The following is a 54,582-nucleotide window of genomic DNA, read 5'->3' as shown; positions in this document are numbered from 1 at the left end:
AACGTTCCTATGTTCGTGAGGCGCCGGCGGTTGCCCTGCAGGCCGGCGAGCTCGCCCAGCGAACGGTTGGTTTCCTCCAGCTCGCGCTGCTTGCCGTCCAGGTAGTCCTTCAGCAGCGCATAGCGGCTCAGCCCGGCGATTTCCTCTTCGGTCAGGAAGCGGACCGTGCCCGCATCGATGCGCAAGGTGCGCTTGATGCGGCGGCCGCCGGATTCGAACATGTAGCGCCAGTTGCGGTAGCTCTCGGAAAACAGCTTGTAGGTCGGAATGGTGGTGACGGTCTTGTCCCAGTTCTGCACCTTGACGGTATGCAGCGCGATGTCGATGACGAAGCCGTCGGCGCCGGCTTGCGGCATCTCGATCCAGTCGCCGATGCGCAGCATGTCGTTGGACGTCATCTGCGTGCTGGCGACGAGAGACAGCAGCGTGTCCTTGAAGACCAGCAGCAGCACCGCCGACAGCGCGCCCAGGCCGGACAGCATCAGCAAAGGCGAGCGGTTGACGAGTATGGAGATCACCAGTATCAGGCAGACGGCCCAGAGCACGATCTTGCCCAGCTCCAGGTAGCCCTTGATGGACCGCGTCTGCGCCCGCGTGCTGGCGTCGTAGACGTCTTGCCAGGCGGCCAGCAGGCCGTTCAGCGCCATGAACAGGAAGACGATGCCGGCCGAAAGAAAGAACCGGCCGACGAAGCCCAGGTAGGGATCGGCGATGGGCAGCAGCCCGATGTTCGCCATGATGACCAGCAGCGGCACCGCATAGCTGACGCTGCGAAAGACGCGCCGGCGGGACAGGGCGCGGGACCAGTCCTTGCGCCCCATCGCGTCCAGCGTGCGCTGGGCGAGCCTGGCCAGCACCCGGGAGGCGATCCACCCCGTCACGACGCTGAGCGCCAGCAGCACCGCCACGCCGAGCAGAACCTGGGCCCAGAGCGCATCGGGCATGTTGTTCATGAGCCAGCCGTCGCCCATCCAGCGCTCGAGCATGGTTTCTTCCTGCATCGTTGCTTTCGCCGCCCCTCGTGTTCACACGGTAAACGGGTAATATAACGTAGCTGACACGTCTCTTATAATCCGGCCACTATGACCAAGAACTCCGCACCCGATCTCCAGGACCAGTTTGCCAACAAATCGCAAGCCTGGTCCGCCCGTTTTTCCGAACCCGTCTCCGATCTCGTCAAGCGCTACACGGCCTCGGTGCACTTCGACAAGCGCCTGGCCCATTTCGACATCGACGGCTCGCTCGCCCACGCCGAAATGCTGGCTTCCATCGGCATCATTTCCGAAGGCGACAGGATCTCCATCGAACGCGGCATGGGCCGCATCCGCGAAGAAATCGACGCGGGCGGCTTCATGTGGTCGCTCGATCTGGAAGACGTGCACCTGAACATCGAGAAGCGCCTCGTCGAACTCATCGGCGACGCCGGAAAACGGCTGCACACCGGCCGGTCGCGCAACGACCAGGTGGCCACCGACATCCGGCTGTGGCTGCGCAATGAAATCGACGTCTGCCTGGGCCTGCTGCGCGACCTGCGCCGCAAACTCGCCGAGCTCGCGCTCAAGCACGCGGCCACCATCCTGCCCGGCTTCACCCATCTTCAGGTCGCCCAGCCGGTCACCTTCGGGCACCACCTGCTGGCCTACGCCGAGATGTTCGGCCGCGACGCCGAACGCCTTGCCGACTGCCGCAAGCGCGTCAACCGGCTGCCGCTGGGCGCCGCCGCCCTGGCCGGCACGTCCTACCCCATCGACCGCGAGCGCGTCGCGCGCACGCTGGGCTTCGACGGGGTCTGCCGCAATTCCCTGGATGCCGTGTCCGACCGCGACTTCGCCATCGAGTTCTGCGCCGCCGCGGCGCTGATCATGACGCATATATCGCGCCTGTCGGAAGAACTGGTGCTATGGATGAGCCCCCGCGTCGGCTTCATCGATCTGGCGGACCGCTTCTGCACCGGCAGCTCGATCATGCCGCAAAAGAAGAACCCCGACGTCCCCGAACTCGCGCGCGGCAAGACGGGCCGGGTGAACGGACATCTGGTCGCGCTGCTGACGCTGATGAAGGGCCAGCCGCTGGCCTACAACAAGGACAACCAGGAAGACAAGGAAGGCCTGTTCGATTCGGCCGACACCATACGCGATACGCTCACGATTTTCGTGGATCTGGTGGGCGGGATCCGGGTCAAATCGGAGGCGATGCGCGCGGCGGCGCTGCAGGGCTTCGCCACGGCGACGGATCTGGCCGACTATCTGGTGAAGAAGGGCCTGCCTTTCCGCGATGCCCATGAAACGGTCGCCCACGTGGTCCGCATGTGCGATGAACGGGGCTGCGATCTCGCGGACCTGACGCTCGAAGAATTGAAAGGCATCAATGACCTGGTCGAGGATGACGTCTTCGATGTCTTGACGCTGGAGGGCTCGGTCGCTTCCCGCAAGCACGTGGGCGGCACCGCGCCCGAGCGGGTGAAAGAAGAAGCGCAGCGCGTGCTCGACGAAACAGCCGGCTGAGCGGTCCAACGCCCGCCCGCCGCTGAATGCGGCGGGCGGCAGGCAGGCCTTCCAGCCCCAAGCCTCACACCCGGGCAAAGACCGCGATCGACTCCACATGGCCGGTGTGCGGGAACATGTTGATCACCCCCGCCGCATCCAGCCGATAGCCGCCCTCATGGACCAGGATGCCCGCATCGCGCGCCAGCGTCGCCGGGTTGCAGGACACATACACCATCCGTTCCGGCCGCTCGCCGGCGTCCAGCGCAGCCAGGGCCCGCGACACCGCCTCGGCGCCTTCCCTGGGCGGATCGATCAGCATGCGATCGAAATGCCCCAGTTTCCGCAGCCAGCCGGCGTCCACCTCGAACAGATTCAAAGTCGAAAACGACGTCTTCGAATCCAGCCCATGCTGCCGCGCCGCCTCCAGCGCCCGCGCCGTCAGCGTCGGGCTTCCCTCCACGCCCACGACCTGCGCCGCGCGGGTCGCCAGCGGCAGCGTGAAATTCCCCAAGCCGCAGAACAGATCCGCCACCCGGTGCTCCGGCGCCACCTCCAGCAGCGACAGGGCCCTGGAAATCAGCACCCGATTGATGGCATGGTTCACCTGCGTGAAATCCGTGGGCCGGTACGGCATGCGCAGGCCGAATTCCGGCAGCGCGTAAGCGAGCCCGTCCGCGTCGACGGCGTCCAGCGGGTGCGCGGTTTCCGGGCCCTTGGGCTGCAGCCACCACGTCACGCCATGATGCGCGGCGAACTCGCGCAGCAACGCGATGTCGTTCGCCGTCAAGGCCTCCATGTGGCGCAACAGCAATGCCGTCGTCCGGTCGCCGACCGCGACCTCGATCTGCGGGATGCGGTCGGGCTGCGCCAGGGAGGCGACCAGGGCGCGCAGCGGCAGCAGCATGGCGGACACGTGCGGAGGAAGGACCTTGCATTCGCGCATATCGGCGACATAGCTGCCGCGCCGCTCGCGAAAGCCCACCAGCACCCCGCCCTTCTTGCGGACCACGCGCACGGACAGGCGCGCGCGGTAGCGGTAGCCCAGGGAAGGCCCGTGCATGGGAGCCAGCACGCGGGCCGGGCGCAGCCGGCCTATGTGCCAGAGCGCGTCTTCCAGCACCCGCTGCTTTATCGCGACTTGCGCGGCGGGCTCCAGGTGCTGCATGGCGCAGCCCCCGCAGACGCCGAAATGCGGACAGGGCGGCTGGACGCGCTGGGCGGAAGGCTTCAGGATTTTTTCCAGCCGGGCGGTATCGTAAGAGGGTTTGCGGCGGGTCACGGAGACCTGCACGCGCTCTCCCGGCAGGGCGCCCTCGACAAAAACGACCTTGCCCTCGCGGCGCGCGACACCACGCGCCTCGAGGTCCAGGGATTCAATACTCAGAACTTCGAACGTCATTATTCGTGCATCCAGGAAATCAGCCCCGAATTTTGACATTCCCAAGAAGCGAAGTCGAGCCGGATGCGCGGCCGGCTCGGTGGCTCCAGGCTTCAGGACGAGGCTTTTTCCGCCGGCTTGCCTTCGGAACGCGCCTTGCGGTCCTGGCGCTCCTCGAAGCGCCTGGCCAGTTTTTCAGCGCGCTCGTTCATGCGGGCCACGACCTTGTCCTGCTGAGTCTTGTCCAGGGACTCCCAGACCGCCAGCCACTTCTCGTCGATCTGGCGGCGTTCCGCGCGCATCTGCTCGTGCCTGGCATCGGCTTGCTTCAAGGCTTCGCGGGGATCGATCTTGCCTTGCTGGACCTGTTCGCGCTTTTCCTTGAACATGGCGCGCATGCCGTCGCCGCGCTCGCCGCGCAGCTGCTTCTGGGCGGCCCGGGCTTCCTCCAGCAGCTTGCTTTGCTGTTCGGTCAGGCTCAGGGTGTCCACGAAACGCTGGCTGACCGGGCCATAACCCGGAACCCAGAGGCCGGCGTCGTCATGGCGGTGCTTCATGTGCCTGGGGCCATGATGGCGGCCGTCGCGGTGGAAGCGATGCTCGCCGCGATATTCGGACCTGTCGGCGCGGGGCGTGGCGCTTTCCTGGGCGGCGGGCGTGGCCGCGTCGCCGGCACCCGGGGTGGCGGCATACGAGGCCGCGCTCAAGGCAATCGCGGCCGCGGTGGCGGCGAACAGGGCGGATACGGAGAATTTGGCGGTTTTCATGAGTATTCCTTTTCACTGGGTTGGGAGGCCCCATTGTGCCGCCACGGCCGTTTCGGCCTTGTTTCATGCGCGCCGCGTATTCTTTCAGTGGATTTCAAAGGCCGCCACGCGCCGGGCGGTTCAGCCCCAGGCCGCCATGTATTCCTTCCAGTGCGGCGCCTCGCTGGCCGCCAGCGTATCGCGCACCAGCCGCACTTCGGCTTCGTAGGCGGCGTGATCGAGCTCGCCCTTCATGAAGCGGAAGCGGCAATACACCAGCCAGGTGTTGACGACGTCGGTTTCGCAATAGGCGCGCACTTCGTCCGCCCGCCCCTCCGACCAGGCCTTCCAGACCTGGCCGCCGTCCATGCCCAGCTTGCCGGGAAAGCCGCAGAGCTTGGCCAGGTCGTCCATGGGCGCATTGGCGCGGCCATTGTATTTGGCCAGCAAGTCCATCAGGTCGATGTGGCGGCTGTGGTAGCGGCTGATGTAATTGTTGAACTTGAAGTCGCGGTCGTCGTCGCCCATGTCCCAGTAGCGCGGCGCCTGCACGCCGTGTATCAGGCTGCGGTAGTGCAGGACCGGGAGATCGAAGCCGGACCCGTTCCAGCTCACGAGCCGGGGCGTATAGCGCTCGATGGTCTTGAAAAAGCCGTTGAGCAGCGCGGGCTCGGGGTCGTCGGCCGCGCCCAGGGTTTTCACGCGGAAGCCGTTGTCGTCGCGAAAGACGCAGCCCACCACCGCGACCTTGTGCAGGTGCAGGGGAAGGAAGTCATTGCCGTGCGTCTCGCGGCGCGCGGCGAGCGCCGCCTCGATGACGTCGGTGTCGGACATGCCCGGGCCCCATTCCGGGTGTAGCCGGCGCAGCCCTTCGGCGTCCGGTATGGTTTCAAGGTCGAAGACGAGCGTGGGCGTCATCGGGCCGGCAGGTAGGACATGGGGTTGACCGGCGTTCCGCGGCGGCGGATTTCGAAGTGCAGCCGCGGCGAGGTGGTGTCGGTCTGGCCGATGGCGGCGATCTTGGCGCCCTTCTTGATCTGGTCGCCGGTTTTCACGAGCAGGGACTGGTTGTGGGCGTAAGCCGTGATGAAGCCGTTGCTGTGGCCCAGCAGGATCAGGTTGCCCAGGCCGCGCACGCCGTTGCCGGCGTACATGACCTTGCCGTCCGCGGCGGCGTGGACGGGATCGCCGATATTGCCTTCGATGTCTATGCCCTTGGTGTTGGCGTTGAAGGTCTGGATGATCTTGCCCGAGGCCGGCCAGGCCCAGCTGATCAGGGAAGCGTCGTTCGCCCTGACGGTGCTGACGGGCTCCACCGGCTTGACCGGCGTGACGGGCACCGGCGTGGCCGGCCCCGGGGCCGGCGCCGTGGGCGCGGGCGTGGAGGAATCCAGACGCAGCACCTGGTTGGGACGCAGCTGGCTGGGGTCCGTGATGTTGTTCAGGCGGATGAGCTCGGCCAGCTCCATGTTGTGGGCCTGCGCGATCTTGTACAGCGTATCGCCCGGCCTGACGATATAGGTGCCGCCCTTGGCGGGCTCGGCGGTGGTGCCCTGCGACATATCTGTAACCGGGGCCTGCGTGCCGCGGCCCGCGCAGCCGGCCAGGACTGCGCTGGCGACCACGGCCGCCAGCATGAATTTACGAGACGTGCGCTTAGGGTGTTCTAGTGTCGTAGTTGCGTCTGACCGAAACGTCCCTGCCTGCATGTGGTTCTCCTGAAAGCTTAAGACTGGGTCCCCGCAAGGAGCGGCACGAAACGCACTGATTCGAGCTCTGCGCGATGCCAGCTGGATGCACCGGTGCGCTCGATGAGAATCAGACGCTGCGCCGTCGTTCCTTCCGGGGCGATTAAACGGCCCCCGACCGCCAGCTGCTCGAGCAGGGCCTGGGGAATTCTAATACCGGCGGCAGCGATGATGATGGCATCGAACGGCGCCACGCCGGGCAAACCTTCCATACCGTTGCCGAAAGCGAGCCGGACACGGGACGAGAGCTTCAATGCCCTGAGATTATCACGCGCCATGTCGTACAGGCCGCGGATGCGCTCGACGGCATGGATTTCCTTGATGAACTGGGCCAGCACCGCCGCCTGGTAGCCGCAGCCGGCGCCGACTTCCAGCACCTTGGCGGGCGCCTTATTTTCGCACACCACGGAAATCATGCGGGCGACGACCCAGGGCTGGGAAATGGTCTGGCCATGGCCTATGGGCAATGCGGCGTCTTCGTATGCGCGGCTGGCCAGGCCCTGGTCCACGAACAGGTGCCGGGGCACGGCCATCATGGCATCCAGCACACGTTCGTCCTGGATGCCCTGCCGGCGCAAGCGTTCGATCATCATGCCACGCGAGCGCTCGGAGTTCAAACCCAAATTGACCATTGTTGACGGGTCGCGCGCCGCCTGCGCGACGGCGCGCGCCGGCGCGCCATGCGTGTACACCCGGGTATTGCTGTTGGTGGGCGATACGCCCCCGCCCAGGCTGGAGCGCCCGAACCGGTTGCTGGTGCCGGTGGCGAACGGAAATGGAATTACCGGCTTACGCATAGCGGCCCCGCCCATTCACGGAACTGTGGCAGTTGCTCGTAGTGGGTAAGATCGAAGCGCAGGGGCGTCACGGACACGGCGTTCTGTTCGATGGCGCCGAAATCGGTGTCGGCGGCGGAGTCGGAGACGCTGCCCACCGGGCCTATCCAATACACCGTATCGCCGTAGGGCGTGCTGCTTTTCACGACCGGTTCCGAAGGATGGCGCTTGCCCAGGCGGGTAACGTGTATGCCCTGCAGGGCGTCGTAGCGGACGGCGGGGATGTTGACATTGAGCAGCACATGGCCCACCAGCGGGTTCTCGGCGTGGCGTTCGACTATTTGGCGGGCGATGCGCGCGGCGGTGTCGAGGTGTTCCCAGCCCCGCTTGACCAGCGAGAAGGCGATGGCCGGTATGCCGAACAGATAGGCTTCGGTGGCCGCCGCGACGGTGCCGGAGTAAAGCGTGTCTTCGCCCATGTTGGCGCCGTTGTTGATGCCCGAGACGACGAGATCGGGGCGAAAATCGAGCAGGCCGGTGAGCGCGATGTGCACGCAATCGGACGGCGTGCCATTGACATAATAGAAGCCGTTGGACGCCTGCCTGACGGACAGCGGCCGATTGAGCGTGAGCGAATTGGACGCGCCGCTGCAGTTCGTTTCCGGAGCCACCACGGTGAGCTCGCCCAGCCCTTTCAGGGATTGCACCAACGCTTCCAGGCCCGGGGCATTGTAGCCGTCATCGTTGGATACCAGTATGCGCATTGCCTTCCATTAGATTCAACTGAACGTAGCCAATTGTACCTGCTCGTTTTGGTTTTTGAGCGACAGTGGTTAGAATCGCCGCACAACCCTTTGGAGCACACGAACCCATGTCTTCCGCCCTACTTTCCCTCAGTGCGCTCGGCCTGATCATCGCCTCCTATCTCATCGGGTCCATCCCCTTCGCCGTAGTGGTCAGCCGGGCGATGGGGCTCAAGGATCCGCGCACATTCGGCTCGGGCAACCCGGGCGCCACCAACGTGTTGCGCACCGGCAACAAGACGGCGGCGGCGCTGACTTTGATCGGCGACGCAGCCAAAGGCTGGGTGGCGGTGTATTTCGCGGCGCGCATCGCGCAAGAACTCGGCCTGCCGCCGGTCGTCGTCGCGGCTTGCGCGCTGGCGGTGTTCCTGGGGCACGTGTTTCCGGTGTTCCTGCGCTTCAAGGGCGGCAAGGGCGTCGCCACGGCGCTGGGCGTCCTGCTGGCCGTAAGCCCCTGGCTGGCCTTGGCCACGGCCGCCACCTGGCTGATCATCGCCTACGTCACGCGCTATTCGTCGCTGGCGGCGATCTTGTCCGCCGTGTTCGCGCCGCTGTTCTATCTATTGGGCGGCAACGTGGCCTGGCCTCTGGACAAGCCGATGGCGCTGGCCATCGTGGTGATCAGCGTCGTGCTGCTCTTCCGCCACAAGGCGAACATCAGCCGGCTGCTGACGGGCAAGGAAAGCCGCATCGGCTCGGGGTCCAAGAACGCCCGCAAATAGGCGGCTTTCGCCGAAGGGCCGGGCCGGATGGGCGCCGGATCCAGGGTTCGAATCAGGCGGGCGCCGCCGCCGGCCCGCAGATGTCTTCCAGGTCCCAGCGCGGCCTGACCGTGAAGGCGTGCCCGGCCGAATCCAGCGCCGCCAGCCCGGCATTGACGCGCATGGCGGCCGCGAAGGCGATCATGGCCCCGTTGTCGGTGCATAGATCCAGGGGCGGGAAAAACACCTCGCATTTCAGCCTGGCGGCCGCCTCGATGAGCTGCTTGCGCAGATGGCGGTTGGCCCCCACGCCCCCCGCGACGACCAGGCGCTTCAGCCCGGTCTGCTTGACGGCCTTGATGGCCTTGGCCGCCAGCACGTCGACGATCGCGCTTTCCGTGGCGGCGGCCAGGTCGGCGCGCTGCGCGTCGTCGAGCGCGCCCGATTCTTTTTCGATGGCCCTGAGCCGCGTCAGCACGGCCGTCTTCAGGCCGCTGAAGCTGAAATCCAGATCGCGGCTGTGCAGCATGGGGCGCGGCAGTTCATAGCGGCCGGCATCGCCTTCCTGCGCCAGCTTCGACAACGCCGGGCCGCCCGGATAGCCCAGGCCCAGCAGCTTGGCGCTTTTGTCGAAGGCCTCGCCGGCGGCGTCGTCCAGGGTCTCGCCCAGCAGTTCGTAGTCGCCCACGCCGCCCACCCGCATGATTTGCGTGTGGCCGCCGGACACCAGCAGCGCGACGAAAGGGAACTCGGGCCTGGGCGTTGCCAGCAGCGGGGAAAGCAGGTGCCCTTCGAGATGATGGATGGGGATGGCCGGCAGGCCGCGCGCCCAGGCGAAGGCCTGCGCCACGCTGGCGCCGACCAGCAGCGCGCCCGCCAGGCCCGGCCCGGCCGTGTAGGCGACCGCATCGATCCGTTCCATGGGCAGGCCCGCCTGATTCAGGACCGCCCGCGTCAGCGGCAGTATGCGCCGGATGTGATCGCGCGACGCGAGTTCGGGCACGACCCCGCCGTATTCGCGGTGCATGGCGATCTGGCTGTGCAGCGCATGGGCCAGCAGGCCGCGCTCGGTGCAGACCAGGGCGACGCCGGTTTCGTCGCAGGAGCTTTCAAAGCCGATGATGATCATGTGCTAGGGTCTGGTGGTGAAACGGACTTAGAATTCAGGCTGCATTATCGTTCATCTCGGACCACGCCACATCCCCACGGGAAAATCCATGCTTGAAAAACTCTTCCAGTTACGTGAACACGGCACGACCCCACGCAATGAAATCGTTGCGGGGCTCACGACGTTTCTTACGATGTCCTACATCATCTTCGTCAATCCCGAAATCCTGTCGAGCACGGGCATGGACAAGAACGCGGTGTTCGTCGCCACCTGCCTCGCCGCCGCGCTGGGCACCTTCATCATGGCCTTCCTGGCCAACTGGCCGATCGGCATGGCGCCCGGCATGGGCCTGAATGCGTTCTTCGCGTTCACCGTGGTCGGCGGGCTGGGCTATTCATGGCAGCAAGCCCTGGGCGCCGTCTTCATCTCCGGCTTGATCTTCATCCTCATCACCGTCACCGGCGTGCGCTCATGGCTGATCGCCGGCATACCGAAGTCGCTGCGCTCCGCCATCGCGGCGGGCATCGGCCTGTTCCTGGCCATCATCGCGCTGGCGAGCTCGGGCATCGTGGTGGCGCACCCCGCCACCAAGGTGGCCCTGGGCGACCTGACCACCGCACCGCCCCTGTATGCCATCCTGGGGTTCTTCCTGATTGCCGCGCTGGACGCCCTCAAGGTGCGCGGCGCCATCCTCATCGGCATCCTGGCCGTCACCGTGCTTTCCATCCTGACCGGGCACACCCAGTTCCACGGCATTCTTTCCGCCCCGCCCAGCCTCGCGCCCACCTTCCTGCAGCTGGACATCATGGGCGCGCTGCAGACGGGCATCGTCCACGTCATCCTGGTCCTGGTGCTGGTGGAAGTGTTCGACGCGACCGGCACGCTGATCGGAGTCGCCACCCGCGCGAACCTGATCCAGCCCGGCAGGCCCGGGCGCCTGGGGCGCGCCCTGCTGGCCGACAGCACCGCGATCGTGGCCGGCTCGATGCTCGGCACCAGCAGCACCACCGCCTACGTGGAAAGCGCCGCCGGCGTGCAGGCGGGCGGCCGCACCGGGCTCACGGCCCTGACGGTGGGCGTGCTGTTCCTGCTGGCGCTCTTCCTTTCGCCGCTGGCGAGCGCCGTGCCCGCTTACGCCACCGCGCCGGCCTTGCTGTACGTGGCCGGCCTGATGCTGCGCGAGATCACGGAAATCCAGTGGGAGGACATCACGGAAGCCACGCCGGCCGCGCTCGCGGCCATGACCATGCCCTTCACCTACTCCATCGCGAACGGGCTGGCCTTCGGCTTCATCAGCTATGTGGTGCTGAAGGCGGTCACCGGCCGCTACCGCGACATCCACCCGGCCACGCTGCTGGTCGCGCTGCTGTTCGTGATCAAGTATGCGGCCTTTCCGGAGTGACGGGGCGCGGCGCGCCGTCGCACTCCGTTGCATTAACGCTCCCGGGCGGCCTCGCGCGATCGCGGCGTAGCGGTTACACTGGCTGGACGCACTAATCTAAACGACATGAAAAGCGGCTGGCCAAGCCGCTTTTTTCTTTGACAGGGGGGCTCATGAGCACCATAGATCTGAACAAGGACAGCTTCCAGGAAGCCATCCAGGGCGACAAACCGCTGATCGTCGACTTCTGGGCGCCCTGGTGCGGGCCGTGCCGAAGCTTCGCCCCGGTATTCGACGCCGCATCCAAGGAGCACGAAGACATCGTCTTCGCCAAGGTGAACACCGAAGAAGAGCAGGAACTCGCGGCGGGCATGGGCATCCGCTCCATTCCCACCCTGATGGTATTCCGCGAGCGCGTGCTGCTGTTCTCGCAGGCCGGCGCGCTGTCCGCCGGCCAGCTCAACCAGCTGCTGGAACAGGTCAAGGAGCTGGACATGGCGCAAGTCCACGCCGAAATCGCGGCCCAGAACAACGGGGGTCAGGCGCCTGACGAGGCCTGACCCTCCAGTTTCTCCGCCACTTCGTCGTTGTGCTGCCCGAAACGGGGCGGCATGCGGCGCAGGCTGGCGGGCGTGCGCGAAAGCTTGATGGGCGAGGCGATGGCCCGGTACCCGTCCTCGTCCAGGACCATGCCCCGATGCCGGGTATGCGGGTGCCGCAGCAGTTCCTCCACGTTCATCACCGGCGCCGCGGGCACGCCTTGCCTCAGCAATCGCTGCGACAGCCCCGCCGCTTCATGCCGCGCAAGCAGCGCCATGAGCGTGTCCCGCAAGGCGGCGCGGTTTTGCAAGCGGTCCGCGTTGCTCGCATAGCGGGGATCGTCGGCCAAAGGCGCCTGGCCCAGCGCTTCGACCAGCAGCCGGAACTGGCGGTTGTTGCCCACCGCCAGGAAGATTTCCCCCGCCCGCGTCGGAAAGGTTTCATAAGGCGCGATATTGGGGTGCGCGTTGCCCGAGCGCTGCGGCACCTGGCCGCTGAGAAAGAAGTTGGCCGCATGCGGATGCAGCAGGGAGATCGCGCAATCGAACAGCGTGATGTCCAGGAACTGGCCCAGGCCGCTGCGCTGTCTTTCGTTCAGGGCCATCAGGATGGCCAGGGCGGCATTGAGCCCGGTCACCATGTCGACCACGGGCAGCCCGACCCGGGTGGCGGCGCCGTTCGCCTCGCCGTTCACGCTCATCAGCCCGCACATGGCCTGGGCGCAGGCGTCGTAGCCCGGCAGGCCGCCCAAGGGGCCGTCGGCGCCGAAGCCGCTGATCCGGCAATGAATCAGCTTGGGGAAGCGCGGCTGCAGGACGTCCGCGCCCAGGCCCCATTTCTCCAGCGTGCCGGGCTTGAAATTCTCGACCAGGACGTCGGCGTCTTCCAGCAGGGCCAGCAGGAAGCGCCGCCCTTCTTCGCTCGAAAGGTCCAGGCTGAGCCCCAGCTTGTTGCGATTCACCCCCAGGAAATAGGACGCCGTCCCCTCCTGGAAGGGCGGGCCCCAGCCCCGGGTCTCGTCGCCCGCGGGCGGCTCGACCTTGAACACTTCGGCGCCGTGATCTCCCAGAATCTGCGTGCAGTAAGGGCCGCCCAGCACGCGGGACAGGTCGACGACCTTGCAGCCCTGCAATGCTCCGGCCGGCGCGTTCGTTGCGTGATTCATTCCGGCTCCGTTCAATCCAGAGAAATATTGGCCGCCTTGGTCAGGGCGCCCCATTTGGGGACTTCGGCCGCGATGAAGGACGCCAGGCCTTGCGGCGTCTGGTCCCGCGCCTCGACGATGCCCTGCTTGGCGAGCGTCTCGCGGATCTCGGGCGCGTGCAGGGCCTGGACGAACGCCTGGTTGAGCTTGTCGACCACGGGCCCCGGCGTGCCCTTGGGCGCGACGATGCCGAAGAAAACGCTGACGTCATAGCCCTTGAGCCCTTGCTCGTCCAGCGTGGCGAGGTCCGGCAAGGCGGCGGAGCGCTCCGCGCTCGCCAGCCCTATCGGTATCAGCGTGCCCGCCTGCACATGCGGCAAGGCGGTGAGAATGTCGGTGAAGGACATGGACACCTGCCCGCCCAGCAAGTCGTTCAGGGCCGGCCCCGTGCCGCGGTAAGGCACGTGCAGAATGCTGGTGCCCGCCATCTGGTTGAACAGGACGCCGGCCAGGTGGGACGAGGCGCCGTTCCCCGAGGACGCATAGGAGAGCTTGTCCGGGTTCGCCTTGGCGTAGGCGATCAGTTCCTGCAGCGTCCTCGCCGGGACTTGCGGGTTGATCACCAGGATGTTGGGCAGGTGGCCGATGCGTATGATGGGTTCGAAACTGCTGCGCGGATCGTAGCCCAGGTTCTTGTACATGCCGATGTTGATGGCCAGCGGGCCGGAGGTGCCGAACAGGATGTTGTAGCCGTCGGGCTTGGACTTGGCCACGTAGTCGGAACCGATGTTGCCGCCCGCCCCCGCCTTGTTCTCGACGACCACCGGCTGCCCCAGCGGTTCGCTCAGGCTTTGCGCCAGGCGGCGCGCCAGCGCGTCGGTCGGCCCGCCCGGCGGGAAGGGAACGATCAGCTTCACCGGTTGCTCCGGATAGGCCGCCATGGCGGGGATGGGAATCATGGCGGCTTGCGTCGCCGCCAGCAAGCCGGCCGCGGCCAGCGTGACACGTGATAAGAGCTTGTTCATATTGTCTCCGTCTCGTTATGAAGTGTGAAGATGCATGAAGTGTGAAGGTGCATCAGTCGACCCTGCGGCGCAGGGTCAGAAAACCAGGGCCTCCAGAGCGTCGAGCTCCGGCGCCGCGCCGTCCTGCGCGCAGGGATCGCGCGGGGCGAGCCGGTGCCGCAAGACGAGGTCCGCGATGGCGCCGCGCGTCGACAGTCCCTCGTGCGCGGCTTCCCAGCGCAGCGCGGCCAGCGTCAGTATGTTGTAGAGGGCGCTGGCGGCCTGGCGCGCGAGTTCCGGGCGCTTGCCGTGGGCGGCGTGCTCGGCCAGCAGGAAGGCCTTGTCCAGCGCCTCGTCCTGCAGCGGCGCGAGGTCCGGCGGGCAGGCCCGCCCTTCCGCCAGCAGGCGCTCCACGTGCTCGCGCAGCGCCGGCAGGCACCGGTTGCGCTCGATCGCGCGCAGCACGTCCAAGGCCACGATATTGCTCGTGCCTTCCCAGATCGACCCCAGGTGGGCGTCCCGCAGCAGGCGCGCCTCGGCCCATTCCTCGATGTAGCCGCAGCCTCCGCGCACTTCCATCGCGTCGCCCGTCACCTTGCGGGCGTCCCGGCACGCGCGGAACTTGATCAGCGGCGTCAGGATGCGCACCAGGGCGCGCGCCGCCTCGTCGCCGCGATCGGCCCGCTCCAGCGCCGCCGCCGTCTGGAACATGATGGACCGCGCCTGTTCCGTGGGCACCAGCATCTTGAGCAGCTGGCGCTGCATCAGCGGCAGGTCCACCAGACGCGAGCCGAATGCCCGGCGGTGGCGCGCGAAGTACGTCGCCTCGGTCAGGGCGCGGCGCATCAGGCCGGCGGCCCGCATGCCGTTGGACAGCCGCGAGTTGTTGATCATGTCGGCCATCTGCTGGAAGCCGCGCCCGCGCTCGCCCACCAGCCAGGCGAAAGCGCCTTCCAGGCGTATTTCGCCGCTGGCCATGGAGCGCGTGCCCAGCTTGTCCTTCAGGCGCAGGATGCGGTAGTGGTTGTGGCCGCCGTCCGGCAGGTCCCTGGGCAGCAGGAACAGCGACACGCCGCCCAGCCCCGGCTTGGCTTCGCTGCGGGCCAGGACCATGGCGAAGCCCGCGTCCGGATTCGAGCAGAACCATTTGTCGCCGGTCAGCCTCCAGCTGCCGTCGTCCGCCTGCTCGGCGCGGGTCTCCGTCGCGCTGACGTCCGACCCCGCCGCCTGCTCGGTCATGAACATGGCGCCTTGCCGGAGTTCGTCGAAATCGATGGCCGTGACCTGGGGCAGCACTTTCCGTATCAGTTCGGCGTCGCCATACTTGCGCAGGGTGCGCGCCAGCGAATCCGTCATGCTCACCGGACAGCACAGGCCGAACTCGGCCTGCACGAACAAATGGCTCAAGGCGTACTTGGCCGCCGGCGGCATGGGCGCCGGCCAGCCCAGCACACCGGCCCGGTGCGACATGGCCGCCAGGCCCAGCTTGGCGTAGGCCGTCTTTTCCAATTCCACGTAAGCGGGGTGCTTGGCGATCCCGGACTGGTCTCGGCCGTCCCGGGTGCGCACGGACAGCGTGGGCGGATGCTTGTCGGCCACGTCGGCAAGCTCGTCCAGCCTGCCTCCGGCCAGGCCGCCCAGTTCATCGAAGGTGGGCAGCAGGTGCGCCAGCAGGTCCGCGGGCAGGTACAGCCGCAGCATGGGCGCCGCGTAGGGATCGGCGGCGAACAGGTTGATGCCTCTTGCGTCGGGGATGTTGGAGACCGGAGCCGGGGCGTGCATGGGAGCGTTCATGATGATCACCTCGTTGGTAGTTGATTCATCTTAAGATCCGGAATTAATATTCACAAATACCAAATTACTTAGTATCCATACACGTTTTGTATAGGTAATCCATGGACCTGGACCCACGCCTGCTGCGTTATTTCGTCGCGGTCGCCGAAGAACTGAACTTCAGCCGCGCCGCCGAGCGCCTGCATATTTCCCAGCCGCCGCTCAGCTACGCCATCCGGCAGCTGGAGGAAACGCTGGAGGCCCGCCTGCTGGACCGCAACAGCCGCAATGTGGCGCTCACGGCGGCGGGCGCCGCGCTGTACAAGGAGGCCATGTTCCTATTGCAGCGCAATGCCGAGGTGAAGCAGCTGGTGCGCAGCGTGGACGCCGGCGCCCAGGGCCAGATCCGCATCGGCTTCGTCGGCTCGATGCTGTACCGGGGCCTGGCGGAGCTGCTCAAGCGTTTCGATGCGCTCTACCCGAAGGTGGAGCACGTGCTGCTGGAATTGAATTCGGCGGAGCAAATTCAACTGGTGGAGCGCGGCGGGCTGGATATCGGCTTCATCCACGCGAATCCGGTGCCGGAAGGAATGGCCTGTCTGGATCTGGTCGAGGAGCCGTTCTCCGTCTGCCTGCCGGAACGCCATCGCCTGGCGCGCGGCGACACCATCGACCTGGCGGCCCTGGCCGATGAGCATTTCATTTTCTTTTCGCGGCTGTTTTCGCCGAGCTATTATGAAACGCTGCTGTCGATGTGCCTGCAGGCGGGCTTCTTTCCTTCGGTCAAGAAAGAGGCGCGCCACTGGCTGAGCGTGGCGACGCTGGTTTCCCAGGAGCTCGGCGTGTCGATCGTCCCGCGCTGCCTGGCGCGCAGCCGCTTGTCGGGCTTGCGTTTTCTGGAATTCGAGCACAGCCGGAAGTCGGTCAGCAGCCTGATCTGGATGCCGGCGCACGAATCACGGATACGGGACAAGCACATCGAGCTGATTCGCGAGCATTGGGGGCATGAGGGGCGACCCTAGCCGCCCACGACTTCCCAGCGCCCCCGCCCCCGGGTCATGTCCGCAAACAGCCGCGACAATTCATCCGCTCTATCCTTGGGCACGGCCAGGCGCCAGCGCACGCCGCCGGCGTCGAACGCCTCGTCCAGCACCCGCGCCCCCATAGCCGCCAAACGCGACTGGACCAGCGCCATGTCGGAAAAAACGCAAGCGCAGTCGATCTCCAGCTCTTCGACGATCTCGACCTTCTCCGCCAGCCGCAGGCACTGCGCGGCCGTCCCCCCATAGGCCCGGACGAGCCCGCCCGGCCCGAGCTTGATGCCGCCGAACCAGCGCACCACCAATACCGCGACCCGGTCGCAGCCCTGCCCTTCTATCGCCTGCAGAATGGGGCGGCCCGCCGTGCCGCCGGGCTCGCCGTCGTCGCTGTAGCGGTATTCGCTTCCCACCCGATACGCCCAGCAATTGTGCGTGGCGTCCGCCACGCCATGGGCGGCAAAGAACGCCATGGCTTCCCCGGGCGTGCGCACCGGGCCGGCCACGGCCAGGAAGCGGCTTTTCTTGATGTCTTCCTGGTAGCTCGCCCGCCCGGTCAAGGTATATGCCATGCGCCCGCCTTTCGAGCCCGATGCGGCCTAGCCCTGGATGCCGCGCGAGGCCAGGTAGTCGTCGTAATTGCCCTGGTAGTCGATCAGTTCGCCGCCGGGCAGGATTTCGATGACGCGCGTCGCCAGTCCGGACACGAACTCGCGGTCGTGGGAAACGAAGATCAGCGTGCCGGCGTAGAGTTCGAGCGCGAACTGCAGGGACTCGATGGACTCCATGTCCAGGTGGTTGGTGGGCTCGTCGAGCAGCAGCACATTGTGCCGGCCCAGCATCAGGCGGCCGAAGCTCATGCGGTTTTTTTCGCCGCCCGACAGGACGCGCACTTCCTTGCCGATGTCGTCGCCCGAGAACAGCAGGCGGCCCAGCACCGACCGCAGCGCCTGGTCGTCGTCGCCGGGCTGGCGGTAATCGCCCAGCCAGTCGAACAGGTTCTTGGAGGACTGGAACTGGTCGGAAACGTCCTGCGCCATGTAGCCGATGTCCGCGGCATCCGACCACTTCACGCTGCCCGAATCGGGCGGCAGGTCGCCGGCCAGCATGCGCAGCAAGGTGGTCTTGCCCACGCCGTTGGCGCCGATGATGGCCACTTTCTGCCCGGCCTCTATCATGGCCGAATAAGGCCGGATGACGGGCTTGTCGTACGATTTGCCGATGGCTTCGACGGTGACGGCCAGGCGATGCAGCACTTTGTTCTGCTCGAACCGGATGTACGGGTTCTGGCGCGAGGAAGGCTTGACTTCGACGGTGCCGGCCTTGATGCGGTCGATCTGCTTGAGGCGCGACGTCGCCTGCCGGGCCTTGGATTTGTTGGCGGAGAACCGGCGCACGAAGTCCTGCAGTTCGGCCACCCGCTCCTTGGCCTTGGCGTTGGCCGCGGCCTGCCGTTCGCGCGCCTGGACCGACGCCAGCATGTAGTCGTCGTAGTTGCCGGGATAGATGCGCAGTTCGCGGTAATCCAGGTCGGCCATGTGCGTGCACACCTGGTTCAGGAAGTGGCGGTCGTGGCTGATGATGATCATCGTGCTCTGGTAGCCGTTGAGCACGTCTTCGAGCCAGCGTATGGTGTTGATGTCGAGGTTGTTGGTCGGTTCGTCGAGCAGGAGCACGTCGGGGTTCGAAAACAGCGCCTGGGCCAGCAGCACGCGCAGCTTCCATCCCGGCGCGATTTCGCGCATCGGCAGCTCATGCTGTTCGACCGGGATCTCCAGCCCCAGCAGGAGTTCGCCGGCGCGGGATTCGGCGGTGTAGCCGTCGTATTCGGCGAACTTGGCCTCGAGGTTGGCCGCATGCATGTAGTCGTCTTCGGTGGCGTCGGGGTTGGCGTAGATTGCGTCCCTTTCGCTCATGCACTGCCACATTTCCTCGTGCCCCATCATCACCACGTCCAGCACGCGGACGTCTTCATAGGCGAACTGGTCCTGCCGCAGCTTGCCCAGCCGCACGCCCGGATCGAGCGATACGTTGCCCGCCGACGGCTCGAGGTCGCCGCCGATGATCTTCATGAAGGTGGATTTGCCCGAGCCGTTGGCGCCGATCAGGCCGTACCGGTTGCCTTCGCCGAATTTGACGCTGACGTTTTCAAAAAGGGGTTTGGGACCGAACTGTATGGTGAGGTTTGCGGTGGATATCACAGAATGGGTTTCGCGTAGGAGGTCAAAATAACCTGCCATTTTAACAAGACGCGGTCAGACGTGCTCCTGAAGGAGCAAATGCGCCATGCCGGCCTCCGTGGCGATCCCCACCTTGCGCCCCACGGGCAGCGTCGCCTTCACCTTCACATGCCCATACGGCAGCCCCGTCACCACCGGCACCTTGACGTGGGCCCGCAGCCAGGCCAGGACGGAAGGAAAATCATAGCCATTGTCATGCGGCGCAAGGCGGTAGTCCGTGAAGCGCCCCAGCACGATCGCCCGCTGGCGGGACAATATGCCCGCGTGCCACAGATGGGTCAGCATGCGCTCGACGCGAAAGGGGTGTTCGGCCACGTCCTCGAGAAACAGGATGCCGCCCGGAACCTCCGGCATGTACGGCGTGCCGATCAGCGAACACACCATGGCCAGGTTGCCGCCCCACAGCACGCCCCGCGCGTCCACCCGGTCGGAGTCCTCGGACTCGAAGCTGAGGACGTCCAGTTCCCCGCGCATGCTTTCGGCGAAGAGGTCGGCGGTGAGGTCGTCCATCTTCTTGCCGCCGAAATCGAACACGGCCGTGGGCCCCGCGTAGCTGGGGGCGCCGGTCCGGGCCAGCAGCGCCAGGCTGAAGGCGGTGAAATCGCTTTGGCCGACGAACACCTTGCCGCTGTCGGCCACCGCCTGCCAGTCTATGCAGGGCAACAGGCGGCTCAGGCCGTATCCGCCGCGCGTGGCCATGACGATGGGGTGCTTCTGCTTCAGCGCGCGCCGGATGGACGCCAGGCGCTGCTTGTCGGTGCCCGCGAAGCGCTCGTGCACGGCCAGCGCCGTGCGGTCGACCGTGGTCTTGAAACCGATGCCGGCCAGGCGCTCGCGAGCCAGCGCCAGCGCGGCCGGATCCGGCACCGCGCTGGAAGGCGAGATCAGGTAGATGCCGGCCGGCGCGGCATGATGATGGCCGCAAGCGCATTCCGGACCGTGCTCGTGGCCGGCGTGGTTCATGCTGTTTCCTTCGGGTGCATAAGGCGTTGGTGAAATTCGCGCCCATAAGTATACATGCGGCATGCGCCGCAAACATGGTGTCCCAAGGCCTGTTGACGCTATCAGCCAGGCGGCGCCGGCCCTAGCCCGCCGGTTTCTGCGCGCGGCGGCGTTCCCGGAAAAACGCCCGCAGGATTTCACCGCAGTCGTCGGCCAGCAGCCCCCCCTGGAACTCGGTCTGGTGATTCAACCGCCCGATGGCGGGCAGGTCGAGCACGCCGCCGCAGGCGCCGGTCTTGGGGTCGGCCGCGCCGTAGATCACCTGGGCGAGCCGCGCGTGCAGCAGCGCGCCCACGCACATCGCGCAGGGTTCCAGGGTGACGTACAGGCGCGCACCCGGCAGGCGATAGTTGCCCACGGCGGCGCAGGCCTGCCGCAAGGCCACGATCTCCGCATGGCAGGTGGGGTCGCGGTCGGTGATCGTGCGGTTGAATCCGGCGCCCAAGATGCCGCCTTGCGCGTCGACCAGAACTGCGCCCACGGGCACCTCGCCCGCCGCGCGCGCCAGCGCGGCCTGCTCCAGCGCCAGCCGCATGGCCGCGACGTCGGCGTCCCGGAATTCCGGCTCGGCCCGGAGGCCCGGCACGATGGGCGATGCGTGCTCAGCCACGGTAGGTCCGGTTCTTGAGCGCGATGCGGCCGGCCAGGCTTTCGACGGCTTCTTCCAGCCATTGGTACAGCTCGGCCTCGTCGTCGTAGCGCGCCTGGTTCAGGTTGGAGACGCGGCCTTCCTGGATGAAGCCCCACGCCCGGCTGCGCTTGTGCCGGTGCCTGGGATCCCAGACGCCGAACGCCACGCCGCCCGAACGGCGGATCAGTGAAAAGCACGGAATGTCGGTATAGCCGTCGCCCACGAAAATCATCTGCTCGAAGGGCACGCGCAAGCGCTCTGAAGCGATTTTGCGGTTGACTTCGAACGGTTTGTTGCGGGAGGATGCGCCGATGATGCCTTTCTGGATATGGAACAGGTAGCGCGTCTTGTCGGTGAAGCTCACCACCCGCTTGGGGAACGCGATGCCGCCCGCTTCGTCGTAGATGAATTCCGACGCCCAGATGTCGGTGAATTCGCCGGCGATGGACGTATTGCGCAGGACGTCGCCTATGCCGCTGCTGATCAGGTAGAACTCCAGCCGTATCTGGGGGTGCTCGCGCTCGACCTGCGCGCGCAGGCGCTGGAACAGGGTCTCGACGCCGCTGTGCAGCGGCAGGCGCCGGCCCCACGCCTCCAGGCGCTCGCGCGTGATGGCGCCATGCCGGCCGGAGCGGGAGAGCTCGATCAGCTGATACAGGAAGGCCGGCACCGGATCCCAGTCATGCTCGAACAGCAAGGGGTCGACCTTGCGCGACCAGAACTCCTCCACGTCGACGCCGATTTCACTGAGGAAACCGGACGTGCTGTCGGGGGCCAGGGTATCGTCGAAATCGAAAACCAGTGCAATGACGTCGGACATCGTATGTAGAACCCTTCCGGGCGAGGCGCGCGGGCATGCGCCGGGCGCCGCGCATTCCGGCCGTTTGTTCAAAAGCGAAAGTGTAGCGTGCCTGGATCGGCTCCGAGAACATTGACATAGGTCAGGGCTCGCGAGAAGCCATTTCTATGCCAAACGACGGCTCGGCGAGTATGATGAACGCGGGAGCGAAGGCTCATCACAAAGCAGGACCTCGTTCAACTCAAACCAGGAGATTCTCTCATGCTTGGACGTATCGCCATCCACCTCAGTAAAGACGCCGGCCTTGCCCGGCGCCTGGACGCCGCCATCAAGCTCGCCGGCCAGAGCAACGCCGAACTCGTGGGCGTTTATCCCGCCGGGCCGTCGGCCCTGGGCTACGACGATCCGGTCATCCCGTCGTCGCTGACGAAAATGCTGCGCGAGCGCGAGGCCGAGGTACAGGCGGAAGTCAAGGCGCTCTTCACCGAGAAAACGGAAAAGGCCGGCGTCAAGTCCCAGTGGCGCGCGCCGCGCGGGCCGGCGGAAGAATCCCTGGCGCTCCATGCGCGCTACTGCGACCTGCTGGTCATGAGCAAGGTGGGCAAGGAAGCGGTGAACGAATTCAACGCCTCTTTGCCTGAAGCCGTCATCATGGCGGCCGGCCGCCCCGTGCTGATGATACCCGCGGCGGGCGACATTTCCAGCATCGGCAAACGCGTCCTGTTCTGCTGGGATCACCGGCGCGAGGCCGCGCGCGCGTTTGCGGACGCCGCCCCCTTTCTCGCGTCATGCTCGGAACTCGTGGTGCTGAGCATAGACCACGACCCCGCCGACCTGCGCTACAACGATATCCAGGCCGGCGATTTCGCGGCGTTCTGCGCGGCGCGCGGCTACCCCAAGCCCCAGGAAACCATCAAGAAAAGCGAAGGCATAGGCGTGGGGAACGTCATCCTCAATGCGGCCACCGACCATGGCAGCGACCTGATCGTCATGGGCGCGTACGGCCACAGCCGCATGCGCCGCTGGATCATGGGCGGCGCTTCCGAAGTGCTGCTCGGCTCCATGACCGTGCCGGTCCTGCTATCGCATTGATCCCTTCAACCGGCGCAGCACCCGGGGCAGGCATTCGGGAAGGTCTTCGGACACCAGCCCCGGCCCGAAGCGCCGGGCCGCCTCGCCGTGCAGCCAGACCGCCGCCGCGGCCGCGAGAAAGGCCTCCATGCCTTGCGCCATCAGGCCGGCGATGAAGCCGGACAGCACGTCGCCGGTGCCGCCGGTGGCCAGTTCGGGCGGCGCGTTGTCATTGATCACGGCCCGGCCGTCGGGCGCGGCGATCACCGTGTCCGGGCCTTTCAGCACCACCACCGCCCCGCTCTGCACCGCCGCCCTGCGGGCGCGTTCCAGCTTGTCGCCGCGCGTGGCGAAGATCCGGTTGAATTCGCCTTCGTGCGGCGTCAGCACGCAGGGGCCCGCGATGGCCTGGTACAGGGCTTCGGGATCCGACCCGAACACGCTGATCGCATCGGCGTCGAGCACGACGGCGCGCTTGCTGGCCAGCGCCTGCAAGGCGTGCTTGCGGGTGATGTCCGACACGCCGGCGCCCGGCCCCACCACGATGGCGTTCTTGCGCGGGTCGGACAAAATGTCTTCGAGCGCGCCGGATTCGCGTATCGCCTGCACCATGATGCTGAGCGAAGCGCCGGCATAAATGGGCCACACCGCCGCGGGCGCCGCGATCGTCACCAGCCCGGCGCCCACCCTGGCCGCCGCGCGGGCCGCGAGCCTGGCCGCGCCCGTCATGAGCTGGCCGCCCACCACCAGCGCATGGCCGCGCTGGTACTTGTGGCCGTCCACCGCCGGCCAGGGATAATGGCCGGCCCATAGCGCCGGCCGGTTGCGGAAGGTGTCGGGCAGGACGGTGTCGAGGACTTTGTCGGGGATGCCGATATCGGCCACGACGAGTTCGCCGCACAATGCCCTGCCCGGCATCAGCAGATGCCCCGGCTTGGGGCGGAAAAAAGTCACCGTGAGGTCGGCGCGGGGCGCCATGCCCAGGACCTCGCCGCCGGCGCCGTCCAGCCCGCTGGGCACGTCGACCGCGCACAGCGGCAGCCCGCGCGCACCCGCAGCGGCCAGCACCTCGGCGGCCGCGCCGTCCAGCGGGCGGCTGATGCCGGCGCCGAACAGGGCGTCGATGATCAATTTCGCGCCGTCCAGCATGCCGGCCGAGATCGGCTCGACCGGGCCCTTCCATTGCGCGGCGTGGTAGGCCGCGTCGCCGGACAGCCGCCGCCGGTCTCCGAGCAGGCCGACACGCACCGGCCAGCCGGCCAGGGCGAGATGGCGCGCCGCGACGAAACCGTCGCCCCCGTTGTTGCCGGGGCCGCAAAGCACCAGCACGGGACATTTGCGCCAGCGCCCGGCCACCGCATTGGCAACGGCGGCCCCCGCCGCCTCCATCAGCGCAACGCCGTCCACCCCGCCCTCGATGGCCAGCCGGTCCGCGAGCCGCATCTGGTCGGGCGTCAGCAGCGCGCAGCCCCGTTCGAATAAAGTCATGGTCATTATGTTATTGTGCAACAGAGCAGTCGGGAAATCACCATGCCACCCATCATTTCCGTAAACAAGCTTTCCAAGACCTACCCCACCGGGCTGCAAGCCCTTAAGAACATCAACCTGGACATCGAGCGCGGGGAAATCTTCGCCCTCCTCGGCCCCAACGGCGCCGGAAAGACCACCCTCATCAGCATCATCTGCGGCCTGGCCCGGCCGACCTCGGGCACGGTGCTGGCCGACGGCCACGACATCATCACGGAATATCGGCGGGCGCGCTCGCTGATCGGCCTAGTGCCGCAGGAATTGACCACCGACGCCTTTGAAACCGTCTGGGCCACCGTGAGCTTCAGCCGCGGGCTGTTCGGCAAACCGCCCAATGCCGCGCACATCGAAAAAGTGCTGAAGGCCCTTTCGCTGTGGAACAAGAAGGACAACAAGCTCATGACGCTGTCGGGCGGCATGAAGCGCCGCGTGCTGATCGCCAAGGCCCTGGCGCACGAGCCCCGCATCCTGTTCCTGGACGAGCCCACGGCGGGCGTCGACGTCTCGCTGCGCAAGGAAATGTGGCAGGTCGTGCGCTCGCTGCGCGACACCGGCGTCACCATCATCCTGACCACCCACTACATCGAAGAAGCCGAGGAAATGGCGGACCGGGTCGGCGTCATCAACAATGGGGAAATCGTGCTGGTGGAGAAAAAGGCGGAGCTCATGCGCAAGCTGGGCGAGAAACAGCTCACCCTGGAATTGCAGCATCCCCTGGAAAGCCTGCCCGAGGCCCTGGCGCCCTACCGCTTGAAGCTGGGCGCCGGCGGCACCGAAATCGTGTACACCTACGACATCCAGCGAGGCGACCACAACATCGCCGGGCTGTTCAGCGCGCTCGCGCACAGCGGCATCCAGTTCCGCGACCTGCACACCAAACAAAGCTCCCTGGAAGAAATCTTCGTGAAGCTGGTACGAGAAGCAAAATGAATCTGCACGCCATCCGCGCGATCTATATGTTCGAAATGGCCCGGGCGTGGCGCACCCTGCTCCAAAGCCTGGTGGCCCCCGTCATTTCCACGTCCCTGTACTTCGTCGTGTTCGGCGGCGCCATCGGCAACCGGATCACCGAAATAGACGGCATCAGCTACGGCGCCTTCATCGTGCCGGGCCTGATCATGCTGTCGCTGCTCACGCAAAGCATTTCCAACGCCTCATTCGGCATTTACTTCCCGAAATTCACCGGCACCATCTATGAAGTGCTGTCCGCGCCGGTGTCGTACCTGGAGATCACGCTGAGCTACGTCGGCGCCGCCGCGACCAAATCGGTCGTCCTGGCGCTCATCATCCTGGCCACCGCCGCCTTCTTCGTTCCGCTGCGCATCGACCATCCGGTCTGGATGATCACCTTCATGATCCTGACCGCCGTCACGTTCAGCCTGTTCGGCTTCATCATCGGGATCTGGGCCGACGGCTTCGAGAAGCTGCAGCTGGTCCCGCTGCTGATCGTCACGCCGCTGGCCTTTCTTGGCGGCAGCTTCTATTCCATCAACATGCTGCCGCCCATCTGGCAGACGGTGACCCTGTTCAACCCGGTGGTGTACCTGATCAGCGGCTTTCGCTGGAGCTTCTACGGCGTCGCCGACGTCAGCATCTACACCAGCCTGGCGATGACTTTGGTGTTCCTGGCCCTGTGCCTGGCGGTCGTCGGGTGGATCTTCAAGACCGGGTACAAGCTCAAGAGGTAGGCGCCGCCGGAGCCGCCATCGGCGGGCCGGCGCAGCGGAACGGAACCGGCCTCAGTCCCGGAAGTTGTTGAACTGCAGGGGCAGATCGACGTCGGCCTTCTTCAGCAAAGCGATCGCGGCCTGCAGGTCGTCCCGCTTTTTGCCGCTGACCCGCAGCTTGTCGCCGTTGATCTGCGCCTCGACCTTCAGCTTCGCCGCCTTCATCTCGGCGATCAGCTTCTTGGAAACCGCTTGTTCCAGCCCCTGCTTGACAGTCACCTTGCGCCGGGCGCCGGAGACGTTCTCGAGCGGTTCGCCGACATCGAGGCAGCGCACATCGATGCCCCGCGCCGACAGGCGCCCGCGCAAGATATCCAGCATCTGGTTCAATTGGAACACGCTGGGCGCCGACTGCGTCACCACATAGCCCTCCAGCTCGAAAGCCGCGTTCACGCCCTTGAAATCGAAGCGCGTCGACAGCTCGCGATTGGCCTGGTCAACGGCATTGCTCAACTCATGCTTGTCTACTTCGGAGACCACATCAAACGAAGGCATACAACGAATCCTTGAATACTTGAACGAAGAAGGCCGAGTTTACCCCGGCGCCCGGCGCCGCGGCGCGCTTGCGCCTCCGCCCATGCGGGCCCGCGCGCAAGCGGATCAAGCCGCGCCGGCCGGCTCCAGCGTTTCCGCCAGCTTGCGCAGCTCGAATTTCTGGATCTTGCCCGTGGACGTCTTGGGCAGCTCGCAGAAGACCACCGTGCGCGGCACCTTGAAGCCCGCCATGTGCTTCTTGCAATGCTCGATGATGGCATCGGAGGTGGCGCGCGCGCCCTCCTTGAGCTCGATGAACGCGCAGGGCGTTTCGCCCCAGCGCTCGTCGGGGCGCGCCACCACGGCGGCGGCCAGGACGTCCGGGTGGCGATAGAGGATGTCCTCGACCTCGATCGACGAGATGTTCTCGCCGCCGGAAATGATGATGTCCTTGCTGCGGTCCTTGATCTTCACATAGCCGTCGGGGTCCATCACGGCCAGGTCCCCGCTGTGGAACCAGCCGCCGGCCAGCGCCTCTTGCGTGGCCTTCGGGTTCTTCAGATAGCCCTTCATGGCGATGTTGCCGCGGAACATGATCTCGCCCATGGTCTGGCCGTCGGCCGGCACGGGCTGCATCGTTTCCGGATCCATGACGGCGATGCCCCGTTCGAGATGGTAGGCGACGCCCTGGCGCGCATTCAGGCGGGCGCGTTCGCCGATGTCGAGCTCGTTCCAGTCGTCGTGCTTGGCGCAAACGGTGGCCGGGCCGTAGACTTCGGTCAGGCCATAGACGTGCAGCAGGTCGAAGCCCATGCGCTCCATGCCTTCGATCATGGACGCGGGCGGCGCCGCGCCCGCCACCATGGCCTTGACGCCGGTGGGCAGGCCTTCCTTCATGGACTGGGGCGCATTGACCAGCATGCTGTGCACGATGGGCGCGCCGCAATAATGATCGACGCCGTGTTCGCGGATGGCGTCGAATATCGCCTGCGCCTCGACCCGGCGCAGGCAGACGTTGACGCCCGCCCGGGCCGCGATCGCCCATGGGAAGCACCAGCCATTGCAATGGAACATGGGCAGGGTCCAGAGATACACGGCATGCTTGGGCATGTCCCATTCGAGGATGTTCGATATGGCGGCGACCGCCGCGCCGCGGTGGTGGTAGACCACGCCTTTCGGATTGCCGGTGGTGCCGCTGGTGTAGTTCAGCGCGATGGCGTCCCATTCGTCGGCGGGCAGCGCCCATTCGTATTCCGGATCGCCCTGGGACAGCAGGGCTTCGTAGTCGAGTTCGCCCATGGGCTGGTTGGCGCCGGTGTACAGGGGGTCGACGGCATCGACGACCATGATCGGCCTGCCGGACTGCCGCAGTTCGAGCGCTTTCTTGACGACGGGTGCGAATTCGGAGTCGACGATGACCAGGCTTGCTTCGCCGTGGTCCAGCATGTAAGCGACCGTGGCGGGATCCAGCCGGGTATTGATGGCGTTGAGGACCGCCCCCGCCATCGGTACGCCGAAGTGGGCCTCGACCATGGGCGGCGTATTGGGCAGCATCACCGCCACCGTGCTGCCCTTGCCGATTCCGTGCCGGGCCAGGGCGCTCGCCAGGCGCCTGCAGCGGGCGTACAGCTGCGACCAGGTCAGGCGCAGCGCCTGCGGCCCGGAACCGTGGATGACCGCCGTGCGGTCCGGATACACGGAAGCCGAGCGCTCGATGAAGGACAGCGGGGTGATCGCTGCGTGGTTTGCCGGAGTCTGCGGCAGGTCGCGGTCGAAGATGCTGGACATTCCTGTCTCCTGGGAGTTTTCATGGCGGCCGGGGGCTATCGCAAAATGATAGTCCCGCACCTAAAAAAGCGCCAGTAGCGCCAGCCAGACGGGGATCAGGACGGCCGTGGCGATGCCGTTCAGGCCCATGCCCAGCGCCGCGAAGGCGCCGGCGGTTTCGCTTGCCTGGAAGGCGCGCGCCACGCCGATGGCATGGGCGCTCAGGCCCAGCGAGAACCCTTGCGCCGCCGGGTCCGCGATCCGGAAAAGCCGCAATAGAGAACCCGCCAGAATCGCCCCCGCGATGCCCGTCACGGCCACGGCGATCGTGGTCAATGAAGGCAGGCCGCCGGCCAGCGCCGCGACTTCCATGGCGATCGGCATGGTGGCCGATTTCGGGGCGACCGACAGCTGCGTCTGCAGGCTGCCGCCCAGCATCCAGGCGATGCCCATGCCCGTCACGATGGCGGTGGCGGACCCTGCCAGCAAGGCGACGCAAAGCGGCACCATCATTTGGCGAAGCCGGCCCAGCTGGCCGTACAGCGGTATGGCGAGCGCGACGGTCGCCGGCCCGATCAGAAAGCTCAGGAACCAGGTGTGCCCCGCGTATACCTCGTAAGGCGTGCCGGTGCCGTACAGAACCGCCACGACCATGGCCACCGCCGTCAGCACCGGCAGCAGTAGCGGATTGCCGCGGCAGCGCAGATAGGCCGCGAGCGCGAGCAGGTAGGCCGCCACGGTGAACGCCAGCCAGAACAGGGTCGAGTCAGCGAGATACGCCCAGACTTCCCGGAGCGCGCCGCTCATGAATCCGGTCCCTTGCCGCGGCGCAGCATCCAGCGCAGAGTCGTGGCGGTGACGACGATGGTGAGCGCCACCCCCAGGATGCATGCGGCAAGAAAGGGAATCCATTCACGCTGCAGCGTGCCGAAATACGAGATGATGCCCGCGACCGCCGGTATGAAGAGCAGCATGAGGTGCCGGAGCAGGTGCCGGCAGGTGTGCAGCAGGCCTTCGGGCACCTTGCCGTACGCCATGAGCGCGCACAGCATGAGCAGCATGCCGGCCAAGGGGCCGGGCAGCGGCAGCCCGGCCAGGCGCACCAGGGCCTCGCCGGCGATTTGCATGAAGAACAGGGAAAGGATGGCAAGCAATACTGGCATAGCGCCAAACACTAGCACAGAGCCGCGCGCGAATCCATAGGCCGGGGCGCGGCGAGCCGGCGGCGAACCGGAGCCGATTTCTGCTAAAGTCTGGCAGCATGAAGAACCGGCGAGGGCAAGCGCAAGCAATGAAGAACCGGCAGGCCGCCACGACGAGACAGCCCGCGCGCGCCGCGGCCCTGATCGTGGCCGCCATGCTGGCGGCCTGCGCCCAGCCGCAGGGCGCGGCGGGCCCGTCCCGGCCCAGCACCGAAGAAATGTCCATCGAACAATTCGCACAGACCGATTTCAACCGCACGGTCTCGGTGGCGATGCGCGACAACCTCGAAAGCCTGTCCCGCCTGCTGGAAAAGCTCTACCGCCGCAACCCGGCCGAATGGCGCAAGACGGGCGCGCCCGATATCGAGACGGCCATCGAGCGCGGGCGCAAGGCGATACGGGAAGGACGCCCGCCGCCCGAACTGGCGGGCCTGCGCGACATCGAGATCCTGTCGGTTGCGCTGGATCCGAACTACCGGGGCGACCGGGCCGGCGCTTTCGTCACCGGCATGGCGAGCACCATCATCAACGCCCACGACGGCAGGACGCGTTTCTATGTGACGGACGTTCTGAACGCCCAGCATGTGTACAACGCCGCCCGCAATGTGGAAATCGCCGCCTGGCTGCTCGCCAGCAAGCGCTTGAGCGACGGGCGGCCGCTGTTGCTGGCGAACGAGATGTCGGAAGGCGCCACCAATCTCAGCTTCGAGCGCGAGTTCGGGCAGCTGATCGGGCGGCTGGACCTGATCGCCAATCTGCTGGACGAGAATCTGCGCCGGGTGGGCATCAATTACATGCAGGGCCTGCTGTTCTTCAATTTCCTGCCCGTGCGCTAGGGGTGGGGTCCGCCAAGGCGGGAAATGCTGCAAAACAGCGGCAAGTCACTATAATTCGTCCTTTCCGGCGCGCAAACACCGCGCCCCTCGCCACCACGGCAACGTCATGAAAAGAGCGACCAACATGAAAACTACCTCCCTACTCTCCACCGCCCTTCTCGGCATCACCGTGGCGGCGAGCGGCGGCGCCCACGCCGGCAAAGTGCTCGACTCCGTCAAGGCCAAGGGCCAGGTCGTATGCGGCGTCAACACTTCCGCGCCCGGCTTCTCCGGCACCGACAGCAAAGGCGAATGGCGCGGGCTCGACGTCGACGCATGCCGCGCGGTCGCGGCCGCCGTCCTGAACGACGCCTCCAAAGTGAAGTTCGTTCCCTTGAATCCGCCGCAGCGCTTCACGGCGCTGCAGTCCGGCGAAATCGACATGCTCGCGCGCAACACCACCTGGTCGCTGACGCGCGACGCCTCGCTGGGCGTCGTCTTCACCGGCATCAATTACTACGACGGCCAGGGCTTCATGGTCCCCAAGAAGTTCAAAGTCGAAAACGCCAAGCAGCTGAAGAACGCGGAAATCTGCCTGCAGTCCGGCACCACCTCCGAAAAGAACGTGGCCGACTACTTCAAAGCCAACGGCATTCCCTACAAGTCCGTCGTGTTCGATTCGCCCGAAGCGGCCCACACGGCGTTTTTCTCCGGCCGCTGCCAGGTCATCTCCACCGACATGTCCGAACTGGCGGGCATCCGCGCCCAAAGCCCCAACGCCGACGACTACGCCATTCTGGCCGACGTGATTTCCAAGGAACCCCTCGGCCCCGCCGTGCGCCGCGGCGACGACGAATGGTTCGCGATCGTGAAATGGTCGCTGTTCGCCATGCAAAACGCCGAGGAAATGGGCATCACGCAAGGCAATGTGGACAAGATCAAGGCCGAAAGCAAGGACCCCAACGTGCAGCGTCTGCTGGGCACCGGCGAAGACATGGGCAAGCAGCTCGGCCTGGACAAGGAATGGGCCTACCGCATCGTCAAGCAGGTGGGCAACTATGGCGAAAGCTTCGACCGCAACATGGGCGAGAATTCCCCGCTGAAGCTGCCGCGCGGCGTGAACAAGCTCTGGAATGACGGCGGGCTGATGTACGCGCCGCCCATCCGCTAAGCCGACGACCCCCGCATCGACCGGAAGGAACAGGCCCGCCTGTTCCTTCTGTGTTTGGAACCATCGCAATGCCCCCTCACGACAACAGACCGAAGCGCTCGTTCTCCTGGTCCACCGAGAACGGCCGCGGCCTCATCTACCAGATCATCGCCGTGGCCGTCCTGGCGCTGCTGGGCTGGTACCTGTTCTCCAACACCGCGCGCAACCTGGACGCCATGCAGGTGAAATCGGGCTTCGCCTTCCTGTCCCAGCCGGCCGGCTTCGACATCGGCGAAACCCTTTTTTCCTATGTGTCCAGCGACTCCTACCTGCGCGCCTTCCTGGTTGGCGTGGGCAATACCCTGCGGGTGGCCCTGGCCGGCATCGTGCTTTCCACCGTGCTCGGCACACTGGTCGGAATAGGACGGCTGTCCCGGAATTTTCTGCTGCGCAAGCTGTGCGATGCCTATGTCGAGACCCTGCGCAACATCCCCCTGCTGATCCAGCTGCTGGCCACCTACCTGATCATCACCGAGCTGCTGCCTTCGGCGCATGATGCCTTCCACCCCCTGCCGCACGCCTATCTCAGCAAAAGCGGCCTGCAGCTGCCCGTGCCGGTGTGGTCGGCCGGCTGGGCCTGGGCGCTGGCGGGCGTGCCGGCCGGGCTGCTGTGCGCCTGGCTCCTGCGCCGCGCGGCCCGGCGCCGCCAGGCGCGCACGGGCCAAGCGCCGCGCAGCGGGCTGCCGGCCGCTTTGTGCATCGTCGGCCTGCCGGTGGCGGGCTGGCTCGCGGGCGGGGCCCCAAGCGAATTCGACGTCCCCGAAGCCACGGTGTTCAGCATCAGCGGCGGCGTGTCGCTCACCCCCGAATTCCTGGCGCTGCTGACCGGGCTGACGCTCTACACGGCCAGCTATATCGCGGAAATCGTGCGCGCCGGGATCCTCGCCGTGTCGGCCGGCCAGCTCGAGGCCAGCTCCGCCCTGGGCCTGTCGCGGGCGCAGACCTTGCGGCTGGTGGTGCTGCCGCAGGCGATGCGCGTCATCGTCCCGCCCCTGACGAGCCAATACCTCAATCTCACCAAGAACTCCTCGCTGGCCGTGACCGTGGGCTACCCCGACATCGTGTCGGTGGCCAACACCGCCATCAACCAGAACGGCCAGGCGCTGGAGTGCATTTCCATCATCATGCTCGTCTACCTGAGCATCAGCCTGCTGATCGCCGCCTTCATGAACTGGTACAACAGCCACGTAGCGCTGGTCGAGAGGTAAGCCGCATGTCCGCCCCGACCTCCCCCGCCGCCCATCCCCTGCCCGCGCCCGTGGCCCGCGCCGGCGTCCTGGGCTGGATGCGCGCCAATCTATTCTCGGGCTGGAAAAGCACGCTGGTCACCCTGGCCATCGTCTGGCTGGCGCTCGGCATCGCTCCCGACCTCTACCAATGGGCGATCGGCAACGCCGTCTTCGCGCCGGACTTCACGGCCTGCCGCGCGGTCGCGCGGGAAGGCGCCTGCTGGGGCATGATCGCCGAGAAATCGCGCCTCATTTTTTTCGGCCGCTATCCCTATCTGGAACAATGGCGCCCGCTGCTCGCCACCCTGATCCTGGGCGGCGCGCTGATCACCAGCTGCTACCGGCGCTTCTGGCGCAAATGGCTGGCGCTGCTCTGGACGGCGGCGCTGGCCGCCTTCCTGCTGCTGATGCGCGGCGGCGTCTTCGGCCTGAGCTACGTGGAAACCAATCTGTGGGGCGGTTTTCCGCTGACGCTGATGCTGACGGTGGTCGGCCTGTTCTGCGCCCTGCCCTTGGCGGTGCTGATCGCCTTGGGGCGCCGTTCCAAGTTGAAGGCCATACGCGTCTTCTGCGTCTTCTATGTGGAGATCATCCGCGGCATACCGCTGATCACGGTGCTGTTCACCGCGTCCTTCCTGTTTCCGCTGTTCCTGCCGCCGCAATACAACATCGATGTGCTGCTGCGCATACAGATAGGCATCATTCTCTTCACGGCGGCCTATCTGGCCGAGACGATACGGGGCGGGCTGCAGGCCATTCCCAAGGGCCAGTACGAAGCCGCGGCCGCCATGGGGCTGGGCTACTGGCAGACCGTGCGCAAGATCATCCTGCCGCAGGCGCTGCGCATCGTCGTCGCGCCCATGGTGAACACCTTCATCAGCACTTTCATGGACACTTCGCTGGTCACCGTGGTGAGCCTGTACGACCTGACCGGCGCCCTGCGGCTGGCCTTGGGCGACCCCAACTGGAAAGCCTTCTTCATCGAAGGCTACCTGTTCATCGCCGCGATCTACCTGGTGTGCTGCTACGGCATGTCGCGCTACAGCCAGTGGGTCGAAAAGCGCATCAACCGGCGCCAGTCGCGCTAAGGCCCGTCAGCGTCGACGGCAAGCCAGCCTACGCGGGCATGGCGGCGATGGTCTGCGCGACCGCCGCCGTCAGCCGCTTGCCGTAGGGCACGTGCAGGAATTCATTGGGACCGTGGGCATTGGACTGCGGCCCCAGCACGCCGCACACCATGAACTGCGAGCTAGGGAAGCCTTCCTGCAGAAGATTGATGAGCGGTATGGTGCCGCCCTGCCCGATGTAGCCGCAAGGGGCGCCGTAATGCGCCCGCGACGCGTCGTCGAGCGCGCGCTCCAGCCAGGGCGCCGTCGCGGGGGCGTTCCAGCCCGTGGCCTGGCCGGGGTCGGGGCGGAACAGCACCTTGGCGTTGTAGGGGGAGTCGTCCTCCAGCAAGGCCTTGAGCTCCTGGCAGGCGGCGACGGCGTCGATGGGCGGCGGCAGCCGCAGCGACAGCTTGAATGCGGTTCTCGGCCGCAGCACGTTGCCCGCGCTGCCCAGCGGCGGCAAGCCTTCCGCGCCCGTCACCGACAGGGTCGGCCGCCAGGTGCGATTGAGCAGCGCCTCGCGCGGCGCGGTGGTCATGGGCAGCACGAAGCCGCCGTCGGCGCCGCAGCTCCAGGGGAAGCGCCGCCAGACTTCGTCGCCCAGAATGCGCGCGGTGGCCTCCGCCTGCTCGATGCGTTCCGCCGGAATTTCACAGTGGAAGCTTTGCGGCAGCAGGCGCCCGGTGGCGCTGTCCTCGAGCCGGTCGAGCAAGTGGCGCAGGATGCGGAAGCTGGACGGCACGACGCCGCTGGCGTCGCCCGAATGCACGCCCTCGTCCAGGACCTGCACTTCGAGCGTGCCCGCGACCATGCCCCGCAAAGAGGTCGTCATCCATAACTGGTCGTAATTGCCGGCGCCCGAGTCCAGGCAGACCACGAGCGCGACATTGCCCAGCCGCGGGCGCAAGGCGTCGACGTAGGGCAGCAGATCGTAGCTGCCGGATTCTTCGCAGGTTTCGATCAGGCCGACGCAGCGGGGACGCGGCACGCCTTGCCGGTCGAGCGCCATGATGGCGGTCAGAGAGGCGTAGACGGCATAGCCGTCGTCCGCGCCGCCGCGGCCGTAAAGACGGCCGTTTTCATACTTGGGCGTCCAGGGGCCCAGGTCGGAGCGCCAGCCGGAGAACTCGGGCTGCTTGTCCAGGTGGCCGTACATCAGCACGGTATTGCCATTGTCCGCCCGCGTGGCCGGTACTTCGAAGAAGATGACGGGCGTGCGGCCGGGCAGGCGCACGACTTCCAGGACCAGCCCACGCACTTTCTGCGCTTGCACCCACTGCGCGGCATCGCGCACGACTCGCTCGATATGGCCGTTCTTGTCCCAGTCCGGATCGAAGGCGGGGCTTTTGGCCGGAATGGCGATATAGTGAGTAAGCGCGGGGACGATGTCGCCGTCCCATTTTTCGTCGACATACTGCTGCAAGGCCCGGGGGTCGAGGGTCGGCTGCAGGGATGCATCGGGGATGGGTGCGTTCATCGTGGCTCCTTTGTACGGTGGATGCCACGATTTTAAGCCCTGCCGGGAATTCGAGCGCAAGAAACGAGATGCCGGCCCAGGCCGCCGCGGCTATCGTGTGCTTCATAGACATTCAGGAATTCAGGATACGCCATGGACACCGCAACTTTGACGCCCGACACCCACGCCGGTCCCTACGCCGGCGAAGCCGCCCGCTGGCAAGCCGTGGCGGCGCGCGATCCGGCGGCCGACGGCCATTTCGTGTACGCCGTGAAAACCACCGGCGTATATTGCCACCCCAGTTCGGCCGCCCGCCGGCCCAAACGTGAAAACGTCGAGTTTTTCGACAGCCCCCAGGCGGCCGAGGCCGCGGGCTATCGGCCCAGCCGGCGCGCCGCCGGGCGCCACGGGGCGCTGCAGGCGCAGCGCGCCGCGCTGGTGCGCGAGATCTGCGCTTACATCGAACAGGCCGAGACGCCGCCGCGCCTGGACGAGCTCGCCGCCCGGGCGGGCATGAGCCGGTTCCATCTGCACCGCCTGTTCAAAGCCGAAACCGGGCTGACGCCCCAAGCATACGCCCACGCGGCGCGCGCCCGGCGCCTGCGGCGCGAACTGGGCAAGCCCGAAGGCAGCGTCACCCACGCGCTGTATGAAGCGGGTTTCAACTCCAGCAGCCGCTTCTACCAGGCTTCGGAGACCTTGCTGGGCATGCCGCCCAGCGCTTATCGCCAAGGCGGGCTCAATGCCCGCATACGCTTCGCGGTCGGCCAATGCTCGCTGGGCGCCATACTGGTCGCGCAAAGCCAGCGCGGCATTTGCGCCATATTGCTGGGCGAGGACCCCGACAAGCTGGTCCGCGACCTGCAGGACATGTTCCCGAAGGCGGAGCTCATCGGCGGCGACGCCCGATTCGAACGGCTGGTCGCCCAGGTCGTGGGCTTCGTCGAGGCGCCTTCGCTGGGGCTGGGGCTGCCGCTGGACATCCAGGGCACCGCCTTCCAGGAACGGGTATGGCAGGCGCTGCGCGAGATCCCGCCCGGCAGCACCGCGACCTACAGCGATATCGCGCAGCGCATCGGCTCGCCCAATGCCGTGCGGGCAGTGGGCCGGGCCTGCGGCGCCAACCGCATCGCCGTCGCCATCCCCTGCCACCGGGTGCTGCGCCGCGACGGGGATTTATCCGGATACCGCTGGGGGGTGGAGCGCAAGCGCGAACTGCTGCAGCGCGAAGCCGCGGAGCCGGCGCCCGGGAAGCGGGAGCGAGCGCCGTCGGCGTGACCGCTATTGCAGCTTGATGTTGCCTTTCTTGATCACTTCGCTCCAGCGCGCGATTTCATTGCGTATCTGGGCACCGAATTCCGCGGGCGTATTGCCGACCGGGAATGCGCCCGACTCGGTAAGCTTCGCAGAAGTTTCCGGATCCTTTACCGCCTTCGCGAAGGCCTGCGCCAGTGTGTCGCGCACGTCATCAGGCAGGCCCGCGGGGCCGATCAGGCCATACCAGGCCGTCACGTCGTAGTCCACGTGCCCCGCCTCTTTGAACGTGGGCAGATCCGGCAACTGCCGATTGCGCTCTGCGCCGGTGATGGCCAAGGCGCGCAGCTTGCCGCTTTGGATGTGTGGCAGCGACGACGGGAAGTTGTCGAATATCACCGGTACGCTACCACCCACCACGTCAGTCAGCGCAGGCGCCGACCCGCGATAGGGAATGCTGATCATTTCGCCGCCTATGCGCTGCAGGAACCAGATCATGCCCAAATCATTGATGCCACCCGCGCCGGCGTTCGCGTACCCGTATTTGCCGGGGTTGGCCTTGATGTAGGCGACGAACTCCTTGAGGTCCTTGGCGGGAAAACCAGGGTGCACGCTCAAGATGTTTGGGCTCGCGACCAGATTGGTCAAGGGCGTGAAATCCTTTACGGCATCATAGGGAATCTCCGGATACAGATTGGGCGCCGTTCCGTGCGTGCTGACCGTGGCAAGGCCGACGGTATAGCCGTCCGGCTTGGCGCGTGCGACCGCGTTGGCGCCTATTGCGCCAGCCGCTCCCGCCCGGTTCTCAACGACCACTTGCACCCCCAGTATCTGGCTCGCTTTCGTGGCGACAACCCGTCCCACGACGTCGGTGGGGCCGCCGGCCGAAAAAGGCACGATCAGGGTGATGGGCTTATCCGGGAAGGCCGCCCAGGCATTCAGGCTGGCCGCCAGGCCGGTAAACAGCATTGATGCCACAATGAGCTTGCGGGCTTTGAACATGGTTTTGTCTCCATTGAGAAAAAGATGAAGTGTCAGGCGGCGCACCGCTCCGGGTTGCGCTTCAATACGCGTCCGGGCCGTCTTTGCGGCGGCTCCGGAAAAACGGCCGTGCCGTTGACGAGCACGTGTTCGATGCCGACCGACGGCAGCGTGGGGTGGTCCCAATCGGCGCGGTCTTCCACGACGTCGGGATCGAAGACCACGACGTCCGCATAGGCGCCGGGCCGGATCGTCCCGCGGTCCCGCAGGCCGAAAACGGTGGCGGGCAAAGCGGTCATCTTCGCTATGGCCGCCTCGAGCGACAGCAGCTTGCAGCGGCGCACGTAATTGCCCAGGACGCGCGTGAAGCTGCCCCATAGGCGAGGGTGCGGGTTGGCATCGTTGGGCAGGCCGTCCGAGCCCACCATGCAGCATGGGTGGGCGAGGACTCTTTGCACGTCGGCCTCGTCCATGGCGAAATAAATCGCCCCGGCCGGCGCCAGCCTTTCGGCCGCCTCTTTCCTGCCGCAGCCCCATTCTTCCGCGATGTCCGCCAGATACCGCCCGCCGCATTCCGGATGGGGCGTGGACCAGGTGATCTTGATGTCGTCGATCGACTCGGCGCGGTCGGCGATCAGGATGGTGGAACTGGCCGTGTAGGGATAGACGTCCATCGCCACGTCCAGGCCGGATGCCCGCGCGCGGTCGATGCTCCCGAGCGTGGTCGCGCTGCTGCCCCAATTGCGGGGCAGCAGGCATTTATGATGCGAGATGATGGTGGCGCAACCGGATCCGGCGCCCAGCTCCAGCACCTCGTCCACGGAAGCGATGACGTCGTCGCCTTCGTTGCGGATGTGGCTGGTATGCAGCGCCCCATGGCGCGCCGCCACGCTCGCAAGCCCCAGCAATTCGTCCCGCTCCGCCCGGCAGCCCGGCTCGTATGCCAGCCCGGTGCTCATGCCGACCACCCCGGCCTCGAGCGCCTCTTCCAGCAATTGCTGCATGCGCGCCTGCTCGGCGGCGGTCGGGCGGGCCAGCGGGTCCTTCATCGCCGCCAGGCGCAAGTTGGCGTGCCCGACCAGCGCCGCGACATTCACCATGGGATCCAGGCTTTCGAGACGCTGAAAATAGGCCTGATGGGATTCGAACAATTCGGTTTGCCCCAGCAGGGAAAACGAGGCCGCGGTATTGCCCGGCAGAGGCCGGGGCGCGGCGCTGACCCCGCAATTGCCCACGACGACCGAGGTGACGCCCTGGCTGGTCTTCCATTCGAGACCCGGCCGCTCCATGAACATCAAGTCGTCGTGGCCGTGCGTGTCGATGAAACCCGGGGCGATCACCTTGCCCGCCGCATCGATGACGCGCCGGGCGGTCGCCCCCCGCGCCTGCAAGTCGCCCACCGCCGCGATGCGGTCGCCCTGGATTCCGACGTCGCCGCGGCGGCGGGCCGCTCCGGTGCCGTCGATGATCCAGCCGCCGACCAGCAATGTGTCGAAGATGTCTGTCGATTCCAAAATGCGCCCCCTGTCGTGTCGCCGCCTGATTGGCCGCCCATTATGGTGAGGATGATCAATCATGTAAAATTGTTTTAGTCGATGCATTGATCACGGTTTACGATGAATAGGCTACCCAAGCACATCACGCTGAAACATTTGCACGCCTTCATCGCCGTCGCGCAGGAAGGCGGATTCACCGCGGCGGGGCGTCGCCTGAGGCAAACGCAATCGTCGGTGACCGGGCTCATTCAACAAATGGAGCAATCTCTGGGCTGCCAGCTGTTCGAGCGGACCAGCCGCAGCGTCGTGCTGACCCAGGTCGGGCAGGAATTCCTGCCGCGCGCCATCACGGTCCTGAAAGAGTTCGAAGGCGCGGTGGACGACGTAATACGCTATGGCGCGCTCGAGCGTGGCCAGGTCACGATCACCGCCGCTCCGTCGGCCGTCACTGAAATCCTGGCCCCCGTGGTCAAGGAATTCAGTTTGCAATACCCCGGCATACGCATCAATCTGCACGACAGCAATTCGCGCCTCATCCAGGCCAGCGTCAGCAATCGGGAGGCGGACTTCGGTTTGACCAGCCGCTGGGTGGAGGATCCGGTCCTGCTGTTCCAGCCCTGCCTGACCGATCAGTTCGGGCTGTTGTACCCGTCGGCGGAACCCTGGCCCACTCGGGAGGAACGGCTGCAGTGGCGCCGGCTCATCGGCCGCAAGCAGATCGGCCTGGTCGACGAAACCGGGATCCTCAGCATTCTACGCGGCAGGATAGACCTGCCCCGGGACGTGACCGCGCCATTCTACGAAGCTTCCAGCACGACCTCGCAGGCGGCTCTGGTGCGCAGCGGCATGGGGGTGGCCGTGTTGCCGGCCCTGGCCGCGCACCGGGTGCTGAGCGAAGGCTTGTCGTACACGCTGCTGGAAGAGCCGACGGTCAAGCGCACGCTGTGCCTGATCACTCACGCCCACTATGCGCTGACACCCATGGCTCAGGCCTTGTTCGACATGGTGCGTGACTGCATCCGCCATCTCGAGCTACCCATGGGTTGCGAGCACGTCACGGCGTAGCACGCCCCTTGCCCCGCCCGCTTTTCTTGGGCGCTGCGCCGCGATCGAGCTGGTCCATCCATGACAGAGCGTCGAGATAGGCCAGGAAGTGCTGCAGATACGCCGGCGACTGTTCGCGCATGAGCGACAGCGAGCGGTGCACCAGATTGCTGGAGTTCAGCGGCCCGGCGTTCGCGGGCACCTGCGCGCGGGAATGGCGCAGCAGCCGCGCCGTGCCCGATCTGGCACAGGCTTGCCGGAAGTAGTCCATTTCCGGCAGCTCGGGGTACGCGGCCCCGGACGGCGTCTGGGCGGCAATGTGGGCAAGCAGCTCGCTCAGCGGGCTCGGCCCGGCCGTGCCCCGCCCGGCCGCTTTCGCGCCGGATGCCCGCGGCGTGCCGGAATCAGTCATGGGCCGCCCTCCGCATCGTGGCCGATCTCGGCACGGGCGTGATCTCCACCCGGCGGTTCCTGGCCCTCCCCGCTTCATCCGCATTCGAGGCGACCGGCCGCTCGGCCCCGAACGCAGCGGCGAAGACGGACGCCGCGGGTATGCCTTGTTCGATCAGCGAGCGAGTGACGGTCAGCGCGCGCTGCGCGGACAGTTCCCAGTTGTCCGCGAAGCGGCGGTTGCCTTCGTGCACCTGCTGGTCGTCCGTGAAGCCGCTGACCATGAGCACCAGATCATTCGACCGGAGATAGCCCGACAAGGGTTCCACCAGGGACCGGAGGACCTCGCTGCCTTCCGCTTGCAGGTCGGCGGAGTTGAGCGCGAACAGCACGCTGCCGCTGATTCCGATACTGCCATCGACCAGCGTGACCCGCCCTTCGGCCAGCGGCCGCGCCAACGCCTGCTCCAGCGTCACGCGGCGCTGCGTTTCCTCGCGCCGCTGCTCGACCTCGTGCTCCAGCCGGACGGAAAGCTCCAGCTGGATGGCGATGACGCCCACCATCACCAGCACGAAGGCGCCCAGCAGCACGGACATCAGGTCGCCGAAGACCGCCCAGACGGGCGTCGACGGTTCCGCCTGGACGTCGATATCGTCCCTCATGCCGCGCCGGAGGCCGCGGGCGCCCGCCGTTCCGCCAGGGCCTGCAGCTCCTCGATGATTTGCTTCTGCGACAGTATGCTCAGGTCGACCACCTCGCGGGCCTGCGCCACGTAGTAGGCCAGTTGTTCATCGCTGCGCGCCATGGACTTGTCGAGCGCGGCCTCGATGCCGGCCAGGCGCTCGGTCAGCGCGGCGTTCGATTCGCTGAATTGCCGCAGGGCGCCGCCCAAGGATTCGCCCAGCGCCGCGACCTCGGTGCCGGCGCCCGCGAGCGACGCCGCCGCGCCGGCCATCCTGCCCGTCTCCGCTTCCATCCGCTGGGTGAATTGCGCGCTGGCGCGCTCCAGCGCGTCCGCCGATCGGGACAGGAGCGCGTCGACCGCCTCGCGCTGTCCGCAGGAGGCCTGGCCCACGGCATCCAGCAAGGCGTGCAAGTCCGTGAGCATGCGCTTGCGCTCTTCGAGCATGGCGTCGTCGCGCGCGGCGCTTGCCGACAGTACCCGGCGCGCCTCGACGACCGCCTCGGCGGCCGCCCTGGGCGCTTGCGCCGCGGCATCGAGCAGCTGCTCGATCCGGGCGACGGTCTTGCCCGCTTGCGCCTGGGCTTCGGCCGCCGTGTCGCCCAGGGCCGTGGTCCAGGCTTGCAGGCGCCGCTCGTCCTGCGCCGCCAGCGTCTGCAGGAGCTCGCCACGGGACCGATTCCACGCCTGCTCCTGGCGGGACAGCGCCGCATCCAGCGCCTGGCGCAGAGCCGCGCTCATGGACTGGTTCGCCGCCTGCTGCCCGGCGACGGCTTCCTGCCAGGCGCCCCGCCAGTCCTGCGCGGCGGCGCGGGCGGCCGCCTCGAACCGCGCCGACATCTCTTCCAGCTGCCGCCGCATGGCCTGGGAAAGCGCGCCGTGCAGCGCGTCCGCCTCGCGGGCCAGGCCCGCCATCGTGGCTTCGACCGCCGGCTGCACGGCGGCGTTCAGCGCCTGCGCGCCCGCGGCCACGCCGGCCGCCACGGACCGTTCCAGGGCGTCGGCAAGCCGGACGTGACCGGACTCGCCGGCCTCGTGCAAGCGGGCCTGGCCGGCCAAGAGCTGTTCGTTCAGGCTTTGCGTGTGCCGTTCCATCGATTCCGCCATGGACTGCATGCGCTCGACCATGGCGGGCAGGAGCTCCACCTGCCGCTGCATCAGCCTGAAGCTTTCTTCGCGCTGGTACGTGTGCGAATAAGGATGCAGCGCCGTGCGGATCCGGACGTCGAGCTCGCGCGCCAGCGCGGCGAGCTCGGACCGGTGCATGGCGGCCAGCAGGCCCAGCATCGCCGAGGCCGCCACGCCGGCGATCGAGGTCCCGAAAGCGAATCCCAGCCCCTGCACCGGCGCCGCGAGCGATGCGCGTATGGCCTGGAGATCCGTGGCGCTTTCCAGGGCAAGTCCGGTGCCGCGCAAAGTCGCCACCATGCCCAGAAACGTGCCCAGCATGCCCAGCAGCACCAGCAGGCCGACGAAATAAGGCGTCAAGGCAGGCCCGGGCAAGGCCACCCGCGCGCCTTCGATCCGCAGGCGCACGGCATTGCGCAGGCCCGGCTGCAGCCTGGACAGCCAAGCGTCCAGGTCCGCGGGCGGCTCGGACAAGCCGGCCAAGGCTTGCCGCAAGCCGCGGGCGGCGCGCCCGGAGCGATGGAGCTCCCACGCGCCGGCCAGGTACACGGCCGCGATCAGGGCCGTGACGCTCAGGGCGAGCGCATGGCTGCCCGCATAGCCGGCTCCTATCCAGCACACCGCCGCCAGCCCGGCCGCAAACACAAGAAAATGTAGAAGTCGGTTCATAAAGTCCTGATTCAATTAGGGCGCGCCGGACCGCAGCGCCGCCAGCAGCCCATCGACCGGCTGCAGGCGCAGGTCGAGCTCGGCGCGCAGCACGCTCTGCATGTCCCGGCGGAACACCGCCTGCCAATCATCGGAGGCCGGCGCCCGCCCCACGAGGCTGTCCGCGTCCGGCTCCGGATCGGCCGGGCGCAGACGAAGAAAACGCCGCTCGAGCAGCGCCGGCACGGCGGACAGCAGCTCATGCTCGCGCGCGTCCAGTGCCTGCTCCATGACCGCGTCCAGCACCGCCAGCCGCGCCGCGCCGGGCGAGGCGGACGCAAGCGCCGTCCGCAAGCGCGCCCTCAAGGCGGCAATGGCGCTTTCCATGTTCTGCTGCAGGGAAACATAGCGCCGGCGGTAGGTCGAATACTCGACCGGCGGCGCCGGCCTGCCCCGCGCCCCGCCCAGGCCTTTTTGCCGCGCGCGCGGCGGAGCGGCGGCGGGCTCGCCCAGCTCCGCGATCGCGCGCTCCAGCATCGCCCTTACATGCGCGTAGTCTTCCTCGGCCTGGGCTGCGCCCGGCTCGGCGTGGCCCGGCCGAGCGGCGGCCGCCACCGCCGGCGCGGCGCCCAGCGCCGAAGCCAGGCCGATCGCGTCGGTCCAGCCGAGCCATTGGCTCAGGCGGTCCGGCAGCGGCTGCCCGGGTTCGCGGACATGCGCATCCAGCAGACGGGACAGCAGGCGAATGAGCGCCGGCCCGCTGAAATTCGTGCGCCGAGGCAATTCTTGCGCCATACCAGCAGGGTCAAAAACCCATGAGTTTACACGCAATGGCAAGCCGGCCATGCCCGCCGCCCAGGTTCCCGCCCCGCCGGCAGGCAAGACGTACCCGGCCTCACTTGCCCCGCAAGCGGTCGATGAGGCGGCGGTCGCGCTTGGTCGGGCGGCCGGCCGACAGGTCCTGCCCGGGCTCGGGCGCCAGGCGCCGCAATTCCGCCGCCCGCTCCCTGGCCTGGATGCTCTCCGGGGTTTCCTCGTACAGCAGGCGCGCCACCGGCGCCGGCCCGCGCGCGCCGCTTACGCCGCAAACACGCACCTCGATGGGCGGGTCTTCCTTGCGTATGCTGACCAGGTCATTCGCCGACACCTCGCGCGCCGGCTTGGCCGGCTGGCCGTTGACCTGCACCCGCCCCTTGCCGATTTCCTGCGCCGCCAGGCTGCGCGTCTTGTAGAAACGCGCTGCCCAAAGCCATTTGTCCAGCCGGATCCTGTCCATCGCACCGCTCCGTAGTCGTATTCAAGCCGTCGAGGGCTGCAAGGCGATCACCGCCATGCCCGCGAGGGCGATCAAGGCGCCGCCCACATCCCACCGCGTCAGCGCCACCCCATCGACGAAACGCAGCCACAGCAAGGCCACCGTGATGTACATCCCGCCGTAGGCGGCGTAGGTGCGCCCCGCGGCGGCGGGATGCAGGGTAAGCAGCCAGGCGAACAGAGCCAGGGCCAGCGCCGCCGGAAGAAGCAGCCACGCGCTTTTGCCCTGGCGCAACACCAGCCAGGGCAGATAGCAGCCAATGATTTCCGCCACCGCCGTCACGGCGAACAAAAAGGCAAGCTTCAGCAACTGCGCCATGGTCCTCGGCTCCCGGTCCGCGTCGATGGGAGATTATTCCACAAGAGCCGAAACGGCGACCCTGGAATATTTGAGGCACATCAATTACCCAGGGACGGAAGACCGCTATGCTGAAATCCTCGAAGCATGCTTTTCCAAGGCACGGCCATGGCCAAGAAGTTCCCTCTCCACCCTTCCCACCCTGAACGCATTTGCTGGGGCTGCGACAAATACTGCCCCGTGGATTCCCTTGCCTGCGGCAACGGCTCGGATCGCACCATGCATCCCTCCGAAGTCCTGGGAGACGACTGGTACACCGTCGGCGACTGGGGGCTGGAACCCGAGGAACAGGACGCCGCGAAGACCGCCGCCTAGGCTCCTACGCCGGGCGCCGGCCTTGCTTGCAGCGCCCCTGCCGCATGCCGCGAAGCGCGGCGGGCGGACCGCTTCGGCGTTTCAAACGCGTGGCGGCGGCACCGCGCCCAACTGCATCATCAGGCCCAGTGTATCCATGACGATGCGCATCTCCTTTATTTTCCCCTGCTCGAACCGGTCCACGACCATGCCGCAGACTTTCACCGATCGTCCGGTGGGCGGTATGCCGAGAAACACGCCGTGATGCGTGCCGGTCCATTCGAACCGGGACAGCACCTTGTCGACCTCGGAGATCTGCTCGTAAATCGTCCAATGCATGTCGGGAAAGGATGCCCGCAGGCCGCGGAGCATCTGCTTCAGGCCGGACAAGCCCGGGCCCCGCCTGGGCAGCAATCCCTGTTCTACGACGTCGTCCCAGAAAAACTGGGCCAGGGCGTCGATTTCTCCCTGGTTCAGCACGATTTCCGTGAATCGGCGAACGGCGTTGCGGTTCATGATGTTCTGCATGCTCTATCCTTTGCGGGCCGTGAGAGGCTGGCTCTCGCCCCGATACTGTGGCGCAGGCGGCGGCGCTTGTCATCGCGGTGTTCAGCGGATGAGGCCCACGACGTTCGGCGGATTGCGAATTTAATTACAATGGTTTTTTGATAATGGACGAGGCCTGGGGCCCGTCGACATTGAAAAGGTGAGCGGCATGGAAGCGGAATTCTGGCTGGAGCGCTGGCGTGACGGGCGTATCGGGTTTCACCAAACCCGCATCACGCCGTTGCTGCAAAAATACTGGCCGTCGCTGGGCTTGCCGGCCGGCTGTACGGTGATGGTGCCGCTTTGCGGGAAGTCCCTGGACATGATCTGGCTGGCGGAACAGGGCTATCGCGTGCTGGGCGTCGAGCTCGCGGAGCTGGCGGTCCAGCAGTTTTTCGCCGAAAACGAACTGCCGGTGGCCACGCGCCAGTCCAGCATGGGCGTCCATTATGTTTCCGACCGGATCGAAATCATCTGCGGCGACATTTTCGGCGTCGATGCCGCGACGCTGGGCGGCTGCCTGGGCGCATACGACCGCGCGGCGCTGGTCGCGCTGCCGGCCGGCATGCGGCAGCGTTATGTGGACCACGTCTATGGCCGGCTGTCCGACGACTACCGCGGCTTGCTGCTCACGCTGGATTATCCGCAAAACGAGCTGGAGGGCCCGCCTTTCTCGGTGGCCGACGAAGAGGTCCAGAGGCTTTTTTCAGCGCACTCCAGGGCGCTGGCCATCGACCGGCGCGACATCCTGGAGAAGGATCCGAAGTTCCAGTCCCAGGGGGTGACCCGTCTCGACACGGTGGTGTATCGGCTGGAGAGGCGCGAGGCTCCCGTCACGGCACCCTAGTCCGGGCTAAGAACGATCCCGCAGCTCGTTCACCCCTTCCCCTTCCGCGCAATGATTGCAGCAGAACATCCGCCCGTTCTTCTCCATCCCATGCCCCACGATACGCACCCCGCAGTGCTCGCACAGCGGCGCCAGCGTCTGGATGGCGCATTCAAAACTGTCGAATGTATAGGTCTGCCCATCGGGAGCCGTCACCTCGAAGGACTTGTCGTAATAATTACCGCACTGGTCGCATTTCGCCATGTCTCGCTCCCGCTCTGAAGTCATTGAGATCCATCGCCAGCAAACACCATGCCGCCGCCCGGCCACGCCCGGCACGGCGTTTGCTAGACATGGCGCATGCCAGCAGGACCACATGCTCCATCTGGATCCACGCCGAGGAGGACGCCATGCCCGACAAAGACTCGAAACCGCAACAACCGCAACAGCCCGAAGCCGACTACCAGGGGCCGTCCGGCCCCGACGAGCGCTACGGCCGCAATCAGCAATATGGCCAGGGCGACAACGCCAGGCTGGACCGCAGGAGCGGCGATGAAACGGAAACCGGCCGGCGGATCGGAAGCGAAGAAGGCATACGTGACGACATACGGCGGCGGCTGGATCAAAGCGGCCTGGACGCGGCCAACGTGGAAGTCAGCGTGGCGGACGATCGCGTCACGCTCGACGGCGACACCATCGACGAATCCAACCGGGACGCCATCGAGCGCTGCGCCGCCGCGCAGGCCGGCGTACGCCAGGTCCGCAATCTAATACGGATACGCCGGGGAGTGCAGCCCGATCTGGGCGCCGGCGTGGACAGCGAGGCCATGAGCAGGCGCTGAAACGAAGCCGGCGCGCGTGCCGGCGGCCGGCCGGCTCCCCGAGCCGCCGCTTTGCGCAGCCGCTCCAGGTTGGCTATATTTCATGCATTGGAAACGGGGAAAACGCATGGCACGGATTCTGGTCGTCTCTAATCGGGTGGCCCCGCTGTCGGAAGGGCAAGCGCCCACCGGGGGGCTGGCGGTCGGCGTGCTCGGTGCGCTGAAGGAAGTCGGCGGGATATGGATGGGCTGGAACGGCGAAATCGCCCGGGAGTCCGGCACGCCGCTCGCCCAGCAAGACAGCGGCGCGATCTCGCTGATCACCTGGCCGCTGTCTCAGTATGACTATGACACCTTCTACCGGGGTTTCGCCAACAGCGTCCTGTGGCCCGTCTTTCACTTCCGGACCGATTTGCTGCATTACCGGGACGAAGATTACGAAGGCTATAAACGAGTCAATCGGATCTTTGCCGAACGCCTGCAGCGCATGGCCCGGCCCGGGGACCTGATCTGGGTCCACGATTACCACTTCCTGCCCCTGGCCCAGTATTGCCGCGAGCTGGGCATGCAGCATAAGTTCGGCCTGTTCCTGCACATTCCCTTTCCCAGCGACCAGGTCTTCCGCACCATACCCCACCACGCCGACCTGGCGCGCGCCATGGCGGCCTTCGATCTCATCGGCCTGCAGACCAGCGACGATCTGCAGGCCATGCGGGATTACTACGAACGGCACCTGGGCGCGGCCTGCAGCCACGACACCCTCGTCCTGAACGGCAAGGCGACCCGCCTGGGGGTGTATCCCATCGGCGTCTGTCCCGAAGACATCCAGGCCCTGTCGCGCGAGCATCGGAACAGCCGGGAGTCGATCAAGTTGAAATCCGGGCTGCAGCACCGCAGGCTGATCATCAGCGTTGACCGGCTGGACTACAGCAAGGGCTTGGTCGAGCGCTTCCGCGGCTTCGAGCGGCTGCTCGATACGCGGCCCCGGTTCCGCGGCCAGGTCTCCTTCGTGCAGATCGCGCCGCCCTCGCGCGCCGACGTGCATGGCTACCGGAGCCTGCGTCGCCTGCTGGAGCAGACCGCCGGCCGGATCAACGGCCGCTGGACCGAGCTTTCCTGGACGCCCATACGCTATATGAACCGCTCTTTCGACCGGGCCACGCTGATGTCCTTCTTTCGCGCCTCCCAGGTCGGGCTGGTCACGTCTTTGCGCGATGGCATGAATCTGGTGGCGAAGGAATACGTCGCGGCGCAGCCCGAGGACGATCCGGGCGTGCTGGTGCTGTCGGAGTTCACCGGCGCGGCGCGCGAGCTTTCCGAGGGGGCTCTGCTGATCAATCCTTATGACACGGCCGGCATGGCAAGGGCTTTGCGCAGCGCGCTGGACATGCAGTCGGCGGAACGCAGGCGGCGCCATGAAATCATGATGGACGTGCTGCGCAAGAACAGTCTGACGGCCTGGCGCGAGCGGTTCATTGAAGACCTGGGCGGAATCTAGGAGGAGCCGGGCCACGGAAGCAAGAGCGCCCCGCATCAACGCCCGACACGCCCCAGCCACCCCTCCAGCTCGCCCTGCTCCCCCAAGCGCAGCGCCGCGCAGCTGGCGCCGGGCCCGATCTTGATGCTGCAGCCTCCCAGCGCATTGGCCTGGCGAAACGCCGCCTCGTCCGTGGTGTCGTCCCCCACCATCAGCGGCCTTCTGCCCGCGAACGGCGGCTCCCCCATCAGCCGCAGCAAGGCGCGGCCCTTGTCGACGGCGGGCAGCTTGGCCTCCACCACCATCTTGCCCGGCAGCAGCTCGAACTGAGAAAAACGAGCGATCGCCGCGGACATCTCGGCCAGCACCGCCTCCTTCGCCTCGGGCGCCAGGCGATAGTGGACCGCCACGCCGAAGGACTTGCGCTCCAGCAGGACGCCCGGCCTGCCCTCCAGCCGGCCGGCCAGCCAGGCGGCAAGCTCGTGGACGGCCGACCCGTCGACCGGCGTGTGGATCCGCCCGCCCGCATCCCGGATCACGGCGCCATGCTCGGCGCCCAGCGGAAGGACCAGGGGCCGCAGCAATTCGTCCAGGACGTCCAGCGGCCGGCCCGAGATCACGGCCAGCGCACCGCCGGCCGCCCGCCGCAAACCAGCCAGCCGGCCGAGCATGGCTTCCGGTACGCGCACCAGATCCGGGCGCTCGGCAAGCGGAGCCAGCGTGCCGTCCAGGTCGAAGAAGAAAGCCCAGGAATCCGCGGCGGGCAGGAAGTTTTCGGTAGCCGTTGAAAGAGTCATGTCGAACCGGAATGGGGGAATGTCTGTTTCGATGATAGCAGCGCCGCCTGTCGGCCAATCAGCGTTTCTTGGACCGGACATTTCTATTTGGCATTGACGCTGTCGGCCGGTTCGTTGCAAGCAAGAATCATTCTCGTTATATTGGACCCTTTCCTTCACCCTAACCGAAAGAAGACCAAGGTGCCGCGATTCGCCTCGTTCATCCAGCCGTTCCTGTTTTGCCTCTGCGGGGTGCTGGGCGCCGCCCATGCGCAAGGCGCGTCGCCGGCCCAAGGCTGGGCCGGCAAGACCGTCGGTGAAACCATAGCGGATCGCCCCTCGAATTTATACCGCTACGAAAAACACCGCCTCGATTCCGCGGACGGAAAGCGGCATTACCGGATCGAAATATCGATTCCCCGCGTGCCGGCGCCGGCGGGTGGCTATGCCGCTTTGTACATGCTGGACGGCAACGCCGCCATGGACACGCTCACCGAAGACGACCTCGCATCGATCTCGGGCGGCGGGCATCCGCCCGTGCTGGTGGCCGTCGGCTACGACATCCCGGTCCGCAACGACGTGGTCTCGCGCGCCTACGACTACACCCCGCCCGTCCATGAAAACGGCAAGCTGATTGCGGAGCCCGTCGTGCGCGGGCACGTCGGCGGCGGCGCCGACGTCTTCCTGGACTTCATCGCCGCCCGGGTCAAGCCGCTGGTCCGGGCCCGCGCCGGCACAGACCCCAAGAAGGAATACCTGTGGGGCCATTCCTACGGCGGCCTGTTTGTCCTGCACACGCTGTTCACGCGGCCCGACGCCTTTGCGCGCTACATCGCCGGCGACCCTTCCGTCTGGTGGCACGACGGCGCGCTCTTGCGGGAATGGCAGGCCTTCGAAAAAGAGCGGGCCGCGGGCAAGCGGGTCGCCATCCTGGTGGGCGCCAAGCCGCGCGACCCCGCCCGGCCGGCGCCCGGCGCGTCGATGGACACCCGCGCCATCGTGGAAGACATGGCCGAAGGGCTGCGCCGCGGCGGCGGCCAAGTCAGTTACGAGGCCTTCCCGCAGTATGGGCATGGCGAGATGATACGCGTGTCGCTGGAGCGGGCCTTGCGGATCGCCGCCGAGCCTTGAGCGCGGCGATGCCGCGATCGTTTCAGGCCAAGGACTGTATGTGCCGCGCCATGCGGTCGCGCATCGCCCGGTCGGGCAGTTCGCCGAAGGCGGCTCCCATGTTGTCCACGGCATTCTTCGGGCGGCTGGTGGCGGGGGTTGCGCAGGTGATCGCCGGATGGGACACCACGAATTTCAGGAAAAACTGCCCCCAGGAACGCATGCCCAGCTCCGCGGCCCAATCGGGCACCTCGTGCCCTTTCACCAGGCCCCACAGCCGTGTGCGGCCGAAAGGCGCATAGGCCAGCACGGCAATGCCGCGGTCGGCCGCCAGCGGCAATATGCGTTCTTCCATGACGCGGTTGTCGATCGCGTAGTCGACGCCGATGAAATCGAGGCGTTCGTCGCGCATCACCTGCTCCAGCTGTTCGTACTGGCGCGGGAAGGTGGTGGTCACGCCCAGGTAGCGTATGCGTTTTTCCTCGCGCAGGGACTTCAGGAGCGGCAGCTGGGTGGCCACGTCGCCCAGGTTGTGGATCTGCATCAGGTCGATGGCCGGCTTGCCGATGGCCTGGAAGGACGCCGCAATCTGGGCCTTGGCCTGTTCGACGTCGGCCTTGCCGCCGCCGAATCCGGCGACATTGAGCTTGGTGGCCCAGAAGAGCTTGTCGCGGATGCCGAGTTCGTTGACGATTTTCCCCGCCACCGCTTCGGACGCGCCATAGCCCGGCGCCGTATCGAACACGGTTCCGCCGTGCTCGACGAAAGCCTGGAAGACCTGTTTGAGCGCGTCCGCCCCTTCGCCGCCGGCGGCGCTGGAAAATGTGGCGGAGCTGCCCAGGCCAACCACAGGGAGGCGCTCGCCAGAAGAAGGAATGGGGCGGGTTATCAGCGCCCCTGGTTTTTCAGCGGCCCATGACAGTGCCGGCGCCAGTATGGCGCCTGCACCCGTGGCGGCGCATAGCCTTAGGTAGTCGCGACGGGAAATCATGCGGAAATCCTTGTTCGAATCTATTCAAGAATGACTGCCCTGCTTGCTTGCACGCCTTCAAAAAACAACATTTTTGTTCAAGGCGCGTACCATGATCGCACTAAACTTCAAATAAAAATAGGTCTGTCCGATCCAGGCTGGTAACATTCTGAAAACTTCAGCGTTCAATGGATACCGGGCATGATCAAGAAATATCTTCTGTTGTCTTCTGCCGCATTTGTTTTTTCAGGCGCCGCCCCGGCCCAAGTCGCGGCGCCCAACTACACCTCGATATGGTCGTTCGGTGACAGCCTTTCCGACACGGGGCGCACCTACTTTTCAAGCGGCGTAACCATCGCCTACCAGGCACCGAAAGGGCCGCTTTATTATAACGGACGCTTCTCCAGCGGCCCCGTCTGGGTGGAAAACCTTCACAAGCTGAATTCCACGGCGCTCCAGTATGACCAATCTCACAATCTAGCCTACGGCGGCGCAGTAATCGGTGATTTGGTTTCATTAAAGATGAAACCCTTCATCAATAACGTGCAGGAACAGACTGAATTTTTCAGCAAGATCCTCGATCGCCAGATATCTTGCATGGGCTGGGCGCTCAGTTGCACCGTCAAGCGCAGCTTCTGGGAAAAGTTCATTAGCAATTTTGATTATGCGGGACGCATCACCGCCAGTGAAACAGGCTCGAAACCGCTGGTAACGTTCGCCATCGGCGGGAACAACTTCCGGCAGGAACTGGAAGACAGATGGGCATGGGATATCACGACTGGCGGGCTTATCCCATCCGTTGGGACCAAACACGTTCCCGGCGATCCCAATATCGCAAAAAGGGACATCCTGAGCAAAGTCCCTACGGAACTGCGCAAAATCAACAACGCACTTGCCACGCGCGGCGATATCGCGCGGGATGGCGTGACCTACTACGTGGCCACCATTCCCAACATCGCCCAGACGCCCAAGGTCAACGTGATGGTTCAAAGCCTGCAGGATCAATACGGCAAGGTCATCCAGGAAACCAACCGCGAACTGAAGAAAAGCCTGTTCGAGCTGGGCGACGAATTCGCCGCCAAGAATGCAAAAACCCGTCTGGTGGTCATAGACTTCGACGCACTGCTGGCGGAAGCGATCAAATCGCCGACCGCTTTCGGTTTCACCGAAACCAAGAAGAACTGCGTGGCGGCTGAAACCGGTAAATATGTCAATGGCTGCTCGGGCTCGAACTCCAACCAGTTCCTGTTCTGGGACGAGTTCCACCCCACAGCCAAGGGCCATGAGATGATCGCCCGCTACGCCCGCAACACCGACCTGCTGGAATTCGGCTCGAACGTCAACTTCATCGAGCCTTATGTCGCCAATATCGAATGGCGCAACCGTAGCTTCACCGGCAACATCTCGGGCAGCGGCTCGCTGATCAAGCAGGGCGAGGCCAGGCTGACGCTGGCCGGCAACAACAGCTACGCCGGCGGCACCCGCATCGACAACGGCACCGTGCGCATCACGTCGGACGCCAACCTGGGGGCGCGCTCCGGCATGCTCACGCTGCAAGGTGGCGCCCTGCAGGCCTCGGGCACGACGACCCTGAACCGCGACGTCAAGGTCAACGCCTCGCAATCCATCGGGCAAATCGGCGGCTCCGTGTTCGGCGGCACCTTCGAGGTCGACCCCAACGTGGTGCTCACGCTTGCCGACAACACGCTTTCGGGCACCGGCGACATCCGGAAGACCGGCCAAGGCGAGCTCGACATCCGCTCCCGGGACGAAGGCAAGCGCAAGCTGACGCAGGTCGACCTGGGCACGCTGGCCGTCAACACCAGCACGCCCTACCAGTCTGAACGGATCGTCGTGGAACGGAACGCCTTCCTGCAAGGCTCCGGCACCATCGTCGGCAAGACCGAAATCAGGGGCCAGGCCCAGCCGGGCAATTCCATCGGCACGCTGAACGTCGTCGGCGACCTGGTCATCCAGGAAGGCGGCAGCTACCAGTTCGAAGTCGCCACGCGCAGCGCCGATTATCTGCACGTCACCGGCAACATCATCATGGACGGCGACGTCGTGGTCGATGTCGAAACCAATGAAAAAGTATCCGACCAGCGCTACCCCCTCTTCGGCTATACGGGCACGCTGACCGGCCTGGACTATGATTCCCTGGAAGTCAGCCCCTTCCTGAGGGCCAACCTGGAACAAGGCAATCAGCGGGTCGACATCGCTTTCGCGCGCGACTTCACCTGGCCGGCCGACACCGCCGGCCAGCGCGCCATGGCGGCCCACCTGAATGCCGCGTTCCGCCAGGAAGACCAGGGCGACCTGAACAATGTCTTCGACGCCCTGGACGATACCGGCACCGCCCCGGCCGCGCGCCGCGCGCTCGACGTCCTGTCCGGCCAATCCATCGGCAACGCCCTCACGGCGGGCGCCATCCAACAAGGGCAATTCACCCGGGCGCTCGAAGACCGCCTGGCCGCCCGGCGCGGCGGGCGCGATGCGCAAGGGGTCGCCACGCCGCTGTCCACCCGCTCCGGCTCCAGCGGCCTGGGCGGCGCGCTGCAGACCGTGGCGTCCTCCGTCTCGAACGGCAATGCCGCGGGCGGTTCGCGCCCCGGCACGGCTTCCGTGGACGAGGTGTCGGTGTGGGCCCGCGCCATGGGCGGCCCGAGCAAGGTCCGCGGCGCCGGCGCCTTCAGCATGACCAACTTCGGCGTGCTGGCCGGCCTCGACAAGACCTTTGGCGATCATCTGGTGGGCGCCAGCTTCGGCTACGGCAATTTCTCGGTCGACGGCAACCAGGGCGGTGACACCGACGCCGACGTCTACCAGATTGCGCTGTACGGCTCGGCCCGCAAGAACAGCTTCTTCCTGGACGGCACCGCGGCCTACAGCCACGCCGACTACAAGACCAAGCGCGCGCTGGAGTTCGGCGGCATGTCGCGGGTCGCGCGCGGCAAGTCGCGGGGCGACAACTTCGGCCTGTCGCTCAAGTCCGGCCTGCACCTGCAGTATTCCGGCCTGGCGGTCGAACCCAGCCTGGGCTTCGACTGGTACCACCTGAAACGCGGCGGGTTCAGCGAAACCGGCGCCGACGCAGCCGGCCTGGACGTCAAGTCGCAGAAGCTCGACCTGGTGATGCCGTCGATCGGCGTGCGCGTGTCGTCCACCCACGAGTTCGGCAGCCGCACGCTGACGCCCGAACTGAGCGCCCGCTATTACTACAACGCGGGCGACACCAAGTCCGACACGCGCGCCGCGCTGATCGGCGCTCCCGCCGGCACGCCCGGCTTCGTTGCGACATCCACCGGCCTGGGCCGCAACATCGGGGTGGTCTCGGCCGGCCTGTCGGTGCAGAACGACGAGAAACTGCGCTTCTTCGCGCGCTATGAGCTGGCCGTGGACAATCACACCACCGCCAATGCGTTCTCGGTCGGGCTGCAATACCGGTGGTAGGTTGACCGCGGATCACGAGGCCGGGCCCCGTACGGGGCCCGCCTCTTTTTCCGCGGCGAGCGCGTCCGCGGCGCCCGCCTTCCGGGCTTTTCGCCCCCGCCACAGCGAACGCGCCAGCACCGCCATGAACATG

At 66.3% G+C, this 54,582-nt stretch carries 55 protein-coding genes (2 of these 55 cut by a window edge); 20 read left to right on the top strand and 35 right to left on the bottom strand.

The annotated features are described in order from the left end of the window. A protein-coding gene (locus tag H0A72_RS14305; protein WP_425502477.1) for a mechanosensitive ion channel family protein crosses the window boundary here: on the bottom strand, positions 1 to 1,001 show its 5' portion. Its footprint begins 340 nt before the window's first position; the window shows 1,001 of its 1,341 coding nt (coding positions 1–1,001); it begins with the start codon at positions 999 to 1,001; the stop codon falls past the left edge of the window. 81 nt (positions 1,002 to 1,082) lie between these two features. On the opposite strand from H0A72_RS14305, the gene argH reads away from it, so the two are divergent. Further along, positions 1,083 to 2,504: an argininosuccinate lyase gene (gene argH, locus H0A72_RS14300; protein WP_180156474.1), complete on the top strand. Its 1,422-nt coding sequence runs from the start codon at positions 1,083 to 1,085 to the stop codon at positions 2,502 to 2,504. 64 nt (positions 2,505 to 2,568) lie between these two features. On the opposite strand, the gene rlmD is transcribed toward argH, so the two are convergent. From rlmD to surE, 6 genes are all read right to left on the bottom strand, one after another. After that, entirely contained in the window at positions 2,569 to 3,885 is a 1,317-nt protein-coding gene (gene rlmD / locus H0A72_RS14295) for a 23S rRNA (uracil(1939)-C(5))-methyltransferase RlmD (RefSeq protein ID WP_180156472.1), read from the bottom strand. 92 nt (positions 3,886 to 3,977) lie between these two features. Further along, positions 3,978 to 4,631, bottom strand: a complete 654-nt coding sequence (locus H0A72_RS14290) for a hypothetical protein (RefSeq protein ID WP_180156470.1) — start codon at positions 4,629 to 4,631, stop codon at positions 3,978 to 3,980. Between the two features lie 120 nt (positions 4,632 to 4,751). Beyond that, entirely contained in the window at positions 4,752 to 5,528 is a 777-nt protein-coding gene (locus H0A72_RS14285) for a 3'-5' exonuclease (RefSeq protein ID WP_180156468.1), read from the bottom strand. Further along, the gene (locus H0A72_RS14280; RefSeq protein ID WP_180156466.1) at positions 5,525 to 6,319 is read right to left on the bottom strand and encodes a peptidoglycan DD-metalloendopeptidase family protein; all 795 of its coding nucleotides are present in this window, start codon (positions 6,317 to 6,319) and stop codon (positions 5,525 to 5,527) included. Before H0A72_RS14280 ends, H0A72_RS14285 begins: the two co-directional genes overlap by 4 nt. Positions 6,320 to 6,336: 17 nt before the next feature. Continuing rightward, complete coding sequence (locus H0A72_RS14275; protein WP_180156464.1) at positions 6,337 to 7,155, bottom strand: protein-L-isoaspartate(D-aspartate) O-methyltransferase; 819 nt, start codon at positions 7,153 to 7,155, stop codon at positions 6,337 to 6,339. Then, the gene (gene surE / locus H0A72_RS14270) at positions 7,140 to 7,898 is read right to left on the bottom strand and encodes a 5'/3'-nucleotidase SurE (RefSeq protein WP_180156462.1); all 759 of its coding nucleotides are present in this window, start codon (positions 7,896 to 7,898) and stop codon (positions 7,140 to 7,142) included. Before surE ends, H0A72_RS14275 begins: the two co-directional genes overlap by 16 nt. Positions 7,899 to 8,005: 107 nt before the next feature. Here surE and plsY point away from each other — a divergent pair, with 107 nt between their 5' ends. Next, positions 8,006 to 8,659: a glycerol-3-phosphate 1-O-acyltransferase PlsY gene (gene plsY, locus H0A72_RS14265; protein ID WP_180156460.1), complete on the top strand. Its 654-nt coding sequence runs from the start codon at positions 8,006 to 8,008 to the stop codon at positions 8,657 to 8,659. A gap of 52 nt (positions 8,660 to 8,711) precedes the next feature. Here the strand turns inward: plsY and tsaD are convergent, their stop codons facing one another. Beyond that, the gene (gene tsaD / locus H0A72_RS14260; protein WP_180156458.1) at positions 8,712 to 9,767 is read right to left on the bottom strand and encodes a tRNA (adenosine(37)-N6)-threonylcarbamoyltransferase complex transferase subunit TsaD; all 1,056 of its coding nucleotides are present in this window, start codon (positions 9,765 to 9,767) and stop codon (positions 8,712 to 8,714) included. An 88-nt stretch (positions 9,768 to 9,855) separates the two neighbouring features. Here tsaD and H0A72_RS14255 point away from each other — a divergent pair, with 88 nt between their 5' ends. Both H0A72_RS14255 and trxA read left to right on the top strand, forming a co-directional pair. Further along, positions 9,856 to 11,148, top strand: coding sequence for an NCS2 family permease (locus H0A72_RS14255; protein ID WP_180156456.1), 1,293 nt, complete (start codon positions 9,856 to 9,858; stop codon positions 11,146 to 11,148). A 152-nt stretch (positions 11,149 to 11,300) separates the two neighbouring features. Then, on the top strand, positions 11,301 to 11,687 hold the full coding sequence (trxA, locus tag H0A72_RS14250; protein ID WP_180156454.1) for a thioredoxin: 387 nt from the start codon (positions 11,301 to 11,303) through the stop codon (positions 11,685 to 11,687). On the opposite strand, the gene H0A72_RS14245 is transcribed toward trxA, so the two are convergent. The 3 genes from H0A72_RS14245 to H0A72_RS14235 all read right to left on the bottom strand — a co-directional run bounded on the left by H0A72_RS14245 (position 11,666) and on the right by H0A72_RS14235 (position 15,609). Further along, entirely contained in the window at positions 11,666 to 12,832 is a 1,167-nt protein-coding gene (locus tag H0A72_RS14245) for a CaiB/BaiF CoA transferase family protein (RefSeq protein WP_180156452.1), read from the bottom strand. The two genes, trxA and H0A72_RS14245, sit on opposite strands and share 22 nt — an antisense overlap. Before the next feature lie 11 nt (positions 12,833 to 12,843). Next, a complete protein-coding gene (locus H0A72_RS14240; RefSeq protein WP_180156450.1) occupies positions 12,844 to 13,836 on the bottom strand; it encodes a Bug family tripartite tricarboxylate transporter substrate binding protein in 993 nt (330 codons plus the stop codon). Positions 13,837 to 13,911: 75 nt separating this feature from the next. Further along, entirely contained in the window at positions 13,912 to 15,609 is a 1,698-nt protein-coding gene (locus H0A72_RS14235; protein WP_180156447.1) for an acyl-CoA dehydrogenase family protein, read from the bottom strand. Positions 15,610 to 15,710: 101 nt separating this feature from the next. Between H0A72_RS14235 and H0A72_RS14230 the strand changes: the two genes are divergently transcribed. Beyond that, on the top strand, positions 15,711 to 16,610 hold the full coding sequence (locus H0A72_RS14230) for a LysR family transcriptional regulator (protein WP_180156444.1): 900 nt from the start codon (positions 15,711 to 15,713) through the stop codon (positions 16,608 to 16,610). Here H0A72_RS14230 and H0A72_RS14225 read toward each other — a convergent pair. From H0A72_RS14225 to H0A72_RS14205, 5 genes are all read right to left on the bottom strand, one after another. Then, positions 16,607 to 17,197 (bottom strand): IMPACT family protein, encoded by a 591-nt coding sequence (locus H0A72_RS14225; RefSeq protein WP_180156442.1) that lies wholly within the window; start codon positions 17,195 to 17,197, stop codon positions 16,607 to 16,609. The two genes, H0A72_RS14230 and H0A72_RS14225, sit on opposite strands and share 4 nt — an antisense overlap. Before the next feature lie 27 nt (positions 17,198 to 17,224). Then, entirely contained in the window at positions 17,225 to 18,826 is a 1,602-nt protein-coding gene (locus H0A72_RS14220; protein WP_180156440.1) for an ABC-F family ATPase, read from the bottom strand. 54 nt (positions 18,827 to 18,880) lie between these two features. Then, a complete protein-coding gene (locus H0A72_RS14215) occupies positions 18,881 to 19,828 on the bottom strand; it encodes an LD-carboxypeptidase (RefSeq protein WP_180156438.1) in 948 nt (315 codons plus the stop codon). A gap of 121 nt (positions 19,829 to 19,949) precedes the next feature. Beyond that, the gene (gene tadA / locus H0A72_RS14210; RefSeq protein WP_180156734.1) at positions 19,950 to 20,402 is read right to left on the bottom strand and encodes a tRNA adenosine(34) deaminase TadA; all 453 of its coding nucleotides are present in this window, start codon (positions 20,400 to 20,402) and stop codon (positions 19,950 to 19,952) included. A gap of 67 nt (positions 20,403 to 20,469) precedes the next feature. Beyond that, positions 20,470 to 21,318 (bottom strand): HAD family hydrolase, encoded by an 849-nt coding sequence (locus H0A72_RS14205; protein WP_180156436.1) that lies wholly within the window; start codon positions 21,316 to 21,318, stop codon positions 20,470 to 20,472. A gap of 240 nt (positions 21,319 to 21,558) precedes the next feature. Here H0A72_RS14205 and H0A72_RS14200 point away from each other — a divergent pair, with 240 nt between their 5' ends. Continuing rightward, complete coding sequence (locus H0A72_RS14200; protein ID WP_180156434.1) at positions 21,559 to 22,389, top strand: universal stress protein; 831 nt, start codon at positions 21,559 to 21,561, stop codon at positions 22,387 to 22,389. On the opposite strand, the gene H0A72_RS14195 is transcribed toward H0A72_RS14200, so the two are convergent. Further along, positions 22,378 to 23,856 carry an NAD(P)H-hydrate dehydratase gene (locus tag H0A72_RS14195; protein ID WP_180156432.1) on the bottom strand — a complete coding sequence of 493 codons (1,479 nt, stop codon included), beginning with the start codon at positions 23,854 to 23,856 and terminating at the stop codon, positions 22,378 to 22,380. The genes H0A72_RS14200 and H0A72_RS14195 overlap by 12 nt on opposite strands. 42 nt (positions 23,857 to 23,898) lie before the next feature. On the opposite strand from H0A72_RS14195, the gene H0A72_RS14190 reads away from it, so the two are divergent. Further along, positions 23,899 to 24,825, top strand: a complete 927-nt coding sequence (locus H0A72_RS14190; RefSeq protein ID WP_180156430.1) for an ABC transporter ATP-binding protein — start codon at positions 23,899 to 23,901, stop codon at positions 24,823 to 24,825. Further along, positions 24,822 to 25,583: an ABC transporter permease gene (locus H0A72_RS14185; RefSeq protein WP_180156428.1), complete on the top strand. Its 762-nt coding sequence runs from the start codon at positions 24,822 to 24,824 to the stop codon at positions 25,581 to 25,583. The genes H0A72_RS14190 and H0A72_RS14185 overlap by 4 nt, the downstream gene beginning before the upstream one ends. 51 nt (positions 25,584 to 25,634) lie before the next feature. Here H0A72_RS14185 and H0A72_RS14180 read toward each other — a convergent pair whose 3' ends face one another. The 4 genes from H0A72_RS14180 to H0A72_RS14165 all read right to left on the bottom strand — a co-directional run bounded on the left by H0A72_RS14180 (position 25,635) and on the right by H0A72_RS14165 (position 29,026). After that, positions 25,635 to 26,117: a YajQ family cyclic di-GMP-binding protein gene (locus tag H0A72_RS14180; protein WP_180156425.1), complete on the bottom strand. Its 483-nt coding sequence runs from the start codon at positions 26,115 to 26,117 to the stop codon at positions 25,635 to 25,637. 105 nt (positions 26,118 to 26,222) lie between these two features. After that, positions 26,223 to 27,884, bottom strand: a complete 1,662-nt coding sequence (locus tag H0A72_RS14175; protein WP_180156423.1) for an acyl-CoA synthetase — start codon at positions 27,882 to 27,884, stop codon at positions 26,223 to 26,225. A gap of 60 nt (positions 27,885 to 27,944) precedes the next feature. Next, a complete protein-coding gene (locus H0A72_RS14170; protein ID WP_180156421.1) occupies positions 27,945 to 28,670 on the bottom strand; it encodes an LrgB family protein in 726 nt (241 codons plus the stop codon). Then, complete coding sequence (locus H0A72_RS14165; protein ID WP_180156419.1) at positions 28,667 to 29,026, bottom strand: CidA/LrgA family protein; 360 nt, start codon at positions 29,024 to 29,026, stop codon at positions 28,667 to 28,669. Before H0A72_RS14165 ends, H0A72_RS14170 begins: the two co-directional genes overlap by 4 nt. A 128-nt stretch (positions 29,027 to 29,154) precedes the next feature. Between H0A72_RS14165 and H0A72_RS14160 the strand changes: the two genes are divergently transcribed. The 4 genes from H0A72_RS14160 to H0A72_RS14145 all read left to right on the top strand — a co-directional run bounded on the left by H0A72_RS14160 (position 29,155) and on the right by H0A72_RS14145 (position 33,407). After that, complete coding sequence (locus tag H0A72_RS14160; protein WP_180156416.1) at positions 29,155 to 29,901, top strand: hypothetical protein; 747 nt, start codon at positions 29,155 to 29,157, stop codon at positions 29,899 to 29,901. A gap of 124 nt (positions 29,902 to 30,025) precedes the next feature. Further along, complete coding sequence (locus H0A72_RS14155) at positions 30,026 to 31,051, top strand: amino acid ABC transporter substrate-binding protein (protein ID WP_180156415.1); 1,026 nt, start codon at positions 30,026 to 30,028, stop codon at positions 31,049 to 31,051. 68 nt (positions 31,052 to 31,119) lie between these two features. After that, positions 31,120 to 32,298, top strand: a complete 1,179-nt coding sequence (locus tag H0A72_RS14150) for an amino acid ABC transporter permease (protein ID WP_180156413.1) — start codon at positions 31,120 to 31,122, stop codon at positions 32,296 to 32,298. 5 nt (positions 32,299 to 32,303) lie between these two features. Then, the gene (locus H0A72_RS14145; protein ID WP_180156411.1) at positions 32,304 to 33,407 is read left to right on the top strand and encodes an amino acid ABC transporter permease; all 1,104 of its coding nucleotides are present in this window, start codon (positions 32,304 to 32,306) and stop codon (positions 33,405 to 33,407) included. A gap of 28 nt (positions 33,408 to 33,435) precedes the next feature. Here the strand turns inward: H0A72_RS14145 and H0A72_RS14140 are convergent, their stop codons facing one another. Further along, entirely contained in the window at positions 33,436 to 34,905 is a 1,470-nt protein-coding gene (locus tag H0A72_RS14140) for a M20 family metallopeptidase (RefSeq protein ID WP_180156409.1), read from the bottom strand. A gap of 132 nt (positions 34,906 to 35,037) precedes the next feature. Between H0A72_RS14140 and ada the strand changes: the two genes are divergently transcribed. Further along, on the top strand, positions 35,038 to 36,162 hold the full coding sequence (gene ada / locus H0A72_RS14135) for a bifunctional DNA-binding transcriptional regulator/O6-methylguanine-DNA methyltransferase Ada (protein WP_180156407.1): 1,125 nt from the start codon (positions 35,038 to 35,040) through the stop codon (positions 36,160 to 36,162). A 3-nt stretch (positions 36,163 to 36,165) separates the two neighbouring features. On the opposite strand, the gene H0A72_RS14130 is transcribed toward ada, so the two are convergent. Both H0A72_RS14130 and H0A72_RS14125 read right to left on the bottom strand, forming a co-directional pair. Continuing rightward, the gene (locus H0A72_RS14130; RefSeq protein ID WP_180156732.1) at positions 36,166 to 37,107 is read right to left on the bottom strand and encodes a tripartite tricarboxylate transporter substrate binding protein BugE; all 942 of its coding nucleotides are present in this window, start codon (positions 37,105 to 37,107) and stop codon (positions 36,166 to 36,168) included. Between the two features lie 65 nt (positions 37,108 to 37,172). Further along, on the bottom strand, positions 37,173 to 38,633 hold the full coding sequence (locus tag H0A72_RS14125) for an N-acyl-D-amino-acid deacylase family protein (protein WP_180156405.1): 1,461 nt from the start codon (positions 38,631 to 38,633) through the stop codon (positions 37,173 to 37,175). A gap of 102 nt (positions 38,634 to 38,735) precedes the next feature. On the opposite strand from H0A72_RS14125, the gene H0A72_RS14120 reads away from it, so the two are divergent. Then, on the top strand, positions 38,736 to 39,680 hold the full coding sequence (locus H0A72_RS14120; RefSeq protein WP_180156403.1) for a LysR family transcriptional regulator: 945 nt from the start codon (positions 38,736 to 38,738) through the stop codon (positions 39,678 to 39,680). Here the strand turns inward: H0A72_RS14120 and H0A72_RS22215 are convergent. The 6 genes from H0A72_RS22215 to H0A72_RS14090 form a co-directional block, all read right to left on the bottom strand. Next, positions 39,670 to 40,071 carry a DUF2894 domain-containing protein gene (locus H0A72_RS22215; protein ID WP_343060116.1) on the bottom strand — a complete coding sequence of 134 codons (402 nt, stop codon included), beginning with the start codon at positions 40,069 to 40,071 and terminating at the stop codon, positions 39,670 to 39,672. The two genes, H0A72_RS14120 and H0A72_RS22215, sit on opposite strands and share 11 nt — an antisense overlap. Then, positions 40,064 to 40,711: an OmpA family protein gene (locus H0A72_RS14110; protein WP_180156399.1), complete on the bottom strand. Its 648-nt coding sequence runs from the start codon at positions 40,709 to 40,711 to the stop codon at positions 40,064 to 40,066. Before H0A72_RS14110 ends, H0A72_RS22215 begins: the two co-directional genes overlap by 8 nt. Beyond that, positions 40,708 to 42,528, bottom strand: a complete 1,821-nt coding sequence (locus H0A72_RS14105; protein WP_180156397.1) for a hypothetical protein — start codon at positions 42,526 to 42,528, stop codon at positions 40,708 to 40,710. Before H0A72_RS14105 ends, H0A72_RS14110 begins: the two co-directional genes overlap by 4 nt. A gap of 15 nt (positions 42,529 to 42,543) precedes the next feature. Next, positions 42,544 to 43,302, bottom strand: a complete 759-nt coding sequence (locus tag H0A72_RS14100; RefSeq protein ID WP_180156395.1) for a DUF3348 domain-containing protein — start codon at positions 43,300 to 43,302, stop codon at positions 42,544 to 42,546. A 100-nt stretch (positions 43,303 to 43,402) separates the two neighbouring features. Further along, positions 43,403 to 43,783: an RNA-binding S4 domain-containing protein gene (locus H0A72_RS14095; RefSeq protein ID WP_180156393.1), complete on the bottom strand. Its 381-nt coding sequence runs from the start codon at positions 43,781 to 43,783 to the stop codon at positions 43,403 to 43,405. Positions 43,784 to 43,804: 21 nt separating this feature from the next. Further along, positions 43,805 to 44,140: a YnfA family protein gene (locus tag H0A72_RS14090; RefSeq protein WP_180156391.1), complete on the bottom strand. Its 336-nt coding sequence runs from the start codon at positions 44,138 to 44,140 to the stop codon at positions 43,805 to 43,807. 147 nt (positions 44,141 to 44,287) lie between these two features. Between H0A72_RS14090 and H0A72_RS14085 the strand changes: the two genes are divergently transcribed. After that, a complete protein-coding gene (locus H0A72_RS14085; RefSeq protein ID WP_180156389.1) occupies positions 44,288 to 44,494 on the top strand; it encodes a DUF3079 domain-containing protein in 207 nt (68 codons plus the stop codon). Between the two features lie 81 nt (positions 44,495 to 44,575). Here H0A72_RS14085 and H0A72_RS14080 read toward each other — a convergent pair whose 3' ends face one another. Beyond that, entirely contained in the window at positions 44,576 to 45,001 is a 426-nt protein-coding gene (locus H0A72_RS14080) for an ester cyclase (protein WP_180156387.1), read from the bottom strand. A gap of 187 nt (positions 45,002 to 45,188) precedes the next feature. Here H0A72_RS14080 and H0A72_RS14075 point away from each other — a divergent pair, with 187 nt between their 5' ends. Further along, positions 45,189 to 45,866: a thiopurine S-methyltransferase gene (locus tag H0A72_RS14075; protein ID WP_180156385.1), complete on the top strand. Its 678-nt coding sequence runs from the start codon at positions 45,189 to 45,191 to the stop codon at positions 45,864 to 45,866. A 6-nt stretch (positions 45,867 to 45,872) separates the two neighbouring features. Here H0A72_RS14075 and H0A72_RS14070 read toward each other — a convergent pair whose 3' ends face one another. Further along, complete coding sequence (locus H0A72_RS14070) at positions 45,873 to 46,109, bottom strand: hypothetical protein (RefSeq protein WP_180156383.1); 237 nt, start codon at positions 46,107 to 46,109, stop codon at positions 45,873 to 45,875. 146 nt (positions 46,110 to 46,255) lie between these two features. Here H0A72_RS14070 and H0A72_RS14065 point away from each other — a divergent pair, with 146 nt between their 5' ends. Both H0A72_RS14065 and H0A72_RS14060 read left to right on the top strand, forming a co-directional pair. Further along, positions 46,256 to 46,687 (top strand): BON domain-containing protein, encoded by a 432-nt coding sequence (locus H0A72_RS14065; protein ID WP_180156381.1) that lies wholly within the window; start codon positions 46,256 to 46,258, stop codon positions 46,685 to 46,687. Positions 46,688 to 46,793: 106 nt separating this feature from the next. Next, entirely contained in the window at positions 46,794 to 48,164 is a 1,371-nt protein-coding gene (locus H0A72_RS14060) for an alpha,alpha-trehalose-phosphate synthase (UDP-forming) (RefSeq protein ID WP_180156379.1), read from the top strand. A gap of 35 nt (positions 48,165 to 48,199) precedes the next feature. Here H0A72_RS14060 and otsB read toward each other — a convergent pair whose 3' ends face one another. Then, positions 48,200 to 48,940: a trehalose-phosphatase gene (gene otsB / locus H0A72_RS14055; protein ID WP_180156377.1), complete on the bottom strand. Its 741-nt coding sequence runs from the start codon at positions 48,938 to 48,940 to the stop codon at positions 48,200 to 48,202. 180 nt (positions 48,941 to 49,120) lie between these two features. Between otsB and H0A72_RS14050 the strand changes: the two genes are divergently transcribed. Continuing rightward, positions 49,121 to 50,050, top strand: coding sequence for an alpha/beta hydrolase-fold protein (locus tag H0A72_RS14050; RefSeq protein WP_180156374.1), 930 nt, complete (start codon positions 49,121 to 49,123; stop codon positions 50,048 to 50,050). Positions 50,051 to 50,072: 22 nt separating this feature from the next. Here the strand turns inward: H0A72_RS14050 and H0A72_RS14045 are convergent, their stop codons facing one another. After that, positions 50,073 to 51,020 carry an aldo/keto reductase gene (locus tag H0A72_RS14045; protein WP_180156372.1) on the bottom strand — a complete coding sequence of 316 codons (948 nt, stop codon included), beginning with the start codon at positions 51,018 to 51,020 and terminating at the stop codon, positions 50,073 to 50,075. Between the two features lie 180 nt (positions 51,021 to 51,200). Between H0A72_RS14045 and H0A72_RS14035 the strand changes: the two genes are divergently transcribed. After that, complete coding sequence (locus H0A72_RS14035; RefSeq protein ID WP_221305979.1) at positions 51,201 to 54,449, top strand: autotransporter domain-containing protein; 3,249 nt, start codon at positions 51,201 to 51,203, stop codon at positions 54,447 to 54,449. Between the two features lie 12 nt (positions 54,450 to 54,461). Here the strand turns inward: H0A72_RS14035 and H0A72_RS14030 are convergent, their stop codons facing one another. Beyond that, on the bottom strand, positions 54,462 to 54,582 hold the final stretch of the coding sequence (locus H0A72_RS14030) for a metal ABC transporter permease (protein WP_180156366.1). Its footprint extends 776 nt past the window's final position; the window shows 121 of its 897 coding nt (coding positions 777–897); its start codon lies beyond the right edge, outside the window; its stop codon occupies positions 54,462 to 54,464.

The organism is Parapusillimonas granuli, assembly GCF_013416525.1.
Taxonomy (GTDB): domain Bacteria; phylum Pseudomonadota; class Gammaproteobacteria; order Burkholderiales; family Burkholderiaceae_B; genus Parapusillimonas; species Parapusillimonas granuli.
The sequence above is the reverse complement of the archived record's forward strand: the minus strand, read 5'-3'. Positions and strand labels throughout refer to the sequence as shown.

Coding starts and splice junctions, on each gene's coding strand:
- argH (WP_180156474.1), top strand. CDS start 1,083: ATGACCAAGAACTCCGCACCCGATCTCCAGGACCAGTTTGCCAACAAA.
- rlmD (WP_180156472.1), bottom strand. CDS start 3,885: ATGACGTTCGAAGTTCTGAGTATTGAATCCCTGGACCTCGAGGCGCGT.
- H0A72_RS14290 (WP_180156470.1), bottom strand. CDS start 4,631: ATGAAAACCGCCAAATTCTCCGTATCCGCCCTGTTCGCCGCCACCGCG.
- H0A72_RS14285 (WP_180156468.1), bottom strand. CDS start 5,528: ATGACGCCCACGCTCGTCTTCGACCTTGAAACCATACCGGACGCCGAA.
- H0A72_RS14280 (WP_180156466.1), bottom strand. CDS start 6,319: ATGCAGGCAGGGACGTTTCGGTCAGACGCAACTACGACACTAGAACAC.
- H0A72_RS14275 (WP_180156464.1), bottom strand. CDS start 7,155: ATGCGTAAGCCGGTAATTCCATTTCCGTTCGCCACCGGCACCAGCAAC.
- surE (WP_180156462.1), bottom strand. CDS start 7,898: ATGCGCATACTGGTATCCAACGATGACGGCTACAATGCCCCGGGCCTG.
- plsY (WP_180156460.1), top strand. CDS start 8,006: ATGTCTTCCGCCCTACTTTCCCTCAGTGCGCTCGGCCTGATCATCGCC.
- tsaD (WP_180156458.1), bottom strand. CDS start 9,767: ATGATCATCATCGGCTTTGAAAGCTCCTGCGACGAAACCGGCGTCGCC.
- H0A72_RS14255 (WP_180156456.1), top strand. CDS start 9,856: ATGCTTGAAAAACTCTTCCAGTTACGTGAACACGGCACGACCCCACGC.
- trxA (WP_180156454.1), top strand. CDS start 11,301: ATGAGCACCATAGATCTGAACAAGGACAGCTTCCAGGAAGCCATCCAG.
- H0A72_RS14245 (WP_180156452.1), bottom strand. CDS start 12,832: ATGAATCACGCAACGAACGCGCCGGCCGGAGCATTGCAGGGCTGCAAG.
- H0A72_RS14240 (WP_180156450.1), bottom strand. CDS start 13,836: ATGAACAAGCTCTTATCACGTGTCACGCTGGCCGCGGCCGGCTTGCTG.
- H0A72_RS14235 (WP_180156447.1), bottom strand. CDS start 15,609: ATGAACGCTCCCATGCACGCCCCGGCTCCGGTCTCCAACATCCCCGAC.
- H0A72_RS14230 (WP_180156444.1), top strand. CDS start 15,711: ATGGACCTGGACCCACGCCTGCTGCGTTATTTCGTCGCGGTCGCCGAA.
- H0A72_RS14225 (WP_180156442.1), bottom strand. CDS start 17,197: ATGGCATATACCTTGACCGGGCGGGCGAGCTACCAGGAAGACATCAAG.
- H0A72_RS14215 (WP_180156438.1), bottom strand. CDS start 19,828: ATGAACCACGCCGGCCACGAGCACGGTCCGGAATGCGCTTGCGGCCAT.
- tadA (WP_180156734.1), bottom strand. CDS start 20,402: ATGCGGCTGGCGCTGGAGCAGGCCGCGCTGGCGCGCGCGGCGGGCGAG.
- H0A72_RS14205 (WP_180156436.1), bottom strand. CDS start 21,318: ATGTCCGACGTCATTGCACTGGTTTTCGATTTCGACGATACCCTGGCC.
- H0A72_RS14200 (WP_180156434.1), top strand. CDS start 21,559: ATGCTTGGACGTATCGCCATCCACCTCAGTAAAGACGCCGGCCTTGCC.
- H0A72_RS14195 (WP_180156432.1), bottom strand. CDS start 23,856: ATGACTTTATTCGAACGGGGCTGCGCGCTGCTGACGCCCGACCAGATG.
- H0A72_RS14190 (WP_180156430.1), top strand. CDS start 23,899: ATGCCACCCATCATTTCCGTAAACAAGCTTTCCAAGACCTACCCCACC.
- H0A72_RS14185 (WP_180156428.1), top strand. CDS start 24,822: ATGAATCTGCACGCCATCCGCGCGATCTATATGTTCGAAATGGCCCGG.
- H0A72_RS14180 (WP_180156425.1), bottom strand. CDS start 26,117: ATGCCTTCGTTTGATGTGGTCTCCGAAGTAGACAAGCATGAGTTGAGC.
- H0A72_RS14175 (WP_180156423.1), bottom strand. CDS start 27,884: ATGTCCAGCATCTTCGACCGCGACCTGCCGCAGACTCCGGCAAACCAC.
- H0A72_RS14170 (WP_180156421.1), bottom strand. CDS start 28,670: ATGAGCGGCGCGCTCCGGGAAGTCTGGGCGTATCTCGCTGACTCGACC.
- H0A72_RS14165 (WP_180156419.1), bottom strand. CDS start 29,026: ATGCCAGTATTGCTTGCCATCCTTTCCCTGTTCTTCATGCAAATCGCC.
- H0A72_RS14160 (WP_180156416.1), top strand. CDS start 29,155: ATGAAGAACCGGCAGGCCGCCACGACGAGACAGCCCGCGCGCGCCGCG.
- H0A72_RS14155 (WP_180156415.1), top strand. CDS start 30,026: ATGAAAACTACCTCCCTACTCTCCACCGCCCTTCTCGGCATCACCGTG.
- H0A72_RS14150 (WP_180156413.1), top strand. CDS start 31,120: ATGCCCCCTCACGACAACAGACCGAAGCGCTCGTTCTCCTGGTCCACC.
- H0A72_RS14145 (WP_180156411.1), top strand. CDS start 32,304: ATGTCCGCCCCGACCTCCCCCGCCGCCCATCCCCTGCCCGCGCCCGTG.
- H0A72_RS14140 (WP_180156409.1), bottom strand. CDS start 34,905: ATGAACGCACCCATCCCCGATGCATCCCTGCAGCCGACCCTCGACCCC.
- ada (WP_180156407.1), top strand. CDS start 35,038: ATGGACACCGCAACTTTGACGCCCGACACCCACGCCGGTCCCTACGCC.
- H0A72_RS14130 (WP_180156732.1), bottom strand. CDS start 37,107: ATGCTGTTTACCGGCCTGGCGGCCAGCCTGAATGCCTGGGCGGCCTTC.
- H0A72_RS14120 (WP_180156403.1), top strand. CDS start 38,736: ATGAATAGGCTACCCAAGCACATCACGCTGAAACATTTGCACGCCTTC.
- H0A72_RS22215 (WP_343060116.1), bottom strand. CDS start 40,071: ATGACTGATTCCGGCACGCCGCGGGCATCCGGCGCGAAAGCGGCCGGG.
- H0A72_RS14110 (WP_180156399.1), bottom strand. CDS start 40,711: ATGAGGGACGATATCGACGTCCAGGCGGAACCGTCGACGCCCGTCTGG.
- H0A72_RS14105 (WP_180156397.1), bottom strand. CDS start 42,528: ATGAACCGACTTCTACATTTTCTTGTGTTTGCGGCCGGGCTGGCGGCG.
- H0A72_RS14100 (WP_180156395.1), bottom strand. CDS start 43,302: ATGGCGCAAGAATTGCCTCGGCGCACGAATTTCAGCGGGCCGGCGCTC.
- H0A72_RS14095 (WP_180156393.1), bottom strand. CDS start 43,783: ATGGACAGGATCCGGCTGGACAAATGGCTTTGGGCAGCGCGTTTCTAC.
- H0A72_RS14090 (WP_180156391.1), bottom strand. CDS start 44,140: ATGGCGCAGTTGCTGAAGCTTGCCTTTTTGTTCGCCGTGACGGCGGTG.
- H0A72_RS14085 (WP_180156389.1), top strand. CDS start 44,288: ATGGCCAAGAAGTTCCCTCTCCACCCTTCCCACCCTGAACGCATTTGC.
- H0A72_RS14080 (WP_180156387.1), bottom strand. CDS start 45,001: ATGCAGAACATCATGAACCGCAACGCCGTTCGCCGATTCACGGAAATC.
- H0A72_RS14075 (WP_180156385.1), top strand. CDS start 45,189: ATGGAAGCGGAATTCTGGCTGGAGCGCTGGCGTGACGGGCGTATCGGG.
- H0A72_RS14070 (WP_180156383.1), bottom strand. CDS start 46,109: ATGGCGAAATGCGACCAGTGCGGTAATTATTACGACAAGTCCTTCGAG.
- H0A72_RS14065 (WP_180156381.1), top strand. CDS start 46,256: ATGCCCGACAAAGACTCGAAACCGCAACAACCGCAACAGCCCGAAGCC.
- H0A72_RS14060 (WP_180156379.1), top strand. CDS start 46,794: ATGGCACGGATTCTGGTCGTCTCTAATCGGGTGGCCCCGCTGTCGGAA.
- otsB (WP_180156377.1), bottom strand. CDS start 48,940: ATGACTCTTTCAACGGCTACCGAAAACTTCCTGCCCGCCGCGGATTCC.
- H0A72_RS14045 (WP_180156372.1), bottom strand. CDS start 51,020: ATGATTTCCCGTCGCGACTACCTAAGGCTATGCGCCGCCACGGGTGCA.
- H0A72_RS14035 (WP_221305979.1), top strand. CDS start 51,201: ATGATCAAGAAATATCTTCTGTTGTCTTCTGCCGCATTTGTTTTTTCA.